Source organism: Tistrella mobilis KA081020-065, from assembly GCF_000264455.2.
GTDB lineage: Bacteria > Pseudomonadota > Alphaproteobacteria > Tistrellales > Tistrellaceae > Tistrella > Tistrella mobilis.
The window spans coordinates 3,503,588-3,559,510 of the sequence record NC_017956.1 but is presented as its reverse complement, the minus strand read 5'-3'; the positions used below and the strand labels follow the sequence as shown (position 1 = coordinate 3,559,510).

At 68.9% G+C, this 55,923-nt stretch carries 53 protein-coding genes, 2 tRNA genes and 1 pseudogene (2 of these 56 only partly in view); 26 read left to right on the top strand and 30 right to left on the bottom strand.

The genetic code is table 11. The annotated features are described in order from the left end of the window. The 9 genes from trpB to ugpB form a co-directional block, all read right to left on the bottom strand. On the bottom strand, positions 1-982 hold the 5' portion of the coding sequence (gene trpB, locus TMO_RS16310; RefSeq protein WP_014746749.1) for a tryptophan synthase subunit beta. Its footprint begins 233 nt before the window's first position; 982 of the gene's 1,215 nt are visible here — the first part of the coding sequence; the start codon lies at positions 980-982; its stop codon lies beyond the left edge, outside the window. Between the two features lie 20 nt (positions 983-1,002). Continuing rightward, positions 1,003-1,707: a phosphoribosylanthranilate isomerase gene (locus TMO_RS16305; protein ID WP_014746748.1), complete on the bottom strand. Its 705-nt coding sequence runs from the start codon at positions 1,705-1,707 to the stop codon at positions 1,003-1,005. A gap of 3 nt (positions 1,708-1,710) precedes the next feature. Further along, the gene (gene pyrF, locus TMO_RS16300) at positions 1,711-2,472 is read right to left on the bottom strand and encodes an orotidine-5'-phosphate decarboxylase (protein ID WP_014746747.1); all 762 of its coding nucleotides are present in this window, start codon (positions 2,470-2,472) and stop codon (positions 1,711-1,713) included. 187 nt (positions 2,473-2,659) lie between these two features. Beyond that, on the bottom strand, positions 2,660-3,034 hold the full coding sequence (locus TMO_RS29570) for a lipopolysaccharide assembly protein LapA domain-containing protein (RefSeq protein WP_014746746.1): 375 nt from the start codon (positions 3,032-3,034) through the stop codon (positions 2,660-2,662). Between the two features lie 141 nt (positions 3,035-3,175). Continuing rightward, a complete protein-coding gene (ihfB, locus tag TMO_RS16290; RefSeq protein WP_014746745.1) occupies positions 3,176-3,457 on the bottom strand; it encodes an integration host factor subunit beta in 282 nt (93 codons plus the stop codon). A 150-nt stretch (positions 3,458-3,607) separates the two neighbouring features. Next, positions 3,608-4,564: a signal peptide peptidase SppA gene (sppA, locus tag TMO_RS16285; RefSeq protein ID WP_014746744.1), complete on the bottom strand. Its 957-nt coding sequence runs from the start codon at positions 4,562-4,564 to the stop codon at positions 3,608-3,610. Positions 4,565-4,672: 108 nt separating this feature from the next. Next, the gene (locus tag TMO_RS16280; RefSeq protein WP_014746743.1) at positions 4,673-5,602 is read right to left on the bottom strand and encodes an ABC transporter permease subunit; all 930 of its coding nucleotides are present in this window, start codon (positions 5,600-5,602) and stop codon (positions 4,673-4,675) included. Next, positions 5,589-6,494 (bottom strand): sn-glycerol-3-phosphate ABC transporter permease UgpA, encoded by a 906-nt coding sequence (gene ugpA, locus TMO_RS16275; RefSeq protein ID WP_014746742.1) that lies wholly within the window; start codon positions 6,492-6,494, stop codon positions 5,589-5,591. Before ugpA ends, TMO_RS16280 begins: the two co-directional genes overlap by 14 nt. 74 nt (positions 6,495-6,568) lie before the next feature. Further along, positions 6,569-7,891, bottom strand: coding sequence for a sn-glycerol-3-phosphate ABC transporter substrate-binding protein UgpB (gene ugpB / locus TMO_RS16270; protein ID WP_014746741.1), 1,323 nt, complete (start codon positions 7,889-7,891; stop codon positions 6,569-6,571). A gap of 150 nt (positions 7,892-8,041) precedes the next feature. On the opposite strand from ugpB, the gene TMO_RS16265 reads away from it, so the two are divergent. Both TMO_RS16265 and TMO_RS30520 read left to right on the top strand, forming a co-directional pair. Continuing rightward, the gene (locus tag TMO_RS16265) at positions 8,042-8,932 is read left to right on the top strand and encodes a LysR substrate-binding domain-containing protein (protein WP_014746740.1); all 891 of its coding nucleotides are present in this window, start codon (positions 8,042-8,044) and stop codon (positions 8,930-8,932) included. 96 nt (positions 8,933-9,028) lie between these two features. Continuing rightward, positions 9,029-9,997 (top strand): Abi family protein, encoded by a 969-nt coding sequence (locus TMO_RS30520; protein WP_014746739.1) that lies wholly within the window; start codon positions 9,029-9,031, stop codon positions 9,995-9,997. Between the two features lie 9 nt (positions 9,998-10,006). Here the strand turns inward: TMO_RS30520 and TMO_RS16250 are convergent, their stop codons facing one another. The 5 genes from TMO_RS16250 to aroA all read right to left on the bottom strand — a co-directional run bounded on the left by TMO_RS16250 (position 10,007) and on the right by aroA (position 16,500). After that, positions 10,007-11,512: an alkaline phosphatase family protein gene (locus tag TMO_RS16250; protein ID WP_014746738.1), complete on the bottom strand. Its 1,506-nt coding sequence runs from the start codon at positions 11,510-11,512 to the stop codon at positions 10,007-10,009. Between the two features lie 40 nt (positions 11,513-11,552). Next, positions 11,553-12,128: a phosphonate degradation HD-domain oxygenase gene (locus tag TMO_RS16245; protein ID WP_014746737.1), complete on the bottom strand. Its 576-nt coding sequence runs from the start codon at positions 12,126-12,128 to the stop codon at positions 11,553-11,555. 215 nt (positions 12,129-12,343) lie between these two features. Next, complete coding sequence (gene rpsA, locus TMO_RS16240) at positions 12,344-14,068, bottom strand: 30S ribosomal protein S1 (protein ID WP_014746736.1); 1,725 nt, start codon at positions 14,066-14,068, stop codon at positions 12,344-12,346. 395 nt (positions 14,069-14,463) lie between these two features. Then, a complete protein-coding gene (gene cmk / locus TMO_RS16235; protein WP_014746735.1) occupies positions 14,464-15,108 on the bottom strand; it encodes a (d)CMP kinase in 645 nt (214 codons plus the stop codon). A gap of 24 nt (positions 15,109-15,132) precedes the next feature. Next, positions 15,133-16,500 carry a 3-phosphoshikimate 1-carboxyvinyltransferase gene (gene aroA / locus TMO_RS16230; RefSeq protein ID WP_014746734.1) on the bottom strand — a complete coding sequence of 456 codons (1,368 nt, stop codon included), beginning with the start codon at positions 16,498-16,500 and terminating at the stop codon, positions 15,133-15,135. A gap of 291 nt (positions 16,501-16,791) precedes the next feature. Between aroA and TMO_RS16225 the strand changes: the two genes are divergently transcribed. The 5 genes from TMO_RS16225 to TMO_RS16205 all read left to right on the top strand — a co-directional run bounded on the left by TMO_RS16225 (position 16,792) and on the right by TMO_RS16205 (position 19,115). Continuing rightward, positions 16,792-17,145: a TIGR02300 family protein gene (locus tag TMO_RS16225; protein ID WP_014746733.1), complete on the top strand. Its 354-nt coding sequence runs from the start codon at positions 16,792-16,794 to the stop codon at positions 17,143-17,145. A 261-nt stretch (positions 17,146-17,406) separates the two neighbouring features. Then, a tRNA-Ala gene (locus TMO_RS16220) sits at positions 17,407-17,482 on the top strand. A gap of 327 nt (positions 17,483-17,809) precedes the next feature. Further along, complete coding sequence (locus tag TMO_RS16215; protein ID WP_014746732.1) at positions 17,810-18,268, top strand: Hsp20 family protein; 459 nt, start codon at positions 17,810-17,812, stop codon at positions 18,266-18,268. A 91-nt stretch (positions 18,269-18,359) separates the two neighbouring features. Continuing rightward, positions 18,360-18,626, top strand: coding sequence for a DUF1150 family protein (locus tag TMO_RS16210; RefSeq protein ID WP_014746731.1), 267 nt, complete (start codon positions 18,360-18,362; stop codon positions 18,624-18,626). Between the two features lie 201 nt (positions 18,627-18,827). Further along, positions 18,828-19,115 carry a hypothetical protein gene (locus TMO_RS16205; RefSeq protein WP_014746730.1) on the top strand — a complete coding sequence of 96 codons (288 nt, stop codon included), beginning with the start codon at positions 18,828-18,830 and terminating at the stop codon, positions 19,113-19,115. 6 nt (positions 19,116-19,121) lie between these two features. Here TMO_RS16205 and TMO_RS16200 read toward each other — a convergent pair whose 3' ends face one another. From TMO_RS16200 to TMO_RS16180, 5 genes are all read right to left on the bottom strand, one after another. Then, complete coding sequence (locus tag TMO_RS16200) at positions 19,122-20,537, bottom strand: SWIM zinc finger family protein (RefSeq protein WP_014746729.1); 1,416 nt, start codon at positions 20,535-20,537, stop codon at positions 19,122-19,124. Positions 20,538-20,568: 31 nt separating this feature from the next. Continuing rightward, positions 20,569-21,045 carry an OsmC family protein gene (locus TMO_RS16195; RefSeq protein ID WP_014746728.1) on the bottom strand — a complete coding sequence of 159 codons (477 nt, stop codon included), beginning with the start codon at positions 21,043-21,045 and terminating at the stop codon, positions 20,569-20,571. After that, positions 21,042-22,025, bottom strand: coding sequence for a DNA-3-methyladenine glycosylase family protein (locus TMO_RS16190; protein ID WP_041605043.1), 984 nt, complete (start codon positions 22,023-22,025; stop codon positions 21,042-21,044). The genes TMO_RS16195 and TMO_RS16190 overlap by 4 nt, the downstream gene beginning before the upstream one ends. Before the next feature lie 5 nt (positions 22,026-22,030). Further along, positions 22,031-24,847: a DNA polymerase I gene (gene polA, locus TMO_RS16185; protein WP_014746726.1), complete on the bottom strand. Its 2,817-nt coding sequence runs from the start codon at positions 24,845-24,847 to the stop codon at positions 22,031-22,033. Between the two features lie 225 nt (positions 24,848-25,072). After that, positions 25,073-25,252 (bottom strand): zinc-finger domain-containing protein, encoded by a 180-nt coding sequence (locus TMO_RS16180; protein WP_014746725.1) that lies wholly within the window; start codon positions 25,250-25,252, stop codon positions 25,073-25,075. A 229-nt stretch (positions 25,253-25,481) separates the two neighbouring features. On the opposite strand from TMO_RS16180, the gene TMO_RS16175 reads away from it, so the two are divergent. Continuing rightward, entirely contained in the window at positions 25,482-26,462 is a 981-nt protein-coding gene (locus TMO_RS16175; protein ID WP_014746724.1) for an ABC transporter ATP-binding protein, read from the top strand. Between the two features lie 135 nt (positions 26,463-26,597). Beyond that, positions 26,598-26,674, top strand: a tRNA-Arg gene (locus TMO_RS16170). Positions 26,675-26,924: 250 nt separating this feature from the next. Here TMO_RS16170 and TMO_RS16165 read toward each other — a convergent pair. Further along, a complete protein-coding gene (locus TMO_RS16165; protein WP_041605042.1) occupies positions 26,925-27,440 on the bottom strand; it encodes a GNAT family N-acetyltransferase in 516 nt (171 codons plus the stop codon). Between the two features lie 2 nt (positions 27,441-27,442). Next, the gene (locus TMO_RS16160; protein ID WP_014746722.1) at positions 27,443-27,748 is read right to left on the bottom strand and encodes a DUF1778 domain-containing protein; all 306 of its coding nucleotides are present in this window, start codon (positions 27,746-27,748) and stop codon (positions 27,443-27,445) included. Positions 27,749-27,888: 140 nt separating this feature from the next. Between TMO_RS16160 and TMO_RS16155 the strand changes: the two genes are divergently transcribed. Continuing rightward, on the top strand, positions 27,889-28,647 hold the full coding sequence (locus tag TMO_RS16155) for an HXXEE domain-containing protein (protein ID WP_014746721.1): 759 nt from the start codon (positions 27,889-27,891) through the stop codon (positions 28,645-28,647). Here the strand turns inward: TMO_RS16155 and TMO_RS16150 are convergent. Then, the gene (locus tag TMO_RS16150) at positions 28,607-29,449 is read right to left on the bottom strand and encodes an alpha/beta fold hydrolase (RefSeq protein WP_014746720.1); all 843 of its coding nucleotides are present in this window, start codon (positions 29,447-29,449) and stop codon (positions 28,607-28,609) included. The genes TMO_RS16155 and TMO_RS16150 overlap by 41 nt on opposite strands. A gap of 203 nt (positions 29,450-29,652) precedes the next feature. Here TMO_RS16150 and TMO_RS16145 point away from each other — a divergent pair, with 203 nt between their 5' ends. From TMO_RS16145 to TMO_RS16125, 5 genes are all read left to right on the top strand, one after another. Next, positions 29,653-30,078, top strand: coding sequence for a DUF427 domain-containing protein (locus tag TMO_RS16145; RefSeq protein WP_014746719.1), 426 nt, complete (start codon positions 29,653-29,655; stop codon positions 30,076-30,078). Continuing rightward, entirely contained in the window at positions 30,075-30,998 is a 924-nt protein-coding gene (locus TMO_RS16140) for a LysR family transcriptional regulator (RefSeq protein ID WP_014746718.1), read from the top strand. The genes TMO_RS16145 and TMO_RS16140 overlap by 4 nt, the downstream gene beginning before the upstream one ends. 125 nt (positions 30,999-31,123) lie before the next feature. Then, a complete protein-coding gene (locus TMO_RS16135) occupies positions 31,124-32,071 on the top strand; it encodes a hydroxymethylglutaryl-CoA lyase (RefSeq protein WP_014746717.1) in 948 nt (315 codons plus the stop codon). Positions 32,072-32,118: 47 nt separating this feature from the next. Continuing rightward, positions 32,119-33,378: a CaiB/BaiF CoA transferase family protein gene (locus tag TMO_RS16130; protein WP_014746716.1), complete on the top strand. Its 1,260-nt coding sequence runs from the start codon at positions 32,119-32,121 to the stop codon at positions 33,376-33,378. Positions 33,379-33,415: 37 nt separating this feature from the next. Next, positions 33,416-33,946 (top strand): gamma carbonic anhydrase family protein, encoded by a 531-nt coding sequence (locus TMO_RS16125; protein ID WP_014746715.1) that lies wholly within the window; start codon positions 33,416-33,418, stop codon positions 33,944-33,946. Positions 33,947-33,991: 45 nt separating this feature from the next. Here the strand turns inward: TMO_RS16125 and TMO_RS30515 are convergent, their stop codons facing one another. Both TMO_RS30515 and TMO_RS16115 read right to left on the bottom strand, forming a co-directional pair. Next, complete coding sequence (locus TMO_RS30515) at positions 33,992-34,735, bottom strand: SRPBCC family protein (protein ID WP_014746714.1); 744 nt, start codon at positions 34,733-34,735, stop codon at positions 33,992-33,994. Positions 34,736-34,857: 122 nt separating this feature from the next. Next, complete coding sequence (locus TMO_RS16115; protein WP_014746713.1) at positions 34,858-35,511, bottom strand: arylesterase; 654 nt, start codon at positions 35,509-35,511, stop codon at positions 34,858-34,860. 238 nt (positions 35,512-35,749) lie between these two features. Between TMO_RS16115 and TMO_RS16110 the strand changes: the two genes are divergently transcribed. From TMO_RS16110 to TMO_RS16095, 4 genes are all read left to right on the top strand, one after another. Next, positions 35,750-36,439, top strand: a complete 690-nt coding sequence (locus TMO_RS16110; protein WP_014746712.1) for an ABC transporter ATP-binding protein — start codon at positions 35,750-35,752, stop codon at positions 36,437-36,439. Then, on the top strand, positions 36,436-39,072 hold the full coding sequence (locus TMO_RS16105; protein WP_014746711.1) for an ABC transporter permease: 2,637 nt from the start codon (positions 36,436-36,438) through the stop codon (positions 39,070-39,072). The genes TMO_RS16110 and TMO_RS16105 overlap by 4 nt, the downstream gene beginning before the upstream one ends. Before the next feature lie 303 nt (positions 39,073-39,375). Continuing rightward, positions 39,376-40,245 carry a branched-chain amino acid aminotransferase gene (locus TMO_RS16100; RefSeq protein ID WP_014746710.1) on the top strand — a complete coding sequence of 290 codons (870 nt, stop codon included), beginning with the start codon at positions 39,376-39,378 and terminating at the stop codon, positions 40,243-40,245. Between the two features lie 248 nt (positions 40,246-40,493). Further along, complete coding sequence (locus TMO_RS16095; RefSeq protein ID WP_014746709.1) at positions 40,494-41,138, top strand: helix-turn-helix domain-containing protein; 645 nt, start codon at positions 40,494-40,496, stop codon at positions 41,136-41,138. Between the two features lie 67 nt (positions 41,139-41,205). On the opposite strand, the gene TMO_RS16090 is transcribed toward TMO_RS16095, so the two are convergent. The 3 genes from TMO_RS16090 to TMO_RS16080 form a co-directional block, all read right to left on the bottom strand. Next, on the bottom strand, positions 41,206-41,553 hold the full coding sequence (locus tag TMO_RS16090) for a DMT family transporter (protein WP_014746708.1): 348 nt from the start codon (positions 41,551-41,553) through the stop codon (positions 41,206-41,208). A gap of 81 nt (positions 41,554-41,634) precedes the next feature. After that, entirely contained in the window at positions 41,635-42,522 is an 888-nt protein-coding gene (locus TMO_RS16085) for a prephenate dehydratase (protein WP_014746707.1), read from the bottom strand. Between the two features lie 107 nt (positions 42,523-42,629). After that, positions 42,630-43,364: a 3-deoxy-manno-octulosonate cytidylyltransferase gene (locus TMO_RS16080; protein WP_014746706.1), complete on the bottom strand. Its 735-nt coding sequence runs from the start codon at positions 43,362-43,364 to the stop codon at positions 42,630-42,632. A 446-nt stretch (positions 43,365-43,810) separates the two neighbouring features. On the opposite strand from TMO_RS16080, the gene TMO_RS16075 reads away from it, so the two are divergent. The 7 genes and pseudogenes from TMO_RS16075 to TMO_RS16045 all read left to right on the top strand — a co-directional run bounded on the left by TMO_RS16075 (position 43,811) and on the right by TMO_RS16045 (position 52,466). Continuing rightward, entirely contained in the window at positions 43,811-44,428 is a 618-nt protein-coding gene (locus TMO_RS16075; RefSeq protein ID WP_014746705.1) for a c-type cytochrome, read from the top strand. A 165-nt stretch (positions 44,429-44,593) separates the two neighbouring features. After that, on the top strand, positions 44,594-45,388 hold the full coding sequence (locus TMO_RS16070) for an inositol monophosphatase family protein (RefSeq protein ID WP_041605039.1): 795 nt from the start codon (positions 44,594-44,596) through the stop codon (positions 45,386-45,388). Positions 45,389-45,449: 61 nt separating this feature from the next. Next, positions 45,450-47,315, top strand: a complete 1,866-nt coding sequence (locus tag TMO_RS16065; RefSeq protein ID WP_145978156.1) for an extracellular solute-binding protein — start codon at positions 45,450-45,452, stop codon at positions 47,313-47,315. A gap of 18 nt (positions 47,316-47,333) precedes the next feature. Then, positions 47,334-48,419 carry a microcin C ABC transporter permease YejB gene (locus tag TMO_RS16060; protein ID WP_014746702.1) on the top strand — a complete coding sequence of 362 codons (1,086 nt, stop codon included), beginning with the start codon at positions 47,334-47,336 and terminating at the stop codon, positions 48,417-48,419. A gap of 3 nt (positions 48,420-48,422) precedes the next feature. Continuing rightward, a pseudogene (locus tag TMO_RS16055) lies at positions 48,423-49,476 on the top strand (ABC transporter permease). Then, complete coding sequence (locus TMO_RS16050) at positions 49,473-51,110, top strand: ABC transporter ATP-binding protein (RefSeq protein WP_014746700.1); 1,638 nt, start codon at positions 49,473-49,475, stop codon at positions 51,108-51,110. Before TMO_RS16055 ends, TMO_RS16050 begins: the two are co-directional and overlap by 4 nt. A 117-nt stretch (positions 51,111-51,227) precedes the next feature. Beyond that, positions 51,228-52,466, top strand: coding sequence for a bifunctional transcriptional activator/DNA repair enzyme AdaA (locus TMO_RS16045; RefSeq protein WP_014746699.1), 1,239 nt, complete (start codon positions 51,228-51,230; stop codon positions 52,464-52,466). On the opposite strand, the gene TMO_RS16040 is transcribed toward TMO_RS16045, so the two are convergent. The 3 genes from TMO_RS16040 to TMO_RS16030 form a co-directional block, all read right to left on the bottom strand. Further along, positions 52,441-53,697, bottom strand: coding sequence for a lipase family protein (locus tag TMO_RS16040; RefSeq protein ID WP_014746698.1), 1,257 nt, complete (start codon positions 53,695-53,697; stop codon positions 52,441-52,443). The genes TMO_RS16045 and TMO_RS16040 overlap by 26 nt on opposite strands. Before the next feature lie 132 nt (positions 53,698-53,829). Further along, the gene (locus TMO_RS16035; RefSeq protein WP_014746697.1) at positions 53,830-55,236 is read right to left on the bottom strand and encodes a leucyl aminopeptidase family protein; all 1,407 of its coding nucleotides are present in this window, start codon (positions 55,234-55,236) and stop codon (positions 53,830-53,832) included. A 120-nt stretch (positions 55,237-55,356) separates the two neighbouring features. Continuing rightward, positions 55,357-55,923, bottom strand: partial view of a TAXI family TRAP transporter solute-binding subunit gene (locus TMO_RS16030; RefSeq protein ID WP_228382238.1) — the 3' portion only. It continues 657 nt past the right edge of the window; only the last 567 of its 1,224 coding nucleotides appear in the window; the start codon falls outside the window, past its right edge; its stop codon occupies positions 55,357-55,359.

Sequence of the window (55,923 nt, the reverse complement as noted above, 5' to 3'; positions counted from 1 at the left end):
CGCGCAGCCAGGAATGCTCGGGGCCGATGCCGGGATAGTCCAGGCCGGCCGAGATCGAATGGGCGTTCAGGATCTGCCCGTCGGCATCCTGCAGCAGATAGGTGCGGTTGCCGTGCAGCACGCCCGGACGGCCGCCGGCCAGCGAGGCGGCATGTTCGCCGGTCTCGATGCCGTGGCCCGCCGCCTCGACGCCGATCATCCGTACCCCGTCGTCGTCGAGGAAGGGATGGAACAGGCCGATGGCGTTGGAACCGCCGCCGATGCAGGCGACCAGCATGTCGGGCAGCCGGCCTTCGCGCTCCAGAACCTGGGCCTTCGTCTCCTCGCCGATGATCGACTGGAAATCGCGGACCATCATCGGATAGGGGTGCGGCCCGGCCGCGGTGCCGATGCAGTAGAAGGTGTCGTCGACATTCGACACCCAGTCCCGCAGGGCTTCGTTCATCGCATCCTTGAGGGTCGCGGTGCCCGACGACACGCCGCGCACCTCGGCGCCGAGCAGGCGCATGCGGAACACGTTGGGCTTCTGGCGGACGATGTCGGTTTCGCCCATATAGACGACGCAGTCCATGCCGAGGCGCGCGCACATGGTGGCGGTGGCGACGCCATGCTGACCGGCGCCGGTCTCGGCGATGATCCGCTTCTTGCCCATGCGCTTCGCGACCAGCAGCTGGCCCAGCACGTTGTTGATCTTGTGCGCGCCGGTGTGGTTCAGCTCGTCGCGCTTGAAGTAGATCTTCGCGCCGCCCAGATGCTCCGTCAGCCGTTCGGCCAGATAGAGCGGGCTCGGCCGGCCGACATAGTCGCGCTGAAACAGGGCCATCTCGGCGGCAAATCCGGGATCCTGCCGCGCCGCCTCGTAGGCCCGCTCAAGCTCCAGGATCAGCGGCATCAGGGTCTCGGCGACGAAACGGCCGCCGAACAGTCCGAAACGGCCGTGCTCGTCCGGCCCGGAACGGTAGGTGTTGGGTGTATGCGACATGAACCGGCTGTTCCTGACTGTCAGGTCTTGAGGTCGAAGGCGGCGCGCGCCGCGGAAACGAAGGCCCGGATCGCTGCGGGATCCTTGACCCCGGGGGCGCTTTCCACGCCCGATGAGACGTCGACACCCTGGGGGCGGGTCCGGGTGATCGCGTCCGCCACCGTCGCCGGGGTCAGACCGCCGGCCAGCCACCAGGGGGTTTGGCCGATGGCCGCCGCAAATTCCGCGCCTGAAAGCAGGCGCCAGTCGAAGGCCTGGCCGAGCCCGCCGGGGCGGGTGGCATCGCGCGGCGGACGGGCATCCAGCAGCAGCAGGTCGGCCGTGGCGGCCAAAGGCTTCAGCGCCGCGATATCGGCGGCATCGGCGATGCCGGCCGCCTTGATCACCGGCAGGCGATAGCGGCTGCGCACCGCATCGATCCGCTCGGGCGTCTCGTGGCCGTGCAGCTGCAGCAGATCGGGGCCCAGCGCATCCACCGCTGCATCCAGCACCGGCCAGTCGGCATCGACCGTCAGCAGCACCTTGGCCGGGCCGCCTCGGGGCAGGCCGTCCGCCAGGCGCGCCAGATCGGCATGATCGACATGGCGCGGCGAGGGCGCGAAATGCACGAAACCCAGATGGGTGGCGCCGGCCTCGATCGCCGTCCGGATCATGTCGGGCCGGTTGAGGCCGCAGATCTTGATCGCGGGGGATGAGGTGGATGAAGGGCCGGCCGGCGCGGTCATGGGTCAGGCAGCTCCCGTCAGTTCGGCCGCCGCAATCTCTTGGGCGATCCGGGCGGCGGCGTCCGCCGGATCGTCGGCACCGGTGATCGGGCGACCGACCACCAGCACGTCGGCACCGGCACTGCGGGCCTCGGCCGGGGTCATGACCCGCTTCTGATCGCCGCGGGCGGCATCGGCCGGCCGGATGCCGGGCACCACCATCAGCGGTTGGGCGCCGAAACGCCCGCGCAGCCGGACGAGTTCCGTGGGTGCACAGACCACGCCCGCCGCCCCATGCGCCAGCGCCGTGTCGGTCAGCCGCAGCACCTGATCGCCCGAAGGCCCGCGCTGGCCGACCGACATGAGGTCGGTATCGTCCAGGCTGGTGAGCACGGTGACGGCCACCACGGCCGGCGGTGTGGCGATGCCCAGCCGGTCGGCGGCTTCCGCCGCCGCTTCGCGCGCGGCGCGGATCATGGCCGGCCCGCCCGAGGCATGGATGGTGAGCAGGGCCGGGGCCAGCGGCGCCACGGCGCGCACCGCACCTGCGACCGTATTCGGAATGTCGTGGAACTTCAGGTCCAGGAACAGCGGCAGATCGGGGGCAGCCGCCCGCACCGCGTGCACGCCTCCGGCCCCGTTGGCCATGAAGAATTCGAGCCCGAGCTTGATGCCGCCGGCGGACGAGGCGACCGCACGGGCCAGTGCCGCGGCGCGGCCGGCATCGGTCGTGTCGATGGCGACGAAGAGCGGATTGTCGAAACGGGGAGGCGTGATCTTGCTCATGGTCTTCCGGTATGTCGCGAACCTCCGGGCTTATACCAGAGGCCGAAGCCCGCTTCCTATACCATTCCGGGCGCGCCGCTGCGGGTCGCAGCGTCACATGGGGCCGGTGCAGGGGCGGGGCAAGGGTGCCTGTGTCGATACAGGCCGGTCGATGCAGGCCGGATGGCGGCCATGTATCGGGTGCGGATCAGGCGGCGTCGCGGCTGCCGGCAAGCCGGGGGGCGGCCTCTGCCGTGCCGAGGGCGGGCCCGGCCGGTGCCGCCGGAGCGGCCGGGCGGGCAGCGCCGGAACGCAGGCGATGCAGCTCTCCCTCCAGCTCTTCCACCCGGCGGGCCAGGCGGCGGGCGCGGGTCCGGTGGCGGCCGGCGCGGAGCCAGGCCACCAGCCCGCCCAGCACCAGGCCGATCAGCAGGGTCGCCTCCAGCGCCAGGAACAGCGGCAGGGCCAGTTCCAGACCGAAGGGCCACAGCGACAGCACCACGCCATCCCGATTGCCGATCGCGAAGGCGGCAACGATGATCGCGATCAGGGCGAGCAGGGCGAGTTTCAGGGCGCGCAGCATGGGGCCTTACATCCTCCGGATGAGCGAACGGGCAAAAACCGGCGGACGGAGACCGGGGGCCAGGTCCGCAATGGTCCGATCATAACCGAAAACGCGCGCCTGTGGCGCGCGTCGTCGTCTCTGCGTGGACCGGCCGCGGGGTCACTCGCCGTTCAGGCGGTCGCGCAGTTCCTTGCCGGTCTTGAAGAAGGGCACGAACTTCGACGGCACATTGACCGTATCGCCGGTGCGCGGGTTGCGGCCGGTGCGCGAGCGGCGGTGCTTCACCGAGAACGCCCCGAAACCGCGCAGCTCGACCCGGTCGCCTCGCGCCAGCGCTTCGGAGATCTCGTCAAAGACGGTGCTCACGATCTGCTCGACGTCGCGCTGATAGAGATGGGGATGGCTCGCAGCGAGGCGGGCAATCAGCTCCGACTTGGTCATGGTGGTAAATGGTCCCTGGTGAAGGCATGTGAAGCGGGCCGCGCCTGGGGCGGGCCGCAGGATCGGCGGCCGGAAATGGCGGCACTGCGCCACCGTCCTCGCGGGCCGTATTCAGGGCCCGCCGGCGGTCATGCATCCGTCATGTTCAAGTCAGGGGCGAGGTTGCCAAACCGATACCAGTCCGTCAACTCTAAGCCGTTCTGACAGTTCGGTATTTTTGAGCAGGGCTTCGACCACGGCATCCGCCGCGGCACCCAGCAGCCCACGCCCGTCTTCCGGACGGGGGGTGATATCCTCGATCGGGAGGTCCGCGTCCAGCCCCTTTTCGCCTTCAAGCCAGGCAAGGGCGGCCTTTTTGCCGCCAAGACCGTCGATCAGCCCGGCCGCAAGCGCCTGGCGGCCGGTGAAGACCCGGCCATCGGCCACCGCATCGAGCTTTTCGCCCGCAAGGCTGCGACGATCGGCCACAAGGCCGCGGAAATAGCCGTAGCTGTCGGCCACCACGTCGGCGAGTGCGGCACGGGCTTCGTCGCTCAGCGCTTCCAGCGGGTTGGGCTGGCCCTTGATCACCGAGCTTTTGATCAGATCGGCCTCGATGCCGATCGAGCGCAGCAGCTCGGTCGCCTCCACCGCCTGAAGATAGACGCCGATCGAGCCGGTCAGCGTCTCGCCATGGGCATAGATCCGGTCGGCACCGAGGGCGGTCATATAGGCGGCCGAGGCGGCAATGCCTTCCATCACCGCCACCACCGGCTTTTCGGCGGCAACCTCGCGGAGCTTTTCGTAGTTCAACTCGCCGCCGATCGAACTGCCGCCGCCGCTGTCGATGCGCAGGATCAGCGCCTTGACCGCGGGATCCTCCCGGGCCTCGTCCAGCCGGTCGTACAGCTCGTCATCCGGGGCGATGAAGCCGTCGATGGTGAGTTCGGCGATGCGGTCGCCCTTGAACGCGCCGCTGCCACCGATATCCGTGGCCCGGAAGACGATGCCGCCCAGGATGGCGGCCAGCACGATGGCGGCGATGCGCCAGAAGGTCAGACCCCGCTTCAGGCGGCGTCGATCGACCGCACGGTCGGCGTCGAACGGAGACGCATCGAACGGAGACATGGGGTCGGCTTCCTTCCGGCTTGGTCCCGCGCCGCCCGGCGGCGGCGCCTCGGCGACATCTATAGCCGCTTGGACCCTTGCCGGCCAAGGGGATAAGCGCCGGGGGCGCTACTTGCCGACATCGGTCAGCCCGGCCACAAGCCGGCGCTGCAGAACCAGAACCAGGATCACCGGCGGCGCCATCGCGACCAGCGCCCGCCCCATGGTCAGCCCCCAACGGGTTTCGGCGTTGTCGGTGGGCAGGGTGCGTGCCACCCCCATCACCACGGTTGCCATCCGCTCGTCGGTGGTGATCAGCAGCGGCCAGAGATACTGGTTCCAGCCATAGACGAACAGGATGACCGCCAGCGCCGCCGTCGCCGGTGCTGCCAGCGGCAGGGCCACGTCGCGCAGGAAGCGCAGCGGCCCGGCGCCGTCGATCCGGGCGGCCTCTACCAGATCCGCCGGTACGGCCAGGAAGACCTGGCGATAAAGAAAGGTGGCGGTGGCCGAGGCGATCAGCGGCAGCACCAGGCCTGCATGGGTGTCGAGCAGCGAGGGCGAGAGCCCGATCTCGATGCCGAGCAGGCGCAAGCCTCCGATCAGGGGCGCCAGTGGATCGGCCGCGACCGCATAGGTCGGCACGATCCGGACTTCGACCGGCAGCATCAGCGACAGGAAAATCGCCCAGAAGGCCAGCGCCCGGCCGCGGAAGCGGAAATAGACCACCGCAAAGCCGGCCGTCAGCGAAATCGCGATCTTGCCTGCGGTGATCGCCGCCGCCATGACCAGGCTGTTGAACAGCTGCCGCTGGATCACCGGATCCAGGATCACAGCGGCGAGCGTGTTGATCAGCGCAGGGCCCGGCAGGCTGCCGATCGACAGGCGACCGTCTTCGGGCATCGAGGCGATGGCCAGGGCATACCAGACCGGCAGCAGCATGACCAGGGCGCCGGCCAGGAAGACGCCGGCGGCGACCGCCCGGAAGACCGGGTCGCGGCGGACCATGCCGCCCGCGGGTGCGGCTTTCGGAGCGGCTTTCGGATCAGCTGCGGGCATAGGACACCTTGCGCTCGATCCAGCCGAACTGGATGACCGTCAGCACGCCGACCAGCGCCATCAGCACGATCGACTGTGCCGCCGACCCGCCCAGATCCTGGGCCTGAAAACCGTCGCGATAGGCCTTGTAGACCATCAGCCGGGTGGCCCCGCCGGGGCCGCCTTCGGTGATGGCGTCGACGATGCCGAAACTGTCGAAGAAGGCGTAGATCAGGTTCATCACCAGCAGGAAAAAGCTGGTGGGGGAGACCAGCGGCCAGACCACGTCGCGCAGCCGGCGCAGGGGGCCGGCCCCGTCGATGGCGGCGGCCTCGATCAGCGATTTCGGCACCGAGCGGATGGCGGCGAAGAAGAAGATGAAATTGTAGGAGACCTGCTTCCATACGGCCGCCGCTACGATCAGCGCCATGGCATCGGTGCCGTCGAGCAGCGGGTTCCAGGCCAGTCCCGCCTCGTGGAGCAGCCGCGCGATCACGCCGAAGGAGGGGTGCAGCAGGAACAGCCAGAGCACGCCTGCGACCGCCGGGGCGACCGCGTAGGGCCAGATGATCGTCGAGCGCAGGGCCGGGCGGTCCCCCAGCAGCCGGTCAGCCGCGGCGGCCAAGACGAAGGCCAGCGCCATGGCGATGCCGGCCACCAGACCGGCGAAGATCAGGCTTGCCCGAATGCTGTCCAGGTATTCGGGTTCGGCGAACAGCGCCCGGAAATTGTCGAGCCCGACATAGATGCCGCGGCCGGTGAAGGGATCGGCCAGATGGAAGGCCTGCCGCAGCCCTTCCGCCGCCGGGCGGAAGAAGAACAGGGCAAGGATGGCCAGCTGTGGGGCAAGCAGCAGCCAGGGCAGCAGGCGGCCGCGGAAGACCGCACCGGCAGGCGGGGTGTGGATGGACATGGGGAATCCGGGGATAAGTAGTGCCGGGCGGACCCGCAGGAGTCCGCCCGGCCGGGTGGGGCAGCCCCGCGGTATTACTGGCCGATGGTGCGCTCGAAGCGTTCCAACAGCGGGTTGGCGCGGCGCACCGCGTCATCCATGGCCTGGGCTGCGGTCTTCTTCATCGACCAGATGTTCTCCAGCTCCTCGTTCAGGATCTCGTCGATCTGAACCAGATAGCCCAGGCGGATGCCGCGGGTGTTGGGCGTGGGGGTGCCGCGGGTCAGCTGCAGGATGGCCAGTTCCTGATGGGGGAATTTCTGGTAATAGCCTTCGGCCTTGGCGGCCTCGTAGGCGTCCAGCGTGATCGGGACATAGCCCGACACCTTGTGCCAGTCCAGCTGGCGCGGGGTCTCGGCCAGGAAGGCGAGGAAGGCGGCGACACCCTTGTAGACCTCGGGCGTCTGGCCGTTCATCACGAACAGCCCGGCGCCGCCGATGAAGCTGTTCTTGGGATCCTTGGTTTCGGCCTCCACCGGCAGCATGGCCGCGGCGAAATCGAATTTGGCCTTCTGTGAGATCCCGCCATACCCGGCCGAGCTTTCCAGCATGATCGCGCAGCGCTGAGCGTAGAAGGCTTCGTGTGCGCCGGTCCACTGGCGGCCCTGATAGCTCATCAGCCCGTCTTTCACCCAGCGCTGCAGCCGGTCGAGATGGGCGACCATGCGCGGGTCGTTGACGGCGAGGCGTGCCCCCGGGCCTTCCATGCCGTTGGCCGGGGTGGCGACGGGGATGTCCTGGATGAAGGCGTAGTTCTTGATCAGCGTCCATTCCTGCCAGGAGGGCACGACCGGGCAGTCCACCCCGGCGGCCTTCAGCCTGACGGCGGCGGCCTCCAGCTCGTCCCAGGTGGTGGGCACAGCCTCGACCCCCGCCTTGGACATCAGGTCGCGGTTCATCCACATCAGCGGGGTAGAGGTGTTGAAGGGCATGCCGATCTGGTGGCCACCTTCCTGATAGGCGGCGATGACCGGCTGGATATAGCGGCTCCAGTCGACCTGGATACCGGCTTCCGCCATCACCTCGTCGACCGGCTTTGCGGCCTTTGAATAGATCACGGTGGGGGCCGCCGGCGCATGGACCTGCACGATCGCCGGTGCCTTGCCGGCCCGGGCGGCGGCGATGGCGCCGTTGATCACATCGTCATAGCTGCCCTTGAAGACCGCATTGACCTGGTAGTCGCTCTGTGCGGCGTTGAACTCGGCCGCATAGCGGGCGATGGTCTTGCCGAGCGTGATGTCGGGGGAATGGGCATGCCAGAGGTCGAACTCGACCCGGGCCATGGCCGGGGCAGCGACACCTGCGATGGTGAGCGCCACAAGGCCGGTGAGGCCCGCGCGCAGACGGAGGGTGGTCATGGTGCTGGTTCCTCGGGATGGCGGGAAGGAAGGGATCGGCCCGGTCGGAGCGGTCTGGATGCCGCCTTCGTCATAAACTCTACGCATGTCCTATGACATGCTTATGAAGATGACTTATGGATTCGGACGTATGCAGTCGGAGCCCGCAGCATGAACTTCAACCAGATGCGCGCCTTCCACGCCGTGGCGGTGGAGGGCGGTTTCTCGGCGGCGGCCAAATCGCTGGGGGTGACCCAGCCGGCGGTGACGGTGCAGATCCGCGGGCTGGAGGCGGAGCTGGGCGTGCGCCTGTTTCTGCGCCGCGGCCAGGGGGCCGTGCCCACCGAGGCGGGGGAAAGGCTGCTGGCCCATGTCCGGGCAGTGATGCTGCTGATGGACCGCACTGAGGCGGCGGTCGCCTCTGATCCGGCCATGGCGGGTGGGCTGGTGCGGCTGGGGCTCAGCACGCCGGCAACGATCATGGGGCTGGCCAAGCGCTTCGCCGACGCCCATCCGGCGGTGGAGCTTCGGCTGTCCACCGGTAATACCGGTCAGCTGATCGAGGATGTCCTGGCCTGCCGGGTGGACCTGATCGCCGCCAGCCATAGCGAGCCCGATCCGCGGCTGGCGGGGGTGGTGCTGGGGCGTCAGCGCCTGGCCCTGCTGGTGCCGGCGGCGGATCCTCTTGCCCGGTCCGGCGACCCGCTGCCGCTGGATGCCCTGGCGGGGCTGCCGGTGCTGCTGCGCGAGCCGAGTTCGGTCACCCGTCAGGTCTTCCTGCGCGCCGCCGAGGCGATCGGCCTGTCCCCCCGCATGGCGGCCAGCCTGGGCAGCCGCGAGATGATCCGCGAAGCGACCGCCGCCGGCCTCGGCTATGGCATCGTTTTCGACGGCGAGACCGGCCACGACCCCCGCCTGGCCCACCGCCCCCTGACCGCCGCCGGCCCGGCTGCCGAACTTCTGGCGGCCGATGTCCGCCTGTCCTGCCTGCCCGAGCTTGCCGGGATCGGGGTGGTGGCGGCGTTTCTGGCATTGGCAGGTGGCAGCATCGCCTCTGCTTGATGGCGCGTACAACGCGCGCTATATTCGAAGCAACACGGCCGGCCCCTCTGCATCCTCTGGATGTACGGGCCGGTTTTCTTGTATCGGGGCAGGGTGATGGTTCCCTATTCAAAACCATATCTCACGATACAGGAGCAGCTCTCTCTGCTGCGCGGCCGCGGCCTCGACATTTCCGACGAGCCACGAGCGGAGGCGGCACTTCAACGGATCGGGTATTACCGCCTGAGCGGGTATTGGTATCCCCTGCGAAAATCGATACCGATCATCGATCCGATGACCGGCAGGGAGGTAATCCAGGTTCTGGATGAGTTTCGCCCGGGTGCCAGCTTTGCAAGCGTTCTGGATCTCTACGTTTTCGACAAGAAGTTCCGGCTGCTGTTCCTGGACGCCATCGAACGTATCGAGATTGGCCTCAGGGTTGATGTTGCGCTGCAAATGGGCCGATACGATCCGTGGGCGCATCGGTGTGCTGATCTGCTTCATCCAAGATTTGCGCGACAAAAGAAGGACGAGCTGACCGATCATCAGCGATGGATCAATAAACTTGATGCTTCTGAGCTGTCGTCCAAGGAATCTTTTGCTTCACACTTCAAGCAAAAGTATGGCGGCCCGCTGCCCTTATGGATGGCTGTAGAGCTCTGGGATTTTGGCAGGCTGTCGCACTTCATGGCGGGCATGCGGGACGCGGATCTTGATCCCCTTGCCGCGTCATACGGGCTGCCGCGCCGTACGCTGCTCACCAGCGGTGTCCGGGCGATCAATCACGTGCGCAATATCTGCGCGCATCATGGCCGACTCTGGAATCGACCTCCTGCAGATCAGCCCAGACTTCCGCGCCCAGGCGAGGTCCCTGTTCTCGATCATCTTATTGGGGACAATCTGGCGCAAACTCGTCTCTACGCCGTCGCGGCCATGATCCGGCTGCTCATGCGACGGATCAATCCGTCGAGTTCGTGGGCGGAACGGCTGAAAGCACATGTCGAGACCTTTCCGCCCATCCCCGGCGTCACCTTCGGCCAGAGTGGGTTTCCCCCGGGTTGGCAGTCTCTTTCGCTTTGGCGGTGATGCGCCGGTCTACCACCGCCCGATCATCCCGCCCGGTGCCGCGCGCGCCTCTGAGAGGGTACGGTCGGCGTGGCGGATGCGGTGGTCGAGCAGGCGGCGCATCATGCGGTGGACGATGGGCGCGAAGGCCGGGTCGGCGGCGAGGTTGCGGGTCTGGCCGGGGTCTGCCTCAAGGTCGAAGAGCACGGGATCCGCATCGGGGAAGTGCAGATAGGCCCAGCGCTCGTCCTGGATGGCGGTGAACTGTGCCTCATGCGGCGAGCGGGCGAGGCCCGGAACCGGGCCGGTCAGCTTGTCGCGGAAGTCATGCTCGTAGACCGCGGCATCCCGCCAGTCCGACGGGCGATCGCCGGCGATCAGGCCCAGCAGCGAGCGGCCGTCGCATTGCGGAGGCGCGGCGATGCCGAACCAGTCGAGCAGGGTCGGCAGCAGGTCGACATGTTCGGTGATGGCGTGGATCCGCCCGCCGCGGGTCGGATCGGCGCTCGGCCGCGGGTCGGCGATGATCAGCGGCACCCGGAACGAGGCCTGGTGGATGGCGCGCTTGCCGAACAGGCCATGCTCGCCCCACTGCTCCCCATGATCGGACATGAACACGACCAGGGTGTCCGGGCCGCGCCCGCTCCGCTCCAGCGCCGCCAGCACCCGGTCGACCTCTTCGTCGACTTCGGCCAGCAGGGCCAGATAGGCCTTGCGCAGGGCGGCGACCGTGGCGGCGGGCAGGGCGGATGCGGGGCCGTCCAGGCCCGGATGGGCGATCGATGCCGGCACCACCCGGCGGAACAGGGCGGCCAGGGGGTGGATCGCATCCTCGGCGGCGGCGTCGATCGGCGGCAGCGGCGGGGCGTCGGGCACCCGGGCCAGGTGGCGGGCAAGTGCCGCCAAGGGCGGGTGCGGCCGGTAGAAGCCCAGATGCAGCAGCCAGGGCCGCTCGGGTGCGGTATCAAGGAACGCCACCGCCGCATCGGCCAGCCAGCGGCTGTCATGCAGCCCGTCGGGCTGGGGAGAGGTTTCGACCGGCGCGCCGGCGCGGAGATGGTGGGCGAAGCCGGCATCATAGTCGGGATCGAGATCGGCCCCCTGACTGCGGGCCCAGGCGGTATAGTGCGCCTTGTCCTCGTCCATCTCGCGCAGGATCTGCCAGCCTTCGGCGACCGAGGGGCCGTGGAAGACCGGATCCTTGGGGTCGCGGCCGCGCGGATCCGGCACGGCCGTGGTGTAGCCGATCATGTAGGGGGTGATGCCGGCGGTGCGCAGATGGTGCTGCAACAGCCGGCGCCCCGCCGCCATCGGCACCGGATTGGCAAAGACCCGGTGGTTGAAGACATACTGTCCGCTGGCAAAACTCGCCCGGGCCGGGCCGCAGGGCGCGCTCTGGGCGAAATGGCGGGTGAAGACCACGCCGCGCGCGGCCAGCCGGTCGAGCGCCGGTGTTGAGACCAGCGGGTTGCCGAGGCCGGGAGAAAGATCCCAGCGCCACTGGTCGACCATGATCAGCAGGACATTGCGGGCCATCGGGGCGCTCCCGGACTGGGCATGCAGGGTGGGATGGGGATCAGAGGCCGAGTGCCAGCCGTTCCAGCAGCGGCCGGAAACGTGCGACGCCGTCGCGGCCGGCGCCCTCGATCTTGGCCGCTTCGTCGATACGCCGCAGCGCAATGGCGTCGGCGGCGTGAGGATCGGCCAGGAAAGCCGCGGCCTCGGCCCCGGTCATCGGGCCGCCCTGCAGCTCCAGGGTCCGGCGCGAGACAGGGGAGAGGGCGGCGGCATAGGCGGGTTCGGTGGTGACCAGGCAGCGCTTGGCGTCCACATGCATCTCGATCGGCCGGATCACCGCCGGCGGAAACAGCCCGGCCAGATATTTGCCGGCCAGGCGTTCATGAGCGTCGTCCCGGCCGTCATGAAAGGCGGCTGCGGCATCGCGGTGGATCATGTGGCCGATGTCATGCAGCAGGGCTGCGGCGATCAGCGTATCGGCGTCGCCCTGCGCCTCGGCAATCTCGGCGGACTGGACGGCATGCTCGATCTGGCTCACCGCCTCGCCATAGCTGTCGTCGCCACGGGCCGCGAAGATGCCGAAGATCTCGTCCAGTCGGGCGGCGGCATCGCGAGGGCGGCGGGGATCCGACATGGGGCTGGCTCCACATAGAGAAAATTAATGATGTGGAGATTTATATAATATGAATTGATGTCAATCCTGTGACGGCAGGTGTGATCAGCGGCAGATCCGCGCCGGCAATCGCCGATCCTGCCTCCTGAAACGGCTGCGGCCGGCCCGGATTGCTCCGGGCCGGCCGCAGGACGCTCATCGATCCGCCGGGCAGATGCCCAGGGCGCGGGATCGGATCAATCGTCCGCCTGGGTCCGCTCGCGCTCGCGGAGCGCCGCACCCAGAATGTCGCCGAGGCTGGCGCCGCTGTCGGACGAACCGAACTCGGCCATGGCCTTCTTCTCTTCCGCCATCTCCAGCGCCTTGATCGACAGGGTGAGCTTGCGGCTCGACCGGTCGATGTTGGTGATCAGGGCGTCGAACTTGTCGCCCTCGCTGTAGCGGTCGGTCCGCTGATCCTGGCGGTCACGGGCGATTTCCGACTTGCGGATGAAGCCCTTGGCGCCATCGGCCGTGGAGATCTCCAGACCATTCTCGACGACCTTGGTGACCGTGCAGGTGACGGTCTGGCCGCGACGCAGGTCCTGGGTCGCCTCGGTGAAGGGATCCTTGTCGAGCTGCTTGATGCCGAGGGAGATGCGCTCCTTCTCGACGTCCACATCCAGCACCACGGCTTTGACCATGTCGCCCTTGCGGAAGTCCTTGAGCGCCTCTTCGCCGGGGCGGCTCCAGTCGAGATCCGACAGGTGCACCAGGCCGTCGATGTCGCCGTCGAGACCAACGAACAGACCGAACTCGGTGATGTTCTTGACCTCGCCCTCGATCGCCGAACCCACCGGGTGACGATCCAGGAAGGTCTCCCACGGGTTGTCGGCAACCTGCTTCAGGCCCAGGCTGATGCGGCGCTTCTGCGAGTCGACGTCGAGCACCATCACTTCGATCTCCTGCGAGGTCGAAACGATCTTGCCCGGGTGCACGTTCTTCTTGGTCCAGCTCATCTCGGAGACGTGGACCAGACCCTCGACGCCCGGCTCCAGCTCCACGAAGGCGCCGTAGTCGGTGATGTTGGTGACGCGACCGGCGAACTTCACGCCCACCGGGTACTTCACCTCGACACCTTCCCACGGATCCGCCTCGAGCTGCTTCATGCCGAGGCTGATGCGCTGGGTCTCGCGGTTGAAGCGGGTCACCACCACGCGGACCGACTGACCGATGGTCAGGGCTTCGGTCGGGTGGTTGATGCGGCGCCAGGAGATGTCGGTGACGTGCAGCAGGCCGTCGACGCCACCCAGGTCCACGAACGCACCGTAATCGGTGATGTTCTTGACCACGCCTTCCAGGATCTGACCTTCCTTGAGGTTCTCGATCAGTTCCTTGCGGGCTTCGGCGCGGCTCTCCTCGAGGACGGCACGGCGCGAGACGACGATATTGCCGCGGCGCTTGTCCATCTTGAGGATCTGGAAGGGCTGGGTCGTGCCGATCAGGGGCGTGATGTCACGCACCGGACGGATGTCGATCTGGCTGCCCGGCAGGAAGGCCACGGCACCCTGAAGGTCGACGGTGCAACCGCCCTTCACGCGCCCGAAGATCACGCCGTTGACGCGCTCGGCGTTCTTGAACGCCTGTTCGAGCTGGGTCCAGGCCTCTTCGCGGCGCGCACGCTCGCGACTGATGACGACCTCGCCCTGGGCGTTCTCCATCCGGTCGATATAGACCTCGACCTCGTCGCCGACCGCAAGCTCGGTCTCCTGACCGGGCTGGGCGAATTCCTTGAGCGCGATGCGCCCGTCGGACTTCAGGCCGACGTCGATGAGGACCTGGTCGCCCTCGATGGCGGTGATCCGACCCTTAACGACGCTTCCCTCCAGGCCATCCTGGGCAATGAAGCTGTCGGCCAGCAGGGCTTCGAAATTCTCGTCCGACATGACGTCCTTCTCGGGCGCGGGGCTGGTGTTGATCATGGGTTCTCCTACCTCTCCACCCGTCCTGCCGGGGAACCTCGGCTCCAGGGCCATCCGGGCGTCGGTGGCTGGCCTGGGGAGAGGCTCCGGCACCCGCCGAGGCTCCGGCCGTTGCGGATCCTGCCGCTTCGGGTCGGGGCCGTCGTGGACGTCTGAACGCCGCGGTTCCTTGACCGGCGCTGCCGGGTGGGGCGGGTTCCGACCGACGGGGGTTCGGATACGGCGGGCATCCCCGCCGGTTGCTGGTTTACAGGATCGCGACGCCCGGCCGTCCGGCCGCCGCGGGCTTCAGTCGTCAATGCGCCGAAACGCCGCTCCTCCCCCGGGTGGGGGTGGGCGACGACCGGCGAAACCTCGATCCGGTGACGATCCGGCCCGTGCCCTGCCCCGGCCGGTCAGAGCCGGCTGGTGACATGCGCGAGCGCTGCCGCGAAAACCTCGTCCGCCGACATGTCGGTGGTGTCGAGGGTGACCGCGTCGTCCGCGGGACGCAGCGGGGCCACCGCTCGTTCCCGGTCGCGACGGTCTCGCAGCCGCATCTCTTCCAGAACGTCGGCGAATATACTGGCAACCCCCTTGCCCCGCAACTCTTCGTGTCGCCTGAGTGCACGCGCTTCGGGCGAGGCAGTCACGAAGATCTTCGCGCGCGCGTCGGGAAAGACCACGGTGCCGATGTCTCGACCGTCGAGCACGGCGCCCGGAGCGGTGCGGCCGAAGCTGCGCTGAAAGTCGAGCAGGGCGGCACGAACGGGGCCGAGTGCCGCGATTTTCGACGCGATTTCCCCGGTGCGCTCGGCCCGCAGGTCGGTGCGGACGAGATCGTCGGCACCAAGGGTCTGCGCCGCCAGGGCGGCCGCGGCCGGGTCGTCCGGATCGCCGCCGCCGGCGAGCAGCCGGCTTGCCGCCGCCCGATAGATCATGCCGGTGTCGAGATGGCGCAGCCCCAGTTCGGCTGCGAGCCTGCGGGCGAGCGTGCCCTTGCCGGCTGCGGCCGGGCCGTCGATGGCGATCACCGGCGGATGGATGAGGGTCCGGGTCATGATGCGCGGCGGGCTCCGGCAGGCTCAGAGATCGGTGATGTCGCAACCGAGCCCGGTCATCAGGGCGCGGAAGCCGGGGAAGCTGGTGGCGATCATCCGATCGTCGTCGACCACCATGCCGTTGCGTGCAGCCAGGCCCAGCACCAGGAAGGCCATGGCGATGCGATGGTCCAGATGCGTGACGACCGCGTCGGTGCCGCCCGGGACCGGGCCGCCGCAGCCGTCTACTTCCAGCCAGTCCTCGCCCGTGCGCACGGTGACGCCGGCACGGGCCAGGCCGTCGGCCACCGCCTGCAGCCGGTCGCTTTCCTTGACCCTGAGTTCCGCGAGCCCCTCGAAACGGCTGGTGCCGTGGGCCGTGGCGGCGGCGGCGGCCAGCACCGGAAACTCGTCGATCATCGAGGGCGCGCGTTCGGCGGGCACGGTCACGGCCTTGAGTGCGGACGAGCGGGCGACCAGATCGCCGACCGGTTCGCCGCCCACATCCCGCGGGTTGGTGACGGTCAGATCGGCGCCCATCTCGACCAGGGTGCGGATCAATCCGTCGCGACCGGGGTTGAGGCAGACATTGCGCACGGTGACGGCCGAGCCTTCGGTGATCAACCCTGCGACCAGCGGGAAGGCGGCCGAGGACGGGTCGCCCGGCACGGTCATGTCGCGGGCGCTGAGTTCCGGCTGGCCGTCGAGGGTGATGACCCGGGCGCCGTCGGCCTCGGTTTCGACCGTGATCCGGGCGCCCATGGCCCCCAGCATGCGTTCGGTGTGGTCGCGCGTCGCTTCCGGTTCCACAACCACGGTGCGGCCGGGAGTGTTGAGCCCGGCCAGCAGGATGGCCGACTTCACCTGGGCCGAGGGCACCGGCAGGCGGTAGCGGATCGGCACCGGGCTGCGGGTGCCGATGACGGTGGCCGGCAGCCGGCCGCCGGCCCGGGTGACGATCTTCGCGCCCATTTTTTCGAGCGGGGTGGCGACCCGGGCCATGGGCCGCTTGCGCAGGCTGGCGTCGCCGGTCATCACCGCGACCAGCGGATGGGTGGCGAGCAGGCCCATCAGCAGCCGCGCCGCCGTGCCCGAATTACCCATGTCGAGCACATCGGCCGGTTCGGCCAGGCCGCCGACACCCACGCCGTCGATCACCCAGCGGATGGCCGGGGTATCGTCGGGACCGGCGGTCTCTTCGCGGGTGATGCCGGCGCCGAGCGCGCGCATCGCGGCCGCGGTCGCGAGCACGTCTTCGCCTTCCAGCAGACCGTCGACGGTGGAGCGCCCCACCGCCAGCGCCGACAGCATCAACGCCCGATGCGAGATCGACTTGTCGCCGGGGACGGTGACGTCGCCCGAAAGCCCGTGGGAGAGGCGGGCGGTGGCGGGATGCGGCGCGGCATGGGTCATGACGGGGCCCTTGTCCGGAAAGGCGGGGCGGAAGCGGGAAAGGTTCGGGGCTGGTCTATCACAGCAGGGGCCCCTGTGCATCATCGCAGGCCCCCCACCGAATGGCGATGTCGGCGATGCAACCCTGCCCGGACGCATTTAGCGGTTTGACAGCCCCGGCGCTTCGTGGCAAACGCAGCCGACGGGGTGACGCGCACGATCGCGCCATCACCATGGCCGGCCCCTTGTGCCGGCAACCCGTTCCCGTGAATTCGTTCCTGTACACGTCCAACAGCTATCAAGGGTGGTCGCGTGGCGAAGGAGGAGTGGGGGCAGAAGCACACCTGCCGCAGCTGCGGTGCGCGCTTCTACGATATGCGCCGCACGCCGGTGACATGCCCCAAATGCGGTGCTGAGCAGCCGCAGATCGAAGAGACCCGTTCCCGCCGGGCCGCACGGGAGGCCGACGAGCTGGCCCGTGAGCGCGCGGCCCAGGCCCGCAAGGCCAAGGTCGTGCCGGCAGAGGTGGAGGATGTCGACGAGGAAGGCTTCGACGAGGCCTTCGAGGATGACGACGAGGATGATGTCGGCATCGAAGATGCCTCGGAGCTGGGTGACGATGACGTCGGTGACGTCCGTCTCGGCGACGAGGACGACGAGAACTGATCCCGCGACCGGCGCCCCTCGACCCAGGGGCGCCGGTTTCGGTTTCAGGGGACGGCTTTTTGTAAGCAAAAGCAGGGGCTTGCATCACAGTTCCTGCCGCTGTCGTCGAAGATGACGGTGGCGTGAAAAAAACCGCTTGCCAAGCCCGGCCGCGGCCACTATGTTCCGCTCCGCTGACGCACGGCGCGCCGCCCCAAACGGCGCACGGCAGCGGAAACCGGGACCCCGGTCACACGCAGCCAACGGCATCAGACAGGTTTCGGGGCCATAGCTCAGTTGGGAGAGCGCTTGAATGGCATTCAAGAGGTCAGGGGTTCGACTCCCCTTGGCTCCACCATCTTCGAAAAAGCCCGGTGCTTCGGTACCGGGCTTTTTCGTCGTTGCCCAGGCTGCGTTGTCGCCCGGGGTGTCATGTCGCGTGCCCGGTGCCGCGCCTGCCTGGTCTTGAACGGACCTCTCAGCTTCCCTATCTCCAGATAACCGATGGAACGGCCGGTGAACGCCGTCTCCGGCCCGGAATGCGGGCGGAGAAAGCGACCGGAGACCACCCGTCGGACGGACCTGCCGGCGCGCCGGCCGGGCGCGGTGGATGCTCCCCAAGGAGGTCGCCGCCACGGCAGCCGGATCCGGATCTCGCTCGTCTGTCGCGGAGGAGATGTCAGGGATGTCGCGGTTCACCGCTTTCAATCACCCGATGATGCTGGGCTTCGACCACATGGAGCGCATGCTGGACCGTCTGGCCAAGACCGGCTCCGACGGATACCCGCCCTACAACATCGAGAAACTCGGCGAGCGGCGGCTGCGCATCACGCTTGCGGTCGCGGGTTTCACCATGGACGACCTGACGGTCACGCTGGAAGACAACCAGCTGGTGATCCGCGGGCGGCAGCACGACGACGCCAATGACGGCCGGGAGTTCATCCATCGCGGCATTGCGGCCCGGCAGTTCCAGCGCACCTTCCTGCTCGCCGACGGCATCCAGGTGATGGACGCCTCGCTGGACAACGGCCTGCTTCATATCGATCTGGAGCAACCGCTGCCGCAATCCTCGGTGCGGACGATCTCGATCCGCAAGACCCAGCCGGACGGACGCCAGTCGGGCAGCCTGCTCGACGAGCGCTGACCGCTTATCCTGAAGAGACGTGGACCCATCGCGGGCGACAGGGCGACCGATCCGGTGCCCGGCACGGCCGCGGACGAAGGAGGCTGATCCCATGCCCCGCTTCAACCTGGAAGAGACGACCCGTTCCCCTGCCGATGTGGCCGAAGCGGCCCGCGCCGCCATCCGCCGGATGACGCCCGAAGCCTTCGCGGCGCTGGGGCTTGAGCAGGTGGCCTATGTCCGCCCGGTGACCACTGCCGGCGGCGTGATGTTCGGCGTATTTTCCGCCAGCGGTGAACGCGTCGCCGTGATGGCCGACAGCGCCTCTGCGATCGGCGCCATCCTGCAGCACGAGATGGTGCCGGCGACGATCCATTGATCGCCGTCGCCTGCGATCCTGCCCCTACGAGCTTTTGCCCCGCGACCTTTCCCGGCCGGTTGACGAGTGTCGACCGGCCGGTTGCGTCTGGCGGCCGGGTACCTGGCATGATGCTAGGATAACGTCAGCCGACAGTCATGCCCCGGCGGTCCCCGCCGGCCAGCCCCGTCGGGCCGCAACCCAGCTTGCAGGAACGCCCCAATGTCCGATGACAGCGCTCGTCTTCTCGTCGATCTGCTTGCCGCCGATCCGGGGCTTGCGGCGGCCCTGGCCGATGCGGCGACGCCGGCCGCCCGCGACGCCCTGCTGACCGCGGCGGCCGATGCCCACGGCTTTGCCCTGGCCTCCGAGGTGCTGGCGCGGATCGAGGCGGCGCGGGATGCGGTCGGCCCCGACGGCGCGATCGACGACACGGCACTGGAGCGCGTGACCGGCGGTGCCGGCATCGACTGGATCTCGGTCGCGCAGGGGCAGATCTACGGCGGCTGATGCGGGTCAGACGTCGAGCAGGCTCATCAGTACCCGACGGCTGCGGTAGCGCCGCCTGATCTCGTCCAGATGCGTCGCATGAGCGGCGGGACTCCTCAGCGGTGCCAACTGTTTCAGCAGCTGGCAGGCCTGTTCATAGGCTGGCCTGCCCCCGGTCGCGATCAGCGCTTCGATCCGATCCGTACGTGCCTGGATCTCTGCATCCGCAGGGGGTGACGACGCCTTGGCGGGCGTCTTTAGCCTGGTCTTGAGGGTGATCAGCTCCCGGACAAGTTGCTTCCTGCCCTCAAACAGCCAGATCCCCTCGTCCAGCAAGTGTCGGGCGGCATCGGGCCGGTCGGCTTCCAGGCAGAACTCCACCAGTTTCCGATAGTCGGCGGGCGATGTCAGGGTTCTGGCCCGGATGGCGATCCGGGCCTCGACATCGCCATCAGCCTCCGCGATCTGCTCCATGATCCGCGCCAGCGCGAGGCGCCGCGCCGGTATCTCCGGGAGCGTGCCACTATCAGGCCTGGGGGCAATCACCGGTTCGGCAGCCCAGGCCTCGGCGACGAGCCGGCGCCAGCTCGCAAGGCCTTCGGGGCCGAGGAGATCTGCGTAACCCGCAATCGTACGGCTGCCGATCTCTTCCGGTGCGATGATATCGCGCGCGAAAAGCCACGCCGCCAGCGTGACGGGCGGCGGCGCTGCTGCCCGGCAGGCGGCCAGATGCAGCTGGTCCAACCTGGAGAACAGCTCGATGACTGGCGTGTTGTCGCCTTCAATGCCGACGATCAGACGGCAGGCGGCGGCATGGACATGATCGATCAGGCGTCGGGCCAGCTCAGCGCGGCCGGTCTCGATCATGGTCTGCAGGGCGGTCAGGATCGGATCGATCGATAATGTCCAGCCCTCGGCCATATCCGCATCGACCCAGCCATCATCCTCCACGTCGGGCAGCGCAGCGTCGATCACCTTCGCGAGGCGCGTGAAGGCGTCGTCGTCACTCTCATCGCCAGGCAAGGCGGTCAGATCGAGCCTGCGATAAAGCTCCGGATCGGTAAGCGCGCAGTCGAGCACGATTCCCACCAGGGTGTCGACGTCCAGGCTTTTCAGATGGGTGCGGATCCGCGCCCGGGTCCGGGCGATCTCGGGATCGGGCTGAAACCCCGTCTTCAGGATGGTCAGCCCCACCGCGACCATATGCTTGCACGGCCCGTAATTTTCATAGGCCGGGCAGCTGCAGTCGCCATCGACATGGCCATCCCGGTCGATGAACAGGCGGGTGATGTAGGGCTCCGTGCCCTCCACCCTGGCCAGCACCCGGTGGGGATCGGCGTCGAGGATGGTCACGCGGCCATCGTGGTGGTAGCGCTCACCCCGGCTGACGATCGAAGGGGCGATCTCGTCGAGCAGACTGTCGATATCGATCCGGATCTTCAAGACGTGCTCCGCAAGAGGGCTCGGCTCGTGCTCAGGCGCTGACGACCTCGACCGTATCCTCGATCTCGATCGGACAGCTCAGGCTGTTGGCGATGAAGCAGAGATGATGCGCTTCGGCATGCAGGGACTGCGCCACGGCCGGATCGCCGGCGGAAATGGTCACCCGCGGCCTGAGCCGGATGCGGGTGAAGGCGCCGCCGCCATCGGCGCGTTCGGTCATCTCGCCCTCGGCGGCATCGGTATAGCCGCGCACGACGATGCCCCGGGTGCTGGCCAGATGCAGATACCAGAGCATGTGGCAGGCAGAGGCCGAGGCGACCAGCAGGTCTTCCGGGTTGTGGCGCGTGGCGTCGCCGCGGAAGGCCGGGTCCGAAGAGCCGGCGATGACCGGCTTGCCCGCGATCTTGAGGTCGTGATCGCGGGAATAGCTGCGGTAGCCGGCCGTCCCCTGACCGGTATCGCCGGTCCAGACGGTTTCGGCGGTGTAGCGGTGGATACGGCCGCTCATGGGCGTTTCTCCTCCGGCGAGGTGACGGCGGCCCGCTTGCGGGCAAGCCGCGGGGTGGCGCCCTCGGCCCCGGCGGCGCCGAGGGTGGAGAGCAGCAGCGTCTGGGCGTCGAGGGCGGCTTCCCCCCAATGGGCGGTGGTGCGGGCAACCTCGGCCGCGGGAATGATCTCGGCATCGTGATAGGCGCGGGCCACGGCCTTGCGCACGCCCAGATCACCGGTCGCGACCACCGGCCGGCCCAGGCCGCGGGCCAGAACCCAGTCTGCGGTCCAGTCGCCGATGCCCGAGATGGCGGTCAGCCGGCTGCGGATTTCCGGCGTGTCGGCCGCGGCCATGGCGGCTGCATCCAGCCGGCCGTCGACGATCGCCCGTGCCACGCTCACGATCGCCCGGGCCTTGGCGCCGGTGAACTGCAGGGTCTTGATCTCGTCGGGGTCGATCGCCGCGATCCGGGCCGGGTCGATATCGATCACCCAGCCGCTGCCCACCGGCCGGCGGATGCCGAAGGCTTCGGCCAGGCGACGGCGGGTGGTCGCGGCCCAGGCGAGGTTGACCAGCTGGGCGCTGATCGTGCGCAGCATCACCACCATGGGCTCGGGGTAGAGCAGGGTGGGGCGCACCCCCTGGGCGGCGGCGATCCGGCCGATCACCGGATCATCGGCGGCAAGCGCCGCGAAGGCCGCACCCGGCAGATGCAGACGGGCGGCAATGGCGCGGGTCGCGATCTCGAGCAGGTCGACGGCGCCGGTTTCCACCGTCACCTGCAAATCGCCCCGGGCATCGGGGGTGAGGATGGTTTCCACCGCCACCGGCGCGCGTTCGATCCGCTCGATCGTATAGAGCCGGTCACCGTCGAGCCGCACCAGCCCGTCATCGCCATGGGCGGCGAGGCCCGCGAAGGCGGTGACCAGATCGATGCCGGCCGGCAGCCGGATCCGGCCGGGGGCGACCGCCTCGACGGCTCCGCTATCTGCAGGCATCGCCGTCAATGTGCGGCATCCCAGTCGAGCCCGGTGCCGACTTCGACGACATAGGGCACCGGCCTCGACACCACATCTTCCATCACCCGCTTGACCAGGGCGGCGGTCTCTTCGACCTCGGCCTCCGGCACCTCCAGCAGGATTTCGTCATGGACCTGGAGCAGCATGCGCGCGCCGAGCGGGCTTGCCTCCAGCGCCTCATCCAGCGCCACCATGGCGAGCCGGACGATATCGGCGGCCGACCCCTGAAGCGGCGCGTTGATCGCGGCGCGCTCGGCAAAGGCCCTGAGTGCCGGGTTCTTGGCGGCGATGTCGGGCGTCCAGCATTTGCGGCCGAAGATCGTGGTCACGAAGCCATGGGCGCGGGCATCGGCCTTGGCGCGCTCCATATAGTCGCGGATGCCGGGATAGCGCTCGAAATAGGCCTCGATATAGCGCTTGGCCTCGGATTGCGGGATGTCCAGCTGCTGGGCCAGACCGAAGGCGCTGATGCCGTAGATGATGCCGAAATTGATCGCCTTGGCCCGGCGGCGGGTGATCGGATCCATCCCCTGCACCGGCACGCCGAAGACCTGAGAGGCGGTCAGCGCATGGATGTCGATGCCCTCGCGGAAGGCCTGGCGCAGGGCCTGGATGTTGGCGATGTCGGCCAGCAGGCGCAGCTCGATCTGGCTGTAGTCGGCCGACATCAGCACATGGCCCGCCTCGGGCACGAAGGCGCGGCGGATCCGCCGGCCTTCCTCGGTGCGCACGGGAATGTTCTGAAGATTGGGGTCGTTCGACGACAGCCGGCCGGTGGTGGTGACGGTCAGGGCGAAGCTGGTGTGGATGCGGCCGGTTTCCGGGTTCACCGCCTCGGCCAGCGCATCGGCATAGGTGTTCTTAAGCTTGGCGAGCTGGCGCCAGTCCAGCACCTTCGCCGGCAGCTCATGGCCGTCGGCGGCCAGCTTCTGCAGGATATCGGCACCGGTGGCATAGGCGCCGGTCTTGCCCTTCTTGCCCCCGGGCAGGCTCAGCTTGTCGAACAGAATCTCGCCCAGCTGCTTGGGGCTGCCGACGTTGAAGCTCTCCCCGGCCAGCTCGTGGATGCGCGTTTCCAGCGCCGCCATGCCGTCGGCGAATTCCCGCGAGGCCTTGCCCAGCATGTCGCGGTCGATGCGGATGCCGCGCCGCTCCATCCGCGCCAGCACTGGAACCAGCGCCCGGTCGGTGCGCTCGTAAAGCGCCCGCACGCCTTCGGGACCAAGACGCGGCTTCAGCAGCCGGTGCAGGTTCAGCGTGACGTCGGCGTCCTCGGCGGCATAGTCGCGGGCGCGGTCCAGCGGCACCTCGTCGAAGCCGATCCGGTCGCGGCCCTTGCCGGTGACCTCGTCATAAGAAATCGGCGTCACCCCCAGATGGATCTGGGCCAGCTCGTCCATGCCATGGCCGTGGCGGGTGCCGTCGAGCGCGTAGGACATGACCATGGTGTCGTCGATCGGCGCGATCTCGATGCCTTCGCGCGCCATGACGATCATGTCGTATTTGATGTTCTGGCCGACCTTCAGCACGCCCGGCGCTTCCAGCAGCGGGCGGAGCAGGGTGATCGCCCGGTCGACCGGGATCTGCTCGGGCGCGCCCTCATCCGCCCCGGCCTCGCCGGCGGCCCCCAGATCGAGCGCACCCTGCCGGGCCTTGCGCGGCGCCACATGGCGAAGCGGCACATAGCAGGCCCGGCCCGGCGCCACCGCCAGCGAAAAGCCGACCAGCACGGCGCGATGGGCGTCGAGGCTGGTGGTCTCGGTGTCGAAACCGACGATGCCCGCCTCGGTCGCCATCTCGATCCAGTGGGCGAGGGCGGGTTCGTCCTGGATCAGCTCGTAATCGCGCACCGCCGCACGCATGTCTTCGGCCGCTGCTGCGGCGGCCGAGCTGCTGCTGCCGCCATGGGCGGGTTTCGATGCGCCCAGATGCGGCCGCAGCTTGGCCACCAGCGAGGTGAAGCCCTGCTGTTCCAGGAAGGAGAGCACGACCTCGGCGCTCATCTGGCCGACATGCAGGCTGTCCAGCGGGTCGGGCAGCTCGACATCATCGCGCAGCCGGACCAGCTCACGAGAGACGCGCGCCTTGTCGGCATTGTCGATCAGGGTCTGGCGACGCTTGGGCTGCTTGATCTCACCCGCGCGGGCGAGCAGCGTGTCCAGATCGCCATATTCGCCGATCAGCTGGGCGGCGGTCTTGACCCCGATGCCGGGCACGCCCGGCACGTTGTCGGTGGAATCGCCCGCCAGCGCCTGAACGTCGACCACCTTGTCGGGGGCGACGCCGAATTTGGCCATCACCTCTTCAAGGCCGATCTTCTTGGCCTTCATGGGATCCATCAGCGAGACGCCGTCCTGGATCAGCTGCATGAGGTCCTTGTCGGCCGAGACGATCACGACTTCCTGGCCGGCCTCGCGGGCGGCCTTCGCATAGCTCGCGATCAGGTCGTCGGCCTCATAGCCGGGCAGCTCGATGCAGGGCAGGGCGAAGGCGCGGGTGGCGTCGCGGATCAGCGGGAACTGGGGCACCAGCTCTTCCGGCGGCTCGGGGCGATGGGCCTTGTAGTCGGGGTAGATCTCATTGCGGAAGCTCAGCCGGCCGGCATCGAAGATCACCGCCAGCCGCTCGGCCTTCAGATCCTCGATCAGCTTCAGCAGCATCGAACAGAAGCCGTAGACCGCGTTGACCGGCGTGCCGTCGGGGCGGTTCAGCGGCGGCAGGGCGTGGAAGGCCCGGAAGATGTAGCCCGATCCGTCGACGAGGTAGAGGGGGCTCTGGGGGCTCGGGGTCTGGTCGCTCATCTCTACCGTCTCGGCTCCGGGAAGTCTGGGATATAAGTCTGGGTACAGGAAGGCCGCGGTCATCGCGGCGGGCAGTATGGCATGAAAGCCGCCCGGAACCCATCCGCGAACGGACGTGGAACAAGGGGCGCCCATGCCGTCAGCGGCCGGTGCAGACACGAAGAACCCGGGCCGCGGCGGGCGACCCGGGTTCGGGATGTCGGCTGGTCGCGTCCGGCTGCCGGCTCAGTGGCCGTGCGAGGCCTTGGCGCCGGGCTTCAGCACATAGTGACGCCCGCAATAGGGGCAGTCGACATAGCCCTTGCCTTCCATGTTCAGAAAGACCCGCGGATGGCCGAGGGCGCCGACGCCGCCGTCGCATGCGAGCTGGGTCTGCTCGACGATGATGGTCTCAACGGGTTCCATGTTTCTCGCCTCGGATGTCGCCTGAACACGATATCTGTTTTGGGACCGGTCTGATTCAGGGCCCTGGCCCGGCGCGCGCATCGCCCGGATGACGCTGCCCGGCCGGCCGGCGTTGACCGGACGGTGGCCCGATGATACCCAAGGTCGGCCCATGCGCAAGTGCGTCCCGCGGCCTCCGGCCGGGCTTAAGGCTCAGCCACCGGTGACCGCCGCCAGGAAAGCCCCGCCGATGTCCCCGACCCGTACCGCCTCTGCCACCGCTCCCGACCTCGCCATCTCGGCCCGCGAGCTGCGCAAGACCTATGCCGGCGGCAAGACCGCGCTGCACGGGGTGACGCTCGAGGTGCCGCGCGGATCGATGTTCGCGCTGCTCGGCCCCAATGGCGCCGGCAAGTCGACCTTCATCAACATTCTGGCGGGCATGGTCCACAAGACCTCGGGCACGGTGGAAATCTGGGGCCGCGATCTCGATCGCCGCCAGCGCGATGCCCGGCTGGCCATCGGCATCGTGCCGCAGGAACTGGTGCTCGACCCCTTCTTCACCCCGCGCGAGGCGCTGGAGCTGCAGGCCGGTTTCTACGGCGTCCCCAAATCCGAACGCCGGACCATGGAGCTGCTGAAGGCGGTGGGGCTGGACGACAAGGCCGATGCCTATGCCCGCACGCTGTCGGGCGGCATGCGCCGCCGGCTGCTGGTCGCGAAGGCGATGGTCCACAACCCGCCGGTGCTGGTGCTGGACGAGCCGACGGCGGGCGTCGACATCGAACTGCGCCGCAAGCTCTGGGATTATGTCCGCGAGCTGAATGCGGCCGGCACCACCGTGGTGCTGACCACCCATTATCTGGAAGAGGCGCAGGAACTCTGCGACCGGATCGCGATCATCAATCACGGCCGGCTGATCGCCTGCGACCGCACCGACGCCCTGCTCTCGCAGCTGGATGCCAAGGAACTGGTGGTGCGGGTGGCCGAGGCCCTGGCCCCGGGCCAGGTGCCGGCACCGCTCGCCGCCTTCGGCGCCGCTGTCGATGCCGAGGCCGGCACCGTCTGCTTCCGCTTCCGCCCGAGCGAAACCCCCGTCGGCCGCCTGCTGGCCGCCGTGACCGCCGCCGGGCTGACGGTCGCCGACATCACCACCCGCGAACCCGACCTGGAAGACCTGTTCCTGCGCCTGACCCGCGAATCCGATGCAGCCGGAGAGGCTGCGGCCTGACCGGCTGCACCCCGGCTTTCACCCCCTGTGAAAACCCCGCGCGAAACACTTTACGCCGCCGCCGCCTTCGGCTAATGTCCAGGCCTCGACGCCGGGGGCCACCCCCGCCGTCCGCCGCAGGTTCGCCCCGGCCACGCACTCGTAGCTCAGTTGGATAGAGCGCCGCCCTCCGAAGGCGGAGGTCACAGGTTCGAATCCTGTCGAGTGCGCCATTCTCTATTACCCTAATGTCATGATCAGCTGGTCCCGGTTGCAGGCATTTTAGCTCTGTGCGGTGGCTCGGGATTCCCGACGGCTATTGCCGCGCCGTTGCTACACTTGTGTTGCCCAAGGCGTTAGGCCATATCTATTGGTCGGAAAGTTCTTCATTCGGGTTTTTCACGGCCGCAATAGATGCAGACTCTCATTCCTTGCTCCGTGGTGGCGTTCGACCGACGGAGGTCGAAAGTTAATGTGGCCGAATCATAAAACCAGCTTCCCCACCACCATAGGCAACACCAGCCGCATCGAGTCGGACAGCTGCATGAAGCCATGGGCGGCATAAAAGGCCGCTGCCCGTGCGTTCAGGGCATCAACAATCACCATGCAGGAACCGATTGTCGTGGCGGAGGCGTAAGCGCGGCGCAGGGCGTCGGCGAGGAGGATGGCGCCGAGGCCCGTGCCCTGGCAGGTCGTCGAGACGGCGAGCCGGCCGAGCAGGGTGGCGCTGACCAGGGGATAGCGTGGGATGTGCTTCCGGGCAGCAGCGGGGACCGCTCCCGGCTCAAGCGCGGTGGCGCACAGGGTGTAGTAGCCGAGCACGGTTTCGGGTCGGGCGGAGGCCGTTACCACGAAGACGCCATTGGCCTTGCGCCGTACATCCTGCCCGGCCTGCGTCGCGAGATAGCGATCCAGGTCGTCGATACCGCAGGAGAAGCCGGCCCGATCGTGATGCGGTGCAAGAGCGTCGATCCGCAAATCCGGATCCATCGCCGCCATGTTCAGGAAACCACGCGCCGCCCGTGTTCCGAGAAGGCGCGGCGGAGCCGGTCGTTCGGTTCGGGGGGCGCGATCAGGGCATCGAAGAAGGCTGCCCGATCCCGGTCGGACAGAGCGAGGGTCTCATGTTCGGCGATCGTGCGGCGGGCGGTCTCGACGAGGGCGGTGACGCAGAAATCACTCACCTTGCGCCGCGACAGATGGGCGGCCCGCTCGATCAGTTCCTTGGTCTCTTCGTCCAGCCGGAAGCCGAGACGTTCGACCCGGCCTGGCACCTTCCGCTCGGGGCGGGGCTGCTTGTTCGCCATGGGGATGCTCCGGCCAAAGTGGTGGCGGGTCGATTATACGTCTGATTGCCCCACGATGAAGGATGCTGTGGCGGCTATCGTCATGGTCGGTGACCCGGCCTATGATGCTGTCGAGGATCATGCCGAGCGGAGACGCCCCCATGCCCGTCGCCGATCTCTTCCCCCCGTCGATGACCTTCTCGCACCTCTGGCCCTGGATCGGGCTGGTGCTGGCGGTGCCGCTGGCGATCGTGCTGGCCGGTGGGGGATTGCGGGGAGACCGTTCCGTCACGCGCTGGCGGGATCCGGTCTGGCTGTGCTGGGCGGGGACGCTGGCCTATCTGTTCCATCAGGTGGAGGAGCACGGCGTCGATGCGCTGGGGGTGCCCTATGCCTTCCGGGGCATGCTGTGCGCCACCTTCGGCTTTCCGGATCCCGCCGCCTGTCCGATCCCTGAGGCCTTCATCACCGCCGTGAACATCCCGGTGGTCTGGCTGGCGGGGCCCGCCTGTGCGCTGCTGGGGCGGCGGCGGCCGGCGCTGGCGCTGGCCTGGCTGGGGGTGCCGGCGGTGAACACCATGGCCCATCTGGTGCCGGCCGTGGTGGAGGGGGCCTATAATCCGGGCCTGTTGACCGCGCTGGTTCTGTTTCTGCCGCTGTCGGTGTGGAGTTTCCGCATGGCGCTGGGCCGGCCCGATCTGGGGCGGCGGGCGGTTGCCGGCACGGTTGCGGGCGGGGTGTTGCTGCACGCCGTGCTGATGGGCTCTCTGGTCGCCTTTCTGGCGGGGCGGATCGGAACGGCCCTGCTGGTGCTGATCCAGATCGTCAATCCGGTGATCCCGCCGGCACTGGTCGCACGGGTGACGGCAGGGCGGCAGATCAGCCTGCCGCCGGCACCGCCCCGGCCAGGAAGCCGCTGATCAGCTCCACCAGGTCGTCCTCGCATTCGCGGTGGGGCACATGGCCGATGCCGGCCAGGATGCGCGCGGTGCCGGTGGTGCCGGCAATGCGGCGGGGATGTTCGGGCGAGCCGTATTCGTCAAGCTCGCCATGGATTGCGAGCACCGGGCAGCGCACCCGGGCACGGGCCGCATCCACCGTCCACTCGGCGAAGACGGGTGACAGCCAGGTCTCGGTCCAGGCATCGACCACCCAGCGTGCCTTGTCGCCGTGATAGCGGGCGAGTTTGGCCAGCTCTTCAGGCCGCTGAAAGCCGGCCTTGGCGACCTCGATCCCGGCGATGGTGCGGTCCTCGACGAAGGCCTGTGCGGCAATGGTCACAAGCGCCCGGCAACGCTCGGGAAGGGCGGCGGCGGTATGGATGCCCATGCCGCCGCCGACACTGTGGCCGCAGGCGATGAAGCCGTCGATGCCGAGCGCGTCACAGATTGCCGGCACCGCCTCTCGCGCTTCGGCGGCGACGAAATCGATCGGCAGCAGGCCGGGGTAGGGATCGGAACGGCCGAAGCCCAGCCGGTCATAGGCGATCACCCGCCGGCCGGTGGCGGCGGCGAGCCGTTCCGGAAAGCTGCGCCAGAGCGCGACGCAGCCGAGTGAATCATGGAAGAGCAGAATGGGCACCCCGCCGCCCCCCACTCGTTCCTCCGAAGCGGGCGGCGTCCAGCTGCGGGCGAAGAGCCGGCCCCTGGGCGTCGGGATCAGGTGGTCCTGCGCCACGGGGGCGGTCGGGGCGGCAGTCTCGGCGGGGGCGATCTGGGTCATGTCTGGTCCGGGCTTTTTCGGGGCATGGCCGCTAGCATAGCCCTGCGGGCAGGATTGATCACCCGCAGGATGATCAGCCACCGGGCAGAGGGGATGATCCGGCCCCCACCCCTTGCCGACCCGCCCTGGTCATGCCCAGATCTGCCAGATCCGATCGGGCGCCGTCGAGGGCGTCTGCCCCTGCCAGCAAGGAGCGACAGACCATGACCGGAACACGCACGGTCCGGGTGCCCGGGCCCGACCATCCGATCACCGTCACCGCCTGGCCCGGCCGGGTCCGGGTGCGCGCCGGCGGCCGGGTGATCGCCGACAGTCGCAAGGCGGTGGTGCTGAAGGAGGCCGAGTATCCGCCGGTCTTCTACCTGCCGCGCGCCGATGTGGCGATGGGTGCGCTGGCCCGCACCAGCCAGACCAGCTGGTGCCCCTATAAGGGCGAGGCGGCCTATTTCTCGATCCCTGCGGCCGGGACACGTGGCGAGAATGCGGCCTGGAGCTATGAGGATCCGCTGCCCGCCATGGCCTCGATCAGCGGCCGGCTCGCCTTCTACCCCGACCGGGTGGATGCGATCGAGACCGATGATGCGCCCGCAACCGATGGTCGCGGAGACGATGGCGACGGGCCGGCATGACCCTGCCCCCGGACTGGCGGAGCCTGCAGATCCTGCTGGCGGCGATCGATTGCGGCAGTGTCACCCGTGCCGCCGGGCGCTGCGGCATCGCGGTTTCGGCCGCGGCCAAGCGCATCCAGGAGCTGGAGGCGGAACTTGGGGTGCGGCTGCTCGACCGGGCCGCCCGTGGGGTCACCCCCACCCCCGAGGGGGAGGTGCTGGCCCGCCATGCCCGGGCGATGTTCGCCTTTGGTGACCGGCTGGCCGATGATCTGCGGGCGGTAGCGGGCGGCGGGCTCGGCCGGGTGCGGCTGGCGGCGACCATGTCGGTGGTCGCCGGCCATCCGCTGCCCCAGGCCCTGGCCGCCTTTGGCCACGCCCGGCCCGGCATCGAAATCGAGCTGATCGAGAGCACCAGCCTGACCATTCTGAGCGAGCTGGTCGAGGGGCGGGCGGATCTGGGGATCATCACCATCGGGACCGCCCTGCCCGAAGGGCTGACCGGCCGGCCCTGGGGGCGCGACCGGCTGCTGGCGGTGGTGCCGGATGGTCACCCGCTTGCCGGCAGAGGCGGGCCTGGCCGAGAGGGCATCGGTCTGGGGGAGCTGCTGCGCGAGCCGCTGATCGAGATCATCGAGGGCGGCGCCATCACCCTGCTGCTGAACGACATGGCCGAGCGGGCCGGTCTGAACCCGCGCGCCGCCTTTCGCGTGGCGACGGTAGACAGCGCCATCCGCATGGTGGCGGCCGGGCAGGGCGTTGCGGTCATCCCCGACGGTGTGTTCGACATCTTCTCGCCCGCGCTGGGCCTGGTGGGCGTGGCGATTGCCGAGCCATGGGCACATCGTCGTCTGCGGCTGGTCGGCCGTGCTCCCGCCATGCTGCCGCCTGCGGCGCGGCTGCTGCATGATCACCTCGCCAGCCTGAGTGAGGCAGATTGAGCTTCCGTCGATGACGGAAGCTTCCTCCGCATCTTTGCGATTCCCCTTCGTATCCCGAGGAGCCACTCTTCCAGAAAACCGCATGCAGACGGCCTGCACCCGCAGGTGCATGGGAGGATCTGGAGATGACGCAGGAGACGAGCGACCGCCCCCGGGTGATCGTGCGCGAGGTCGGCCCGCGTGACGGGTTGCAGAACGCCCGCGCGGTGATGGCCACGGCCGACAAGCTTGCCTGGATCGCCGCCCTGGTGGCGGCCGGCCTTCGCGAGATGGAGGTGGCGAGTTTCGTGCCGCCCGCCCTGATGCCGCAGATGGCCGATGCCGCCGAGGTCACCGCCCGGGTCCGTGCTACCCATCCCGATCTGCATGCCGTGGTGCTTGCCCCGAACATGAAGGGCGTCGAAGCCGCGATCGCGGCCGGCGCCACGACGATCATTCTGCCGGTCTCGGCCAGCGAGGCGCACAGCCAGGCCAATCTCCGCCGCAGCCGTGCCGAACAGGTGGCGGCGGTGGCCGACATCGTGACCCGCCTGCACGATGGTGGGCCCGGCCGGCCACGGATCGAGGCCGGCATCTCCACCGCCTTCGGCTGTTCCCGCCAGGGCGTGGTACCGGAGCGGGACGTGATCGACACCGCCGTCGCGCTGGCCCGGGCCGGGGCCGATGCGGTGGCGCTGGCCGATACACTGGGCTATGCGACCCCACGTCAGGTCCGCCGGCTGGTGCGGGCGGTGCGCGCCGAACTGGGGGCGGTGCCGCTTGGCAATCTGCATCTGCACGACACGCTCGGCACCGGCCTCGCCAATGTGCTGGCCGGGCTGGAAGAGGGGGTGCGCGGTTTCGACGCCGCCCATGGCGGCCTTGGCGGCTGCCCCTTCGCACCGGGATCGGTCGGTAACGTGACTACTGAGGATCTGGTCTATCTGCTGGAATCCGAGGGCTTCGATACCGGCATCGATCTGGACCGGCTGATCCGGGCGCGGGAGCTGCTGTCGGCCGGCCTGCCCGGCGAGGCCCTGCACGGGCGGGTTGCCGCTGCCGGCATTCCGCCGACCTGGCACATGGCCGGGTGATATCCGTCTCCCCTCTGTCTGCCCCTGCTTTGCAAGAGGATACCGTCTTGCCAGTCTCCTCCCCGGACGCCCCCGCCCTGCCGCTTGCCGGTCTGCGCGTGCTCGAATTCACCCACATGGTCATGGGGCCGTCCTGCGGCATGATCCTGGCGGATCTGGGCGCCGATGTGGTGAAGATCGAACCCGGCCCGGCGGGGGATGCCACCCGCCGGCTGACCGGGGCGGCGATCGGCTTCTTCCCGACCTTCAACCGCAACAAGCGCAGCCTGTGCATTGACCTGAAGCGGCCCGAGGGCGTGGCCCTGGTCCGCCGGCTGGCGGAAGATGCCGATGTGCTGATCGAGAATTTCCGCCCCGGTGCCATGGAAGCGCTGGGGCTGGGGCCGACTGCCATGGCCGAGGTCAATCCCAGGCTGGTCTATTGCGCGCTGAAGGGGTTTCTGCCCGGACCTTACGAGCACCGCACCGCGCTCGACGAGGTGGTGCAGATGATGGGCGGGCTTGCCTATATGACCGGGCCGCGTGGCCGGCCGCTGCGCGCCGGATCTTCGGTCAACGACATCATGGGCGGCATGTTCGGGGTGATCGCGATCCTGGCGGCGCTGCGCGAGCGCGAGAGCACCGGCCGCGGCGGGCTGGTCCAGTCGGGCCTGTTCGAGACCAACATGATCCTGGTCGCCCAGCACATGGCGCGTGCGGCCATCGAGGCGACCGATCCGGAACCTTTCGGAGACCCGGGCATGCGCAAGCCCTGGCCGGTCTATGACGTGTTCGACACGGCCGGGCCCGGCGAGCAGATCTTTGCCGGTGTGGTGAGCATGGGGCAATGGCGTGCCTTCTGCGGCGCCTTCGGGCTGGAGGATCTGCTGGCCGATCCGGCGCTGGACAGCGTGCCGCGGCTTGCGGCGGCGCGGCCGGAATTTCTGCCCCGGGTGGCCGACGCCTTCCGGCGGGTGACCAAGGCCGAGGCGATGGCGCGGCTGGAGCGGCTGGGCGTGCCCTTCGCGCCGATCGCCAAGCCGTCGGACCTGTTTGACGACCCGCATCTTCTGGCCTCGGGCGGGCTGCTGGATGTGGAGCTTGCGGCTTCGGAAGGTCGGGCAGAGGGGCCTGCGGCTGCGCGGGCCGGCATTCCGGCCCTGCCGGTGCATCTGCCCGGCGGGCGGCCGGGTCTGCGCCGCCAGCCGCCCGCGGCGGGTGAGCACGGTATCGAGCTGCTGCGCGAGGCGGGACTGTCGGAGACCGAGATCGGCGATATCCTGGCAGCGGGCGTCGTGACGGCGCCCCCATCCAAGGCGGCCGACTGACCGGACCGCCCGCCACCCGCCAGAGGAGACCCTGCCGATGCCGCTCTATGCCCTGGACGACCTGGAACCCGAGATCGCCGATCCGGCCCGGATCTGGATCGCCCCCGATGCCCATGTCATCGGATGGGTGCGGCTGGGGCTGGATGTCGGCATCTGGTTCGGGGCGGTGCTGCGCGGCGACAACGACCTGATCGCGGTCGGCGACCGGACCAATGTCCAGGACGGCGCCACGCTCCATACCGACCGGGGCGTGCCGCTCACCATCGGCACCGGCGTCACCATCGGCCACCACGCCATGGTCCATGGCTGCACCATCGGCGACAACACCCTGATCGGCATCGGTGCCACCATCCTGAACGGCGCCCGGATCGGTGCCAACTGCCTGGTCGGCGCCCATGCGTTGGTGACCGAAGGCAAGGAATTCCCAGAGGGCAGCCTGATCCTGGGCTCCCCCGCAAAGGCGGTGCGCCAGCTCGACGCGGCAGCGCTTGCGATGCTGCAGGGCTCGGCCGAGGGCTATGTCCGCAATGCGGCACGGTTCAGGACGGGGTTGCGCGTCGTCGGCTGACCGACGCGGTCCCGTCGGGAGACCGCGTCATCAGCCGTCCGGCCTTCAGCCGAACAGCAGCACCATCACCAGCGAGACGACCACCAGCGCGCCCAGCCAGACGACGGGGTTCGCGCCCTTGCCGTGGCTGCCATGGCCGTGACCATGATCGTCATGGCCGTGATCGTCATGGTCATGGCCGTTATGGCCGGCGATATCCATCGCCGCCGCGGCCGGCGAGATGCCCGCGCTCATGCCGGCGGCGGCCGGCGAGACCGGGGCTCCGTGATCGGGTTGCGGTGCCGGCTGAGGGGTGTCTGCCGGCGCGGGGGCTGCGGCAGGTGCAGCCGCCGGGGCGGCCGGTTCACTTGCCGCAGCGAGTTCGGCGAATTTGGCGAAGAATTCGTCGGCCAGCTTCTGCACCGTGCCCTGAATCAGCCGGGCGCCGAGCTGGGCCATCTTGCCGCCGACCTGGGCATCGGCCGTGTAGCGCAGGATGGTGCCGCCCGCGCCGTCGGGCTCCAGCGTCACATCGGCGGTGCCCTTGCCGAAGCCGGCAGCACCGCCCTTGCCCTCGCCCGCAATGCGGTAGCTCTTCGGCGGATCGAAATCCGACAGGGTCACCTGGCCGTTGAAGGTCGCCTTCACCGGGCCGATCTTGGCGGTGACGACGGCGGCATACTGGTTTTCGCCGGTCTGCTCGACCGACTGGCAGCCTGGAATGCAGTCCTTGAGCGCTGCCGGATCGACCAGCTTTGCCCAGACCGTCTCAGGGGCGGCGGGGATGCGGTATTCGCCCGAAAGCTCCATGGGTTTCCTCGTCCTTCCGTATCGTCTGCCGCCGGTCGGAACAGGCTGCCGGCGTGGGGCATTCCTGATGCGATCCTAGCATTCCTGCGGACGGGGGACAGCCTGCGCTTCATTGTGTTCAATCAGTCACTCACCTTCGGCACCTTCCGGGCATCAAGTGCCCCGATCACCACGGGTGCCAGCCGTGCCGCCATCTTCTCCACCCCCGCCACATTCGGGTGCAGACCGTCGGGCTGAACGAGTGACGGCTCCAGCGCCACGCCCTCCAGAATGAAGGGGTCGAGCGGCACGTCGTGGGTGCCGGCGAGATCGGGATAAATGGCATCGAAGGCCCTGCGATAGTCCGGGCCCCAATTGGTCGGGGCCAGCATGCCGACCAGCAGCACCGGCAGGCCCTTGCGGCCGAGCGTGTCCAGAATGGCGTCCAGATTGGCCTTGGCCTCGTCGGGGGCGATGCCGCGCAGGGCGTCGTTGGCGCCGAGTGCCACGATCACCAGATCCGGCTGGCGGGGCAGGCCCCCCAGGGCCCAGTCGAGCCGGGCCCGACCACCGGCGGTGGTGTCGCCCGAAACCCCGGCATTCTCAACCTGTGCCGGCCGGCCGGCGGCGGCCAGGGCGGCTTCAAGCTGCGGCACCAGGCCCTCGCCTTCCGGCAGGCCATAGCCGGCGGTCAGGCTGTCGCCGAGCGCCAGGATCAGCGGCTGGTTCTCTGCGGCGCCGAGGGGGCCGGGGCGGACAAGAAGGGCGGTGAGGCCGAGGCCGATCAGCCCCAGCACCGCCCGCCGCGTCGGAGATCCGCAGCCTGCCCGTGAAGGAAGGGTGTGTGGTGAAACCGACACCGCCGCTTCGTCGGAACGGGCTTCCGGTTTGATCCCGCCCGTCGCGGCGCCATATGGCGACGGAGATCCGTGCGTGCGACGGGCATTGTCCGTGCCCGGGGCATGGCGGGGATGGTCGCAGGGGCCGGCATCGGTCGGTCGGAACAGGGTCACGTCTGGGAGGCTCCTCAATCTCATGATCCGGCTGCAACAGGTGTCGGTGTCGTTCGGCCGCGGATCCGCCGCGGTCGACGTGCTGAAATCGGTCGATCTCGATCTCGAAGCCGGGCGCACGCTGGCGGTGCTGGGGCCCTCGGGCGCGGGCAAGTCGACACTGCTCGCGATCGTTGCGGGGCTGGAGCGGGCGAGCGCCGGCCGGGTGGAGATCGCGGGCCAGGATCTGGGCCGGCTCGACGAGGATGGCCTGGCCCGGCTCCGCGCCCGACATATCGGGATCGTCTTCCAGGCTTTCCACCTGATTCCGACGCTGACCGCGCGCGAGAACGTCGCCCTGCCGCTGGAACTGGCCGGGGCGGTCGATGCCGACGACCGCGCCCGGGCGGCGCTGGAACAGGTGGGGCTGGGGCCTCGTCTCGATCATTATCCGGCAGCCCTGTCGGGGGGTGAACAGCAGCGGGTGGCCTTTGCCCGGGCGGTGGTGCATCGCCCGTCGCTGCTGCTCGCCGACGAGCCGACCGGCAATCTGGACCGGGCCACGGCGCGGCTGATTTCCGATGCGCTGTTCGGCTATCGCGACGAGACCGGGGCCGCGGTCATGGTCATCACCCATGACGAGGCGCTTGCCCGCCGCGCCGACCGGGTGGTGCGGATCGAAGACGGCCGCCTGTCCGAAGCGGCGGGGCTTCCGGCCGAGGTTCGGCCATGAGCGCGGGCGAAACGGTCGCCGGCCGCGCCTCACATGCCGTGCCGTCTGCGCGCGGCCTGCCCTGGCGGGCGCTGATCCGCTTCGCCCTGCGCGATCTGCGCCGGGGGGTCGGCGGGTTCGCCATCGTGCTCGCCTCTCTGGCGCTGGGTGTGGCGGCGATGGCCGGCATCGGCGCGCTGGATGCCGCGGTGGTCGCCGGCCAGGCCCGCGATGCCCGCGCCCTGCTGGGCGGTGATCTGGAGCTCGCCACCACCGGCCGGCCGCTGCCCGATGCGGTCCGGGCCGATCTGGCGGCGCGGTCCGCGGCGATCTCGGCCGTGGTCGACCTGCGCGGCATGGTCCGCCTGACGCCGGACGAGGTCCGGGCCCGGGGTGCGGTACGGGGGGCGGCGCCGGGTGCGCCGGTCAATGACCGCGCCCTGGTCCAGGTGCTGGCGGTGGATGCGGCCTATCCGCTGGTGGGCCGGATGGAGACGGAGCCGCCGATCACGGGGTCACCGGCTGCGGCGTTGGGGGCTGATGGGCTGCTGGCCGAGGGCACCCTGCTTGCGCGGTTGCGGCTTGCCCCGGGTGATGTCGTGCAGCTGGGCGGGGCCGATTTCACCATTCGCGGCCGGCTGATCGCCCAGCCCGATCAGGGCGGGTTCGGCTTCGCGCTCGGGCCCCGGGTGGTGATCGGGCAAGCCGGGCTCGCCCGGGCGGGGCTGGATGCGCCGGGCACGATCTCCCGCCACATGACCCGTGCTTTGCTGGCGCCTGGTGTTTCCCCCACCGCCACCGTGGAGGCGCTTGAGGCGGCCTGGCCGGCCGAGAGCTGGCGCGCCCGCACCCTCGACCGGGCCAATCCCGGCCTGGCGGGCTTCGTCGACCGGCTGGCGACCCATCTGGAACTGGTGGCGCTGGCCGCACTCGCCATCGGCGGCATCGGCGTTGCCGGCGCCGCCCGGGCGCATCTGGAGGCGCGGGCTCGCACCGTTGCGGTGCTGAAGGCGCTGGCGCTGGGCCCGGCGGCGGTTTTCGTGGTCTACATGATGCAGATGGCCGTGGTGGCGGCGCTCGGCATCCTGATCGGTGTCGTGGCGGGGGCGACGGTGCCCTGGATCGCCGCCGGCTTCGCCGACGGGCTGCTGCCGACACCCATCCTGCCCGACCTCTACCTGCTGCCTCTGGCGCGTGCCGCGCTGATCGGCGCCGGGGTGGCGATCGCCTTCACCGCCCCGGCCCTGGGGCGTGCCTCGGGCGTGCGGCCCGCCGATCTGCTGCGGGCGGCGGTGGTGCCGCTGGCCGCCCGCACCGGCCGCCGGGGAATTCTGACCGGTCTTGCCGCGGGCACGCTGGTCGTGGCCCTGGTGGTGGGCGGTGCTGCGGATCCGATGCTGGCCGGGGTCGCCATCCTGTCGATCTCGGTGGCGCTGCTGGTCTTCCGTGCGGCCTCGATCGGGATTGCGGCGGTGGCGCGGCGGGTGCGGGTGCCGGGGCGGCCGGCCCTGCGCCTGGGGGTCGCGGGGCTGCGCCGCCCCGGGGCGCCCACGGCCGAGATTGCAGCCGCACTCGGTGCCGGGCTGATGGTGCTGACCGCCCTTGCCCTGGTGCAGGACAACCTCACCCGGCTGATCGACCGCAGCCTGCCTGCGCGGGCGCCGCAATACTTCTTCCTGGACATCCAGCCGGACCAGGTGCCGGTCTTCGATCGCCTGGCGGCCGAGGCGGTGGGGCCGGAGAACCTTGCCCGCATGCCGACGCTGCGTGGCCGGATCCGGGCGCTGAACGGCCAGGTGATCGACGAGGCGGATGTGGTGGAGCGCGAGCGCTGGGCGATCCGCGGCGAGGTCGGCATGTCCTGGTCGGCAGAGATGCCCGAGGGTACCCGGCTGACCGAAGGCAGCTGGTGGCCGGCCGATTATGCCGGGCCGCCGCTGGTCTCGATCGATGACGAACTGGCCCGGGGCATGGGCGCGAAGATCGGCGACCGGCTGGATGTGCTGGTTCTGGGCCGGACCATCACGGTGGAGATCGCCAATCTCAGGCGGATCGAATGGCTGGATCTGTCGCTCAACTTCGTGATGGTGCTGTCGCCGGGCGCCCTTGCCGGGGCGCCGGCCACCCATATCGCCACCGTTTCGGGCGACCCGGCTGCAGCCGAAGGTCTGATGGTCGAGGTCACCGACCGCTTCCCCAATGTCTCGGCGGTCAGCGTCGGCGATGCCGTGCGCCAGGCCGGCGCGCTGATCGAGGGGGTGGCCGGTGCGGTGCGGATCACTGCAATCGCCGTGCTGGCGGCGGGGGCGCTGGTGTTGGCCGCAGCGGTTCTGGCTGCCCAGTCCAAGCGGCGCTTCGATGCGGTGATGATGAAGGTTGTCGGTGCCTCACGCCGGACCATCGCCGCCGGGCTTGCGATCGAATTCCTGATCGTGGCGGTGGTGGTGGGGCTGATCGGGGCGGCCGGCGGCACGCTGGCCGCCTGGGCGATCACCCGCTGGCTGCTGGAGATCGATTTCGCCTTCTCGATGCTGCCGGTGGCGGCGTCGGCCCTGGCGGGCATCGGCCTCGCCCTGGTTGTGGGGCTGGCGGCGGTGGCCGGCGCGCTGCGCGTGCCGCCGGCGCGGATCCTGCGCGAACGGGCCGGTCTGTGAAGCTCGCCGGCTCTGAGGGTTGCCGGGCAAGGGCGAAAAGAACGTATGACGCGATAAAACGCCGACTGCTTCGCTTTGACAGTTGGCGGCAAGGGAGTATGCTTTCTTTCAGAACATGCCGGATGCCCGCTCCCCGTGCGGAGGGCGGCGCCGGCATAGTGACGTCCCGCTGCCCCGCCCCCGGCGCCCGAGCCTCCGGACCCTCCCGAGACCCCGGTTTCAACCCCGGCCGTGTCCCGCGGGCCCGCCGCTTCCGTGCAGGATCGCAACCGGCAGCGGCATCGCTTGCAGGAGCAGCACCCCATGGCATTCGCCAATCTGTCGAGCCTGGCGGCCTGGTCGTATATCGACGGCCGCTGGGTCGAAGGCAATCCGCCGATCATGGGACCGATGTCCCAGGGCTATCAGTTCGCCTCGATGGTCTTCGACGGCGCGCGCTCTTTCGACGGCGTGGTACCCGATCTCGAGGGGCATTGCGCCCGCCTGCTCCGCTCGGCGAAGTCGTTCGAACTGGAGCCGAAGGTCGATCTCGACACCGTGATCGGCACCGCGATCGACGGTGTGAAGCGCTTCCCGCGCGACGTGGCGACCTATATCCGTCCGGTGATGTATGCTGATGACGGCATGGTGCAGGTGAACCCCGACAGCACGAAATTCGTGATGACGGTCTTCGCCATTCCGTTCTCGAACGAGATGGGCAGCTTCTCGACCGGGCTCAGCCCTTATCGCCGGCCAGGGCCCGACATGGCGCCCACCGACGCCAAGGCGGCCTGCCTTTATCCGATGACTGGCCGGGCGCTGAATGAAGGCGCGCGCCGCGGCATCGATAACCCGGTCATGCTCGACCCCGAGGGCAATGTCGCCGAATTCGCCTCGGCCAATCTGTTCATGGTCAAGGACGGCGTGGTCCACACCCCGAAGCTGAACGGCACGTTCCTGGCCGGCGTCACCCGCAAGCGGGTGATGGAGCTGTTCGCTGCCGACGGTATCGAAGTGGTCGAGCGCTCGATCACCTATGACGAGCTGAAGGATGCCGACGAGCTGTTCTCGACCGGCAACTTCAACAAGGTGGCGAGCGTCAACCGGATCGAGGATCGCAATCTTCAGCCGGGCCCGATCGCCCGCAAGGCCTGGGATCTGTATTTCGCCTGGGCGCGCGATCAGGCCTATTGATCCGGCGCATCCGACGATCCGGCGGCGGCCGTGGAGCGGACAGCTCTGCGGCCGCCGCCATCGTTTCGGGAGATGAAAAACGACGGCCGGCGTCGGGCGCCTGCGCCCATTGGACAGAATTCCACCCGATCCCTCACGGTACCTGGACCGGGACCGGTGCCCGCGGTTATTCTCGGGCCACTTCCGGCGGCGCGCCCCCGAACGCGCTGGCGACGACCGGATCAGCGTCAGCGACCCCGAGGAACATCATGAGCATCGACGACACCGGGTCTGTACCCGAAGACGACGAGGACGGCGTTGCACCAGGCGAGGCAGGCCAGATCGAGAGCCGTGTCTCCCGGCGCATCCGCGAGCTTCGCCGCGACCGCGGCATGACGCTGCAGACGCTGGCCGAGAAGGCCGGCGTCTCGAAGTCGATGATCTCCAAGGTCGAACGCGGTGAGGCCAGCCCTTCGGCGGCGACCGTGGCGCGGCTGGCCGCCGGGCTGGGCGTCACCATCTCCAGCCTGCTGGGCGAACATGACCGCCACGACGTGCTGGTGTTGCGCCGCGCCGATCAGGCGGCCTTCGTCGACCCCGAGACCGGTTTCGAGCGCCGGTCGATGTCGCCGATCTTCCCCTCGCGCGGGCTGGACCTGGTTCAGGTGACCGTGCCCCAGGGGGCGACGGCGGGGCCCTTCGTCGGCCATCGCTATGGCGTCGAGGAATATCTGGTGGTGGTGGAAGGCCGGCTGGGCGTCACCGTCGGCGGCATCAACCACGTGCTTCAGCGCGGCGATGCGATCTTCTATCAGGCCCATGTCGCGCATCAATACGCCAATCTGGGCGAGGGCCCGGCCGTGGCCCTGGTGGTGATCGGCGACATCCGCGATCTGCGCGACGGCCGGGATTGAGCCTTCCCGCTTTCCCCGGCGGCGCGCGACACGCCGGGGGGGCGGGGGCCTGGCAGGCGAGGTGGGCTCAGTGGCCGCCCGACAGGTTCAGGCCGATCACGCCCAGCACGATCAACCCCAGAGAGACCAGTTTGATCGTGTTCATGCTTTCGCCGAAGGCCAGCACGCCGATGGTGGCGATGGCCGCCGTGCCCACCCCCGACCAGATGGCGTAGGCGACGCCGATCTCGATCCGCTTGAGCGCGACCGCAAGCAGGCCGAAGGCGATCAGATAGCCCACCACCATCACCGCCGTCGGCCCGAGCCGGGTGAGGCCGGCCGACATCTTCATCGAGGTGGTGGCGACGATTTCAGCCATGATGGCGCCGGCAAGCAGCACCCAGGCAAGGCCCGCACCCATTCCGCTGCCACCCATGGCCTGCAGATCTCCGCGTGTGAGTGTGACGGGTGTGCCCGTGACGGGTGTAACCGTGACGAACGTAACGTGACGGGCCGGTCAGCGGGCGCTGGCGTCCGGATCCTGCTGCCGGCGCGGGCTTGCCGGATAGACGCCCAGGATGCGGACATCGGTCGAGAAGAAGCCCAGCTCCTCCATCGCCAGCGCCACGGCCCGGTTTTCCGGGTGGCCCTCGATCTCGGCATAGAACACCGCCGGCGTGAAGGCGCCGTCGATCAGATAGTTCTCGAGCTTGGTCATGTTGACGCCGTTGGTGGCGAAGCCGCCCAGCGCCTTGTAGAGCGCCGCCGGCACATTGCGCACCTGGAACAGGAAACTGGTCACCACCAGCCCGTTATCCGGCGCCGGGATCACCGGTTCGCGCATCATCACCACGAAGCGGGTGGTGTTGTGCTCGGCATCCTCGATCGCCTCGGCCAGCACGTCCAGGCCGTAGATGTCGGCCGAAAGCCGCGAGGCGATGGCGGCAACCGCCGGGTCACGCAGCTCGGCCACCCGGGCGGCGGCACTGGCGGTGTCGGAATGGATCACCGGCCGGATGCCGTGCGCGTCCATGAAGCGGTGGCACTGGCCAAGGGCGTGGACGTGGCTGAGCGCCGTCTTCACCTGGGCCAGACGCGCCCCGGGTGCGCCCAGCAGGCAGTGGCTGACCCGCATGAAATGCTCGCCGGTCAGATGGAGCCCGGAGGTCGGCAGCAGCCGGTGCACATCCGCGACCCGGCCGGCCAGGGTATTGTCGATCGGGATCATCGCCCGGTCGGCCTTGCCCTCGCGCACCGCCTCGATCGCATCGGCGAAGGTCGGGCAGGGCAGAGGGACCAGCTCGGGAAACATCTCCAGGCACGCCATGTGGGAATAGGCACCGGGCTGGCCCTGGAAAGCGATGGAGCGGGCTGGCGTGGCGGGCATGTCCTGGGCGGCGGGCATCGATCGATTCCGGCTGGAATGGCAGGGGCCGGCATCTTGCGCCGGCCCGCTGCATCTGTCCATGGCCCCCGCATGCACATCCTGGCTGAGGAACGGGGGGCGGGGTGTCAGCTCGCAGGCTTCAGCAGCCGGCGGGCAACCTCCAGATCCTCGGGTGCATTCACTTCGAAGGGCACGGTGTCGACGATGGCGGCATCGATGCGCAGCCCGGCTTCGAGTGCGCGCAGCTGTTCCAGCCGCTCACGCAGCTCCAGCGGGCTGGGCGGCAGCGAGACGAAGCGGTCGAGCGCGCCGCGCCGGAAGGCATAGAAGCCGATATGATGGTGAACCGGCCCGTCCCCCCAGGGGGCGTTGGCGCGGGTGAAATAGAGCGCCCGGCCGATCCGGCTGCCCGGCGCCATCGACAGCACCGCCTTGGCGGCATTGGGGTTGGCGCGGACCGCCGGATCCGAGGTCTCGACCACGAGCGTCGCGATATCGGCCTGATCGCCCAGCGCCTCCAGCGCCGCACGCGGCAGGGCCGGGTCCAGTGCGGGCATGTCGCCCTGGAAGTTGATGATCACGTCATGGCGCCGGTCGGGGTCGAAAATCTCGGCCGCCGCCTGGACGCGGTCGGACCCCGACGGCAGGGCCGGATCGGTCAGCACCGCCGTGCCGCCGGCCGCTTCCACCACGTCCACGATCTCCTGATCGCCCGCCGCCACCACCACCGGGCCGACGCCGGCGGCAAGGGCATGGTCGAGGCAATGCAGGATCATCGGCCGGCCGTTGATGTCCGCCAGCGGCTTGCGCGGCAGGCGGGTGGCAGCCAGACGGGTGGGGATCACGACCAGGGGGTTCATTCTCTGCCTCGGCGATGGAAGAATCGGGCGTCCATATTCCGGACCGGAGGTTGCGACCATGTGACGCAGGCTCGACCTCTCGTATGGAACCGGAGCCCCTGGAACCCTTATAGGGATTGGACAGAAGCGGGGGAAGTGGCTAATCTTCGCCCGTCATGACCGCATCTGCGGTGTGACCCATAAACCCGTGCCGTAACGCTTCCCGAAGGTGTCCGGACGCTCCCGCAAGCGCGGCTGCCGCCTGACGGAATTCCCTCCGCTGGGACGGGCCGGATCCGCAGACCGACGGGCATGTCATCCGTCGGCCGCGGGCTCCGCCGGGACCGCTCCGGAGAGTGCGGCGCTCATCAAGAACCTGCGGCACGGCCGGATCCGTGTCGACCCGTGCCCTGCTGTCCGGAATGCATGTCAAGGGCCGTCGGGCGTCGTGTGGAAGAGGATTGGGCATGTCAGGCTTCGAATTCAACAAGCTGATGGCCGCGTTCCTGACGGCGGCATTGTTCGCCATGGTCGTGGGTGTCATCTCCGACATGGTGTACGAGCCTGAACACCTGGAGAAGAACGCCTACGCGATCGAAGGCGTCGCCACCGACGCCGCCGCCGAGGCGCCGAAGGAAGTGCCGTTCGAGGTGGCGCTGGCCAGTGCCGACCCCAAGGCCGGTGCCAAGGTCTTCGCCCGCTGCACCGCCTGCCACGACGACTCGAAGGGTGGCCCGAACAAGGTCGGCCCCGAGCTGTGGAGCGTGGTCGGCCGCCCGGTGGCCTCTGCCGACGGCTTCGCCTATTCCGACGCCCTGAAGGGCATCGGCGGCGAGTGGACCTTCGAGAAGCTCGACCACTTCCTTACCAAGCCGGCCTCGTTTGCGCCGGGCACCAAGATGTCCTTCGCCGGCCTGTCGAAGGTCGAGGATCGCGCCGCGGTCATTGCCTATCTCAACAGCCAGTCGGATGCCCCCAAGGAGATCCCGGCGGCGCCCGCCGAGGGGGGGGCCGAAGGTGGTGAGCAGCCCGCTGCCGAACAGCCGGCCGGCGAGCAGCCCGCCGCCCAGCAGAACGCCGGCTGAGGTCAGACCAGGCTGCGGATTTCCGGCGATGTCGTCGCCGGGTTGCATCCCCTGCCCGGCCCGGTCATCTTTCGCGACGCCCGCCGGTCCCATGCGGACCCGGCGGGCGTCGTCGTTCCGGACCCCGCTCTCTCGGAGCCATCCTCTCGGAGCCCTGTGCGCCACATGACCCCGACCCGTCTTGCCGAAGACGCCGCCTCTTTCCTGCCCGTCGCCTTCCGTCTGGCCGATGCCGCCCGGGCAGAGGCCCGGCGCTATTTCCGCACCGCCGTGCCGGTCGACGTGAAGCCCGATCAGAGCCCGGTGACCCTGGCCGATCGCGAGGCGGAGGCCGCCATGCGCCGCATTCTCGAGGCGGAGCTGCCCGCGCACGGCATCTTCGGCGAGGAGCATGGCCGGGTGCGCGAGGCGGCGGACTGGCAATGGGTGCTGGATCCGATCGACGGCACCCGCTCGTTCATCACCGGCCGACCCACTTTCGGCTCTCTGGTCGGGCTGTGCTTTCGCGGCCAGCCCGTGCTGGGGGTGATCGATGCCGGCGGCACGGGGGAGCGCTGGTGGGGGATCACCGGCGGACAGAGCTGTTTCGACGGCCGGCCGATCCGCACCCGCGCCTGCGCGGATCCGGCGCTGGCCCGGCTTGCCGCCACATCGCCCACAATGTTCGGACCCGACGACCGGGCCCGCTTCGACCGCCTGGCCGGGCGGGTCACCGACGTGCTCTGGGGTGGTGATTGCTACAATTACGGCCTGCTCGCCCTCGGTCTGATCGATCTCGTTGCGGAAGTGGATCTGAAGCCATACGACTGGTGCGCACTTGTGCCGGTGATCGAGGGCGCCGGCGGGGTGGTGACCGACTGGTCGGGCGGGCCGCTCGGCCTGGATGGCGATGGGCGCGTGCTGGCTGCCGGCGACCCCCTTGCGCACCGGATTGCACTGGAAATGCTGGCCTTGGCCTGAACTTGCCCTATCATCGCGGATGGAGGGATAGCGTCACCGACCGGAGGGATGACGACAGGTGATGGCCGAACAACGGATGCGGGGACGCGGATGGCGTCGCCCCGCCCGGGTGGTACTGGTGCTGGGCGGCCTCTTGGCCGGAAGCATCGCCGCCTTCACGCCGGTTCTTTCGGGCCAGGCTCTGGCGGAGCCGTCGCATGGCATATCGATGTATGGGGATCTGAAATACCCCGGCGATTTCGATCATTTCGCCTATGCCTATCCCGAAGCACCCAAGGGCGGCACGCTGAGAAGCGCCGCCCGGGGCACTTTCGACAGTCTCAATCCTTTTGCGCTGCGGGGCATCTCCGCACCGGTCAGCCTTGCCTTCGACACGCTGACCGTGCAGAGCCTGGACGAGCCGTTTTCGGAATACGGGCTGATCGCCAGGACCATCGACAAGGCGCCGGACAATTCCTCGGTGACCTTCACCATCCGTCCCGAGGCGCGTTTCCACGACGGGACGCCGATCACCGCCGCCGATGTGGCGGCGACCTTCGATCAGCTGCGTGAGAAGGGCCACCCGACCTATCGGATCTATTATGCCGAGGTGGCGGGCGTGGACGTGCTGGACGACCACACCGTCCGCTTCCGCTTCGCCAACACGAAGAACCGTGAACTGGCGCTGATCCTGGGTCAGCTGCCGGTGCTGCCCAAGGCCTGGCTCGATGCCCATGATCTGGGGGCGGGTACGCTGGAGCCGATCCCCGGCAGCGGGCCCTACAAGGTGGCCCGCGCCGAGCCCGGCCGTACGCTGGTGATGGAGCGGGTGAAGGACTATTGGGCCAAGGATCTGCCGGTGAATGTCGGCCGGTACAATTTCGACCGCATCGTCACCGACTATTACCGCGACGACGAGGTCTCGGTTGAGGCGTTCAAGGCCGGCCAGTACGATCTTCGGGTCGAGAACAGCGCCCGGCGCTGGGCCACCGCCTACAACATGCCCGAGGTCGAAAGCGGCAAGCTGAAGCTCGACACCATCCCGCACCGGCTGTCGACCGGCATGCAGGGGCTGGTGATGAACACCCGCCGCCCGATCTTCCAGGACCCGGCGATGCGCCGGGCGATGCAGTACGTGTTCGACTTCGAATGGTCGAATAAGACCCTGTTCTACGGCGCCTATACCCGCACCGACAGCTATTTCGAGAACTCGAACATGGCGTCCTCGGGCATCCCAGAAGGGGCGGAGCTGGCGCTGCTGGAGCCCTATCGCGACCAGCTGCCGGCGGATCTGTTCACGAAGCCCTATACCGTGCCCAAGACCGATGGCAGCGGCGCCAATCGCGAGGGGCTGAAGACCGCCTATGACATCCTGGCCAAGGCCGGCTACGAGGTGAAGAACGGCAAGCTGTTCGCCCCCGATGCCGATGCGCCGGTGCGGATGGAATTCCTGATCCAGGATGCCGCCGAGGAACGCATCGTGATGCCGATCACCCGCAGTCTGGGCCGGCTGGGCATTGAGGCGACGGTTCGTCAGGTGGATGCGGCGCAGTACGAGAACCGGCTGCAGACCTTCGATTTCGACATCATCACCGAAATCTGGCCGCAGTCTCAATCTCCCGGCAACGAGCAGCGCGAATTCTGGGGCAGCGAGGCTGCCGACCGGCCGGGCAGCCGCAATTATGCCGGGATCAGGAACTCCGTGGTCGATGCGCTGATCCAGAAGGTGATCGATGCCGAGGACCGGCAGAGCCTGGTGACGGCCGTGAAAGCGCTGGACCGGGTGCTGCTTTGGGGCGACTACGTCATCCCTGAATTCCACCTGCCGGCCTTCAGAATCGTGCACTGGAACAAGTTCGGGCGCCCGCCGGTGCTGCCCGATTACGGCATCGATCTTTACACCTGGTGGGTCGACGACGCGCTCGCCGCCCGCTACGGCCTGCGCTGACAGGGGGCCCGGTTCCGGATGTTCGCTTACGTCCTGCGCCGCCTGGCCCTTATTCCGCTCACATTGTTCGGCATCATGGTGATCAACTTCGCCGTCGTCCAGTTCGCCCCCGGCGGACCGGTCGAACAGATGCTGGCGACGCTGAGCGGGGCCCAGGCCGACGCCACCTCGGGGTTTTCCGGAGGGGGCCGAGAGGTCGCCGCCCCCTCCATGTCGGGCAGCGATTATCGCGGCGCCCGCGGCCTGCCGGACGGGCTGGTCGAGGAAATCCGCACCCTTTACGGCTTCGACAAGCCACCGGTCGAACGCTTCGTCGACATGATGGGCAGCTATCTGGCCTTCGATTTCGGCGACAGTTTCTTCCGCAATGCGCCGGTGGTGGACCTGATCCTCGACAAGCTGCCGGTCTCGGCCTCGCTCGGGCTGTGGAGCACGCTGATCATCTATCTGGTCTCCATTCCGCTCGGCATCGCCAAGGCGGTGCGCGACGGCACGCCCTTCGATGTCTGGACCAGCGGTCTGGTGATCGTGGGGTATGCCGTGCCGGGCTTTCTGTTCGCCATCCTGCTGGTGGTGATCTTCGCCGGCGGCTCGGTGGTGTCGTGGTTCCCGCTGCGCGGGCTCGTCTCGGACAACTGGGCCGAATTGCCCTGGTGGCAGCAGATCCTCGACTATTTCTGGCATCTGGCGCTGCCGGTGGCCTCGCTGGTGATCGGCGGCTTCGCGACGCTGACCCTGCTCACCAAGAATTCCTTCCTGGACGAGATCGGCAAACAATACGTGATCACCGCCCGGGCCAAGGGGTTGAGCGAGAACCGCGTGCTCTATGGCCATGTCTTCCGCAACGCCATGCTGATCGTGGTCGCCGGCCTGCCCGCCACCATCGTCGGGCTGCTGTTCACCGGCTCGCTGCTGATCGAGGTGATCTTCTCGCTCGACGGGCTGGGGCTGCTGTCCTACGAGGCGGTGCTCAACCGCGACTATCCGGTGGTCTTCGCCTCGCTGTTCATCTTCACCCTGATCGGGCTGCTGCTGAACCTGATCGGCGACCTGATGTATGTGGCGATCGATCCGCGGATCGATTTCGAAGCCAGGGGAGGCTGAGCCATGGGCATCGTCGCACGCCTCGGCTTTCGACCGCTCGGGCCGCTGAACCGCCGGCGGCTGCGCAATTTCCGCCGCAATCGCCGGGGTTTCTGGTCGTTCTGGATCTTTCTGGTGCTGTTCGTGGTCTCGCTCGGGGCCGAATTCGTCGCCAATGACCGGCCGATCCTGGTCTCGTATCAGGGGCGTCTCTATGCCCCGGTGCTGTTCGACTATCCCGACACCGAATTCGGCGGCTTCCTGCCGACCCCGGCCAATTATCGCGACCAGATCACGCGGGAGACGATCGACGCCGAGGGCTGGGCGATCTGGCCGCCGATCCGCTTCTCCTACGACACGATCAACTTCAACCTCGACCGGCCGGCGCCGGCGCCCCCCTCGGCCGAGAACTGGCTGGGGACCGATGATCAGGGGCGTGACGTGCTTGCCCGGCTGATCTACGGCTTCAGGCTCTCGGTGCTCTTCGGGCTGGGGCTCACCATCGCAAGCTCGGTGATCGGGGTGATCGCGGGCGCGATCCAGGGTTATTTCGGCGGCATCACCGATCTGATCTTCCAGCGGCTGATCGAGATCTGGGCCGGGCTGCCGCAGCTCTACGTGCTGCTGATCCTCTCGGCGCTGTTCGAACCCACGGTCTGGCTGCTGCTGGGCCTGCTCACCCTGTTCTCGTGGACGGGGCTGGTCGGGCTGGTGCGGGCGGAATTCCTGCGCACCCGCAATTTCGACTATGTCCGCGCCGCCCGGGCCGATGGGGGTGGGGGATATCGGCATCATGCGCCGCCATATTCTGCCCAATGCCATGGTCTCGACCCTCACCTTCCTGCCCTTCATCCTGTCGGGCGGGATCACCGCGCTGACCTCGCTCGACTTCCTGGGGCTGGGTCTGCCGGCGGGCTCTCCCTCGCTGGGTGAGCTGCTCAATCAGGGCAAGAACAATCTTCAGGCCCCCTGGCTCGGCATTTCGGGCTTCGTGACGCTGGCGGTGATGTTGTCGCTGCTGATCTTCATCGGCGAAGCGATCCGCGACGCCTTCGACCCGCGCAAGGTGTTCTCGTGAGCGGCGCCCGTCAGGCAAGTCCTTCCGTTCTGTCCGTCCGCGATCTGTCGGTCACCTTCCGGCACGAAACCGGCGAGACCAGGGCGGTGGCGGGGGTGTCGTTCACGGTGGGGGCTGGCGAGACGCTGGCGATCGTGGGCGAAAGCGGCTCCGGCAAATCGGTGACGGCGCTGGGCATTCTGGGGCTGCTGCCGCGCAGCGCCGATGTCGCCGTAGGCGGCAGCGCCCGTCTGGGCGAGGAGGAACTCGTCGGCGCATCCGAGCGGTCCCTGCGCCAGGTGCGCGGCAACCGCATCGCGATGATCTTTCAGGAGCCGATGACTGCGCTCAACCCGTTGCACCGGGTGGAGCGGCAGATCGCCGAGACGCTTGCCCTGCATCGCGGCCTCGAGGGGGCTGCGGCCGCGGCCCGGATCGACGCGCTGTTGCGTGAGGTGGCGCTGGTCGATGCCGAAGGCTCCACCGCCCGCATCCGGCGGTCCTTTCCGCACGAGCTGTCGGGTGGTCAGCGCCAGCGGGCGATGATCGCCATGGCACTGGCCAACGAGCCCGAGATCCTGATCGCCGACGAGCCGACCACGGCGCTGGACGTCACCGTCCAGGAAGAGATCCTGGGCCTGCTCGCCCGCATCCGGCGCGAGCGCGGCATGGCGCTGATCCTGATCACCCACGACCTCGCCATCGTCCGCCGCACCGCCGACCGGGTGGTGGTGATGCGCCGCGGCGAGATGATGGAGACGGGCTCTGCCGACGAGATCTTCCGCGCGCCGCGCAACGACTATACCCGCATGCTGATCGCCTCGCGCCCGCGTGGCCTGCCCGATCCGGTCCCGGCCGGGGCGGCTCCGCTGCTGACCGTGCGGGATCTGGCGGTGCGCTATCCGGTGAAGGGCGGGTTGCTGCGCCGGGTGGTGTCTCATGTCGAGGCGGCGGTGGGGGTGAATTTCACCCTCCGCCCCGGCGAGACCCTGGGGCTGGTGGGGGAGAGCGGCTCGGGCAAGAGTTCCGTCGCCGCCGCTCTCGTCCGGCTGACCACCGCCGAAGGGGTGGTCGATTTTGCCGGCACCGACCTCGCGAAGCTGGATCAGAAGCGCCTCCGGCCGTTGCGCAACCGCTTCCAGATCGTGTTCCAGGACCCGTTCGGTGCGTTGAGCCCACGCATGACCGTGGGCGACATCGTGGCCGAAGGGCTGGATGTGCATGCGCCCATCGCCGACCGGGCGGCGCGGCGGGACCGGATCGGTGCGGCACTGGCCGAAGTGGGGCTGGATGCGGCGATGCAGGATCGCTTCCCCCATGAATTCTCGGGCGGGCAGCGCCAGCGCATCGCCATTGCCCGGGCGCTGATCCTGGAGCCCGAGCTGATCGTGCTCGACGAGCCGACCTCGGCGCTCGACGTCTCGATCCAGGCCCAGATCGTCGAGCTGCTGCGCGGGCTGCAACGGCGGCGGCAGCTGGCCTATGTGCTGATTTCCCATGATCTGGCGGTGGTGCGGGCGCTGGCCCACAAGCTGATCGTGCTGCGCCAGGGCCGGGTGATGGAGCAGGGTGAGGCGGCCTCGGTGATGGCCTCGCCCGAGACCGATTATACCCGGGCGCTGATCCGTGCGGCTTTTCCCGACGGCCTGTCCTGAGCGCGAGCGGGCTTGGGCGCGTGACATCCCTGTCCGGTCGCGGATGGTGCGGCGGGGGCCATGGGTGCAGGATGGGGGCAATCGATCCCCTTGATCTGCCGGGAGGAAACCCGACCCATGGCCTCTGATCCCATCGAACGTTCTGTACCCGTCGACCTTGCGGCGCCGGCCGACGTGCTGGCGCTTGCCGGCGATCAGGTCGGCGACGACCGGCTCTGGCGCATCGTCGCCGACCGGGACCGCCGCTTTGCTGATGCCTTCCGGCTGGGCGTGATCACCACCGGCATCTACTGCCGGCCGGGCTGCCCTGCCCGGCTGCCCAATCGCGAGAATGTCCGCTTCTATCCCGACGCCCATGCCGCCGAGGCGGCCGGTTTCCGCGCCTGCAAGCGCTGTGCGCCAGAGGCACAGGCGCTGGGGCCTGAACAGAAGCTGGTCCTCTCCGCCATGGGCGCCATCGACCGGCGCGAAGAGGTCCCGGGGGCGACGGAACTTGCCAGCCTGCTGGGGGTGGAGACCCGGCGGCTGGCGCGCGCCTTCGGCCGGGTGCTGGGGGTGGCGCCGGCCGAGATGCTGCGCGGGCTGAAGCGCCGCCGGTTCCGCGCGGCCCTGAAGGCGGGGGAAAGCGTCACCGAGGCGGTCTATACCGCCGGCTTCGGCGGCCCCGCCCGGGTCTATGACGGCGGTGCGGCGGGGCTGGGCATGGCGCCCGGGCGCTTTGCGGCCGGCGGCGCCGGCGAGGTGGTGTCGTGGCGGATCTTCGACTGCCCGCATGGCCGGCTGCTGATCGCGGCGACCGAACGCGGGATCGCGATGATCGCGATCGATCCCGACGATGCGGCCCTGCTCAGGGGGCTTGCGGTCGATTTTCCCGCCGCCCTGCGGGTGGAGGCCGCGGCCGACCATCCGCTGATCGGCCGCGCCGCCGAGGTCGTGCTGGACGGGCTGACCCGCGATGCCGCCCGGCTGGATGATCACAGCCTGCCGCTGGATCTGCGGGCGGGCGCCTTCACCCTCAGGGTCTGGGAGGCGTTGCGCCGGCTGCCGGCCGGCACCGTCACCACCTATGGGGCACTCGCCCGGGCGCTGGGCAACCCCGGCGCAGCCCGGGCTGTCGGGCGGGCCTGCGCCACCAACAAGATCTCCCTGCTGGTCCCCTGCCATCGGGTGCTGCCCGAACAGGGCGGTTTCGCCGGCTATCGCTGGGGAGAGCGGGTGAAGCGGGCCCTGCTCGAGGCAGAGCATGCCGAGATCCACCCGGACCGTGCCACCGCGGATGCGGCGGCACGGGCGGCGACCGAGCCGCGGGAGGAGGTGGCGGAAGCCCCGGTCAGGATGCGCCGCAGGTCGAGCTGACCGGCTTGCCCGCCATCACCTGGCGCACGAAGGGCACGCTGTCCTTGAGCGAGCCGTTGACGGCCCCTGAATGGTCGAGGCCCGGATAGACATGAGCCTGGACCACCGTGCCCGCGGCGCAGGCGGCATCGACCACCGCCTTCTGCATCGCTGGCGGCACGTCATGATCTTCGGCGCCGGTGCCGACGAACAGCGGATGGGTCAGCTTGACCGTCGGATAGGCGAGCGACGGCGCAAGCCCGGTGATCACCTCGATGGCCTTGGGGGGCATGGCGTTGCCGCGGGTGAGGCCGGCATCGGTGACTGCCTTGAAGATCGGCATCACGCAGCCGGTGCGGGCCTGGTTCAGCACCGGCATCGCCTTGGGCGTGAACATCTGGCTGACATCGGCTTTGGTCGGGGCCTGTTCGGCCAGCAGGCCGATATAGAGCAGATAGGCGATGGTCGGGTCGACCTTGTCGGGATTGGCCTTGGCGACCGCGGTCATCAGCTGCGGTGTCAGATAGGGAATGCCGGTCGAGACCGTGCCGCGGATGTCGATATCGGGGGCATAGTCCGGTGCGAAGGCGGCGGTCGCAAAGGCGGCGCCGCCGCCCTGGGACTGGCCGATCAGCACCACCCGGTCGGCAAGGGCGACGCCCAGCTCTTTCTGGCCTGACTGCACGGCGCGGACCGAATCGAGCGTGCTGTAGGCTTCGGGCCGGGTGGCGAGATAGGGGTGCGGGCCGGCGACGCCCAGGCCCTGATAATCGGTGGCGACGATCGCGAAGCCTTCGCGCAGCCAGCGGCCCAGATAGTCGACATCGCGCTTGGACCGCCCGGTCCACGAGGGTGCGCAGGTATCGGCCACGCCGACCGTGCCATGCGCCCAGGCGAGCAGCGGCCAGCCGCCGGCCGGCGGCCGGCCCTTGGGCACGAACAGCGCCCCTGAGACCACCACCGGTCCGGTGCCCGACACTCCGTCGGTCGAGGTGTAGAGGATGCGCATCTGCTGCCCGGCCCCGGGCAGGCCCAGCTTTGCGGGCAGGGGTTCGGTCCGGAGCAGCAGGCCGGCCTGATCCGGGATGCTGCCGGTCCAGTCGTAAAAGGCCGAGACCCCGCCGTCGCCCTGGGCGGCATTCGGGCGGGGCATCTCGGCGGCGGTGACCGGCGTGGCGGCGATGGCCGCCAGGGCGGCGAGTGCCGCAAGCGGTGCGGCGAGGCCGCGCCGGGTAAGGGCTGTACGTGACATCGGGGGGCGTCTCCCTGCGCTGGTTCTTCTTGCAGATCAAAGTCTGCCAGAACCGACGCAGGGCGCCTTGCGAAGATTGGGCAAATTCCGCTTTGCGGTTGTTGATTGCCGATCAGGCCCGCGCTCCGGATGTCAGGCCGAAGGCGCCCAGCGGTCGGCGATCATCCGGTAGAGCGCCCGCACGCCCATGATTTCGCCACCTTCTGGCCGGCCCGGGCGATTGCGCGTGTTCCAGGCCATCAGGTCCAGATGCAGCCAGCCCTTGCGCGCCTCGCCCGCAAAGGCGTCGAGGAACAGGGCGGCCGTGGTCGCCCCGGCGAAACCGCCGCCGCTGACATTGCAGATATCGGCGATCTTGCTGTCGAGCATGTGGCGATAGGCGCGATGCAGCGGCAGGCGCCAGACCGGATCGTCTTCGGCACGGGCAGCACTTTCCAGGGCCGCGGCCAGAGCGTCGTCTTCGGCGAAGAAGGCGGCGATTTCGGTGCCGACCGCCACCCGGGCGGCGCCGGTCAGGGTGGCGACGTCGATCAGCAGTTCGGGCATGTCCCGCGCTGCCTCGGCCAGGGCGTCGGCCAGGATCAGCCGCCCCTCGGCATCGGTGTCGCCCACCTCGACCGAGATGCCGGCGCGGGTCTTGAGCACGTCGCCGGGGCGGAAGGCATCGCCGGCGATGACGTTGTCCACCGTCGGGATCAGCACTCTCAGCCGCACCGGCAGGTTGGTGTCGATGATCATCCGCGCCAGCGCCAGCACATGGGCGGCGCCGCCCATATCCTTCTTCATCAGCCGCATGGCCGAGGCCGGCTTGATGTCGAGCCCGCCACTGTCGAAGCAGACCCCCTTGCCGACCAGGGTGACCTTGGGGTGGCTTTCGTCGCCCCAGCTGAAATCGATCAGCCTTGGCGGCCGGGTGCTGGCCCGGCCGACCGCATGGATCGCCGGGAAATTCCGCTGGACCAGATTGTCGCCGACGATCTCGTCATAGCGGCCGCCGGCATTCTCGGCGATCCGCCGGGCTGCGAGCGCCAGCTCGTGCGGGCCCATATCCTCGGCGGGCGTGTTGATCAGGTCGCGGCCATGGGAAATCGCCTGGACCAGGGCGGCCAGCCGCACCTGATCGGCCGCGGCCGGCACCACCAGGGTGGCCGGGGCCCGACGGTCCTCGGTGCGGCCCAGATAGCGGTCGAACCGATAGGCGCCCAGCGCCCAGCCCATGGCGAGGTTCGTGACGAGCCGGGGATCGGTCGGTTCCGGATCCAGCCGCCAGCGACCCTCGGGCAGCTTCTGCGCCAGATCGCCGATGGCCCAGGGGCCCGGTTCCGCTGCGGTCACCATCACGGCGCCGGCGATGCCGCCCTCGGCATCGGGCAGCAGCGCATGGGCACCCGGCCGCGGCTTGAAGCCCTGCGCCGAAAGCCAGGCCGCGATCCGGGGCTCGGCAGCATCGCGCCAGGCGGCGAAATCGCGCTCGGTCACCAGGGTCAGCGGCAGGGCGGCGGCGTCGCGGTCACGCGACAGGCTCGGGATCTCGGCCATGGACGTGCGGGGCTCCTCGATCGATGGATGCGGAAAATCGCGCCAATCGACAAGGTCAGCGCCCGGGGCGCCGCCGTCAAGCCCGGGGGATCATCATCCGGTACCGTCAGATGATGCGGCTCAGCTGGCGGGGGTGCCGGGCTTGGGTTCGGGCATCGGTGCATCCGGTGTCGCCGGTGCCTCGGGCGTGGCCGCGGGCTCGCTGCCCAGATCATCCAGCGGTGCCGCTTCGGGCGGGCTGCCGGATGGGGCATCCGGTGCCGCATCGGCATCGGCCGGCTTGCCTTCGGCGGCCGCCTTGTCGCGGGCCGCCCGCCATTCGGCATAGAAACGCTCCGCCCCCGGATGAAGCGGGATGCCGACGCCGAGCGTCGCGGTCTCGGGCCGGATCAGCCGCCCCTTGGCATGGCCGGCATCCAGCAGGCCGCGGGTGGGCGTGCTCCAGAGCGCCCGGGTCAGGCCATAGACCAGTTCGGCATCCAGCCCCTCGCGCACCACCCAGAGTGCGCGGACGCTGACCGTACCCACCGGGGCTGCCAGATCATAGGCATCGCGGGGGATGACGTCTTCCACGAAAAAGGGGTGTTTTTCGACCAGGGCGCCGCGCAGTTCGGGCGCCAGCGGCACCAGGTTCGCGACCCCGTCGCGGATCGCGGCCCCGATCGAGACCGCGGGATAGCCGCTCAT

Coding starts and splice junctions, on each gene's coding strand:
- TMO_RS16305 (WP_014746748.1), bottom strand. CDS start 1,707: ATGACCGCGCCGGCCGGCCCTTCATCCACCTCATCCCCCGCGATCAAG.
- pyrF (WP_014746747.1), bottom strand. CDS start 2,472: ATGAGCAAGATCACGCCTCCCCGTTTCGACAATCCGCTCTTCGTCGCC.
- TMO_RS29570 (WP_014746746.1), bottom strand. CDS start 3,034: ATGCTGCGCGCCCTGAAACTCGCCCTGCTCGCCCTGATCGCGATCATC.
- ihfB (WP_014746745.1), bottom strand. CDS start 3,457: ATGACCAAGTCGGAGCTGATTGCCCGCCTCGCTGCGAGCCATCCCCAT.
- sppA (WP_014746744.1), bottom strand. CDS start 4,564: ATGTCTCCGTTCGATGCGTCTCCGTTCGACGCCGACCGTGCGGTCGAT.
- TMO_RS16280 (WP_014746743.1), bottom strand. CDS start 5,602: ATGCCCGCAGCTGATCCGAAAGCCGCTCCGAAAGCCGCACCCGCGGGC.
- ugpA (WP_014746742.1), bottom strand. CDS start 6,494: ATGTCCATCCACACCCCGCCTGCCGGTGCGGTCTTCCGCGGCCGCCTG.
- ugpB (WP_014746741.1), bottom strand. CDS start 7,891: ATGACCACCCTCCGTCTGCGCGCGGGCCTCACCGGCCTTGTGGCGCTC.
- TMO_RS16265 (WP_014746740.1), top strand. CDS start 8,042: ATGAACTTCAACCAGATGCGCGCCTTCCACGCCGTGGCGGTGGAGGGC.
- TMO_RS30520 (WP_014746739.1), top strand. CDS start 9,029: ATGGTTCCCTATTCAAAACCATATCTCACGATACAGGAGCAGCTCTCT.
- TMO_RS16250 (WP_014746738.1), bottom strand. CDS start 11,512: ATGGCCCGCAATGTCCTGCTGATCATGGTCGACCAGTGGCGCTGGGAT.
- TMO_RS16245 (WP_014746737.1), bottom strand. CDS start 12,128: ATGTCGGATCCCCGCCGCCCTCGCGATGCCGCCGCCCGACTGGACGAG.
- rpsA (WP_014746736.1), bottom strand. CDS start 14,068: ATGATCAACACCAGCCCCGCGCCCGAGAAGGACGTCATGTCGGACGAG.
- cmk (WP_014746735.1), bottom strand. CDS start 15,108: ATGACCCGGACCCTCATCCATCCGCCGGTGATCGCCATCGACGGCCCG.
- aroA (WP_014746734.1), bottom strand. CDS start 16,500: ATGACCCATGCCGCGCCGCATCCCGCCACCGCCCGCCTCTCCCACGGG.
- TMO_RS16215 (WP_014746732.1), top strand. CDS start 17,810: ATGTCGCGGTTCACCGCTTTCAATCACCCGATGATGCTGGGCTTCGAC.
- TMO_RS16210 (WP_014746731.1), top strand. CDS start 18,360: ATGCCCCGCTTCAACCTGGAAGAGACGACCCGTTCCCCTGCCGATGTG.
- TMO_RS16205 (WP_014746730.1), top strand. CDS start 18,828: ATGTCCGATGACAGCGCTCGTCTTCTCGTCGATCTGCTTGCCGCCGAT.
- TMO_RS16195 (WP_014746728.1), bottom strand. CDS start 21,045: ATGAGCGGCCGTATCCACCGCTACACCGCCGAAACCGTCTGGACCGGC.
- TMO_RS16190 (WP_041605043.1), bottom strand. CDS start 22,025: ATGCCTGCAGATAGCGGAGCCGTCGAGGCGGTCGCCCCCGGCCGGATC.
- polA (WP_014746726.1), bottom strand. CDS start 24,847: ATGAGCGACCAGACCCCGAGCCCCCAGAGCCCCCTCTACCTCGTCGAC.
- TMO_RS16180 (WP_014746725.1), bottom strand. CDS start 25,252: ATGGAACCCGTTGAGACCATCATCGTCGAGCAGACCCAGCTCGCATGC.
- TMO_RS16175 (WP_014746724.1), top strand. CDS start 25,482: ATGTCCCCGACCCGTACCGCCTCTGCCACCGCTCCCGACCTCGCCATC.
- TMO_RS16165 (WP_041605042.1), bottom strand. CDS start 27,440: ATGGCGGCGATGGATCCGGATTTGCGGATCGACGCTCTTGCACCGCAT.
- TMO_RS16160 (WP_014746722.1), bottom strand. CDS start 27,748: ATGGCGAACAAGCAGCCCCGCCCCGAGCGGAAGGTGCCAGGCCGGGTC.
- TMO_RS16155 (WP_014746721.1), top strand. CDS start 27,889: ATGCCCGTCGCCGATCTCTTCCCCCCGTCGATGACCTTCTCGCACCTC.
- TMO_RS16150 (WP_014746720.1), bottom strand. CDS start 29,449: ATGACCCAGATCGCCCCCGCCGAGACTGCCGCCCCGACCGCCCCCGTG.
- TMO_RS16145 (WP_014746719.1), top strand. CDS start 29,653: ATGACCGGAACACGCACGGTCCGGGTGCCCGGGCCCGACCATCCGATC.
- TMO_RS16140 (WP_014746718.1), top strand. CDS start 30,075: ATGACCCTGCCCCCGGACTGGCGGAGCCTGCAGATCCTGCTGGCGGCG.
- TMO_RS16135 (WP_014746717.1), top strand. CDS start 31,124: ATGACGCAGGAGACGAGCGACCGCCCCCGGGTGATCGTGCGCGAGGTC.
- TMO_RS16125 (WP_014746715.1), top strand. CDS start 33,416: ATGCCGCTCTATGCCCTGGACGACCTGGAACCCGAGATCGCCGATCCG.
- TMO_RS30515 (WP_014746714.1), bottom strand. CDS start 34,735: ATGGAGCTTTCGGGCGAATACCGCATCCCCGCCGCCCCTGAGACGGTC.
- TMO_RS16110 (WP_014746712.1), top strand. CDS start 35,750: ATGATCCGGCTGCAACAGGTGTCGGTGTCGTTCGGCCGCGGATCCGCC.
- TMO_RS16105 (WP_014746711.1), top strand. CDS start 36,436: ATGAGCGCGGGCGAAACGGTCGCCGGCCGCGCCTCACATGCCGTGCCG.
- TMO_RS16100 (WP_014746710.1), top strand. CDS start 39,376: ATGGCATTCGCCAATCTGTCGAGCCTGGCGGCCTGGTCGTATATCGAC.
- TMO_RS16095 (WP_014746709.1), top strand. CDS start 40,494: ATGAGCATCGACGACACCGGGTCTGTACCCGAAGACGACGAGGACGGC.
- TMO_RS16090 (WP_014746708.1), bottom strand. CDS start 41,553: ATGGGTGGCAGCGGAATGGGTGCGGGCCTTGCCTGGGTGCTGCTTGCC.
- TMO_RS16085 (WP_014746707.1), bottom strand. CDS start 42,522: ATGCCCGCCGCCCAGGACATGCCCGCCACGCCAGCCCGCTCCATCGCT.
- TMO_RS16080 (WP_014746706.1), bottom strand. CDS start 43,364: ATGAACCCCCTGGTCGTGATCCCCACCCGTCTGGCTGCCACCCGCCTG.
- TMO_RS16075 (WP_014746705.1), top strand. CDS start 43,811: ATGTCAGGCTTCGAATTCAACAAGCTGATGGCCGCGTTCCTGACGGCG.
- TMO_RS16070 (WP_041605039.1), top strand. CDS start 44,594: ATGACCCCGACCCGTCTTGCCGAAGACGCCGCCTCTTTCCTGCCCGTC.
- TMO_RS16065 (WP_145978156.1), top strand. CDS start 45,450: ATGGCCGAACAACGGATGCGGGGACGCGGATGGCGTCGCCCCGCCCGG.
- TMO_RS16060 (WP_014746702.1), top strand. CDS start 47,334: ATGTTCGCTTACGTCCTGCGCCGCCTGGCCCTTATTCCGCTCACATTG.
- TMO_RS16045 (WP_014746699.1), top strand. CDS start 51,228: ATGGCCTCTGATCCCATCGAACGTTCTGTACCCGTCGACCTTGCGGCG.
- TMO_RS16040 (WP_014746698.1), bottom strand. CDS start 53,697: ATGTCACGTACAGCCCTTACCCGGCGCGGCCTCGCCGCACCGCTTGCG.
- TMO_RS16035 (WP_014746697.1), bottom strand. CDS start 55,236: ATGGCCGAGATCCCGAGCCTGTCGCGTGACCGCGACGCCGCCGCCCTG.